We start from the raw sequence: 52,179 nt of genomic DNA, 5'->3' as shown, positions 1-52,179 counted from the left end.
AGACCAAGGGGTGTACGGGCTTCCGTCGCAGCGGGTGATCCGGTCATGACCCGGGTCGCCCGCCAGCCCAATCCTGCATGATTCGAGAGACACAAGGGGTGTTGGACGGAGTGCGGAGGGAGCCAAGCTGGAACACCCCTCATCCGACCTCGCTTCGCGAGGCCACCTTCTCCCACAAGGGGAGAAGGCAGAGCAGCGCCAATCCCCTAGATGAACTGCACCTGGACGATCTCGTAGCCCCTGGCGCCACCAGGTGCGTTGACCTCGATGGCGTCGCCGACTTCCTTGCCGATCAGGGCGCGCGCGATCGGCGAGGAGATCGAGATGCGGCCGGACTTCACGTCGGCTTCCTGGTCGCCGACGATCTGGTAGGTCTTTTTCTCCTCGGTATCCTCGTCGACCAGCACCACGGTGGCGCCGAACTTGACCTTGTCGCCGCTGAGTTTGGTGACGTCGATCACCTCGGCCCGCGCGATCAGGTCCTCGAGTTCGTTGACCCGGCCCTCATTGAGGCTCTGTGCCTCTTTTGCCGCGTGATATTCGGCATTTTCGGATAGGTCGCCATGCGAGCGCGCTTCGGAAATCGCCTCGATGATACGCGGCCGCTCCTGTTGCTGGCGCCAGCGCAGTTCTTCCTTCAATGACGCGAACCCCTCGCCTGTCATCGGGACCTTGTTCATAATGCCTGACCTTTCCTGCCGCCGCCCCCGCAATCGGGAGCGACCTTGTCGATGGTACAAAAAGAAAACGGTCCGGCAGCCTCGGGCTAACGGAACCGTCTCACCACAATTTCGCAAGATATAGCAATCTTCGCGGGTTTTTCACGTCCAAAAAGTCGGTTTTTGAAAAATCATCCACCGATTGCGCGGCTGACCCCACGTCAAGCGGGGGTTTCCAAGATCGTATCGTGTACCGTGATGCCAAATCTCGGTTGTGGCCAACATGTGCAGCACAGCAAAAAACCGGCTGCGATCGCTCACAGCCGGTTATGAGGAGCGTTCCGGAGGATCAGCTCCTCATGAAATGATCGATCTGCTCCGACAGCATGCCGTATTCGCGAGACCCCTTGCCCGTGCGCTTCTCGATCTCGCGGAGCTGTTCCTGGGCGCCGGCAAGATCGCCGATCTGCAGGTGCGCTTCGCCGAGATATTCGCGCACCAGCGTGTAATTCGGGTCGATGCGCAGCGCTTCCTCGTAATAGCCGAGGCCGACGGTGACGCGGCCGGAATGGCGGTGCGAATAGCCAAGATAATTGAGGATGCGCGGGTCCTGCTTGTTGGCGGCGAGGCTGAGCACGGCGATCGCCTCGTCGTAGCGTCCATCCATCGCCAGCGCGCGACCGGCATCGTAGATGCTGTCGTCGTCCAGCATGCCTTGCTTCGGGGAGACGCATTTCTTCTGTTTCTTGTCCCACGCCTCCCCCTTCTTGCACTGGGACTGGCCGCCGCCATTGCCGCCGCCACCGCCACCGCCACCGCCACCTCCCCCGCCTTCACCAGCCGAAAACGCCGGAGCCGCAATCAGCGGCAGGGCGGCGATGGCCATGGCGTAAATCAGCAATCGTCTGCGCATCGAATTCTCCTTTGAACCTGACAATGCAACACTAACGCCGGGCCAACGCCGTTTCGTCCCGGAAAATGCCATCCTATCTCAAAACCGCGATCTATCCCAGGAAGGCTCTCTTATCCCACTAAGAGAAGGCATCGGAAATCATGCTTCACGATCAACGCCGACGCGCAAGATAACGTGACGAGCGCTGCAAATCCGCTATCATCGGGCCGACCGAGCACGAAGCAGGGAGACGGCCGGTGCAGCAACGCGTTGAACGAGACTGGGAGCTTTCGATCGGTCCCGACACCGTGCGCCTGTTCATCCTCAAGGCGAAGGCGCTCAGCGCCGCCGTCAACGAAGACTATGCCGACGGCGCCGAGCACGAGATAGAGCTCGACGGCAACGCGCACGACAACCACCATCATGACGGCCTTGCCGAGGAAAGCTCCGAAGATCTCACCGAAGAAGAATTGCGCGAGCTGATCGACGATCTCAATGTCGACGAAGCGGCCGAACTGATTGCGTTGGCCTGGGTCGGCCGCGGCGACTATGACGCGACGGAATGGACAGACGCGCTGTCCGCCGCCCGCGAGCACGCCAACAAGCGCACGGCAAAATATCTGCTCGGCATGCCGCTGCTGGCGGACTGGCTCGAGGAAGGCTTGGAAGCAATCGGCGCGTGACGGCGCGGTTACCGATTGTGATCGGCCGCCCCCCTCGCTCAAGGCAACTTCCCTGCATTCTGGCCGTTGCGACGTAATGGCGGCGTTTGGCTTTTTCAGATTGGGCAGATTGATGCTCGCCGTTGCGGCGGCGTCGCTGCTGGCCGGATCCGTATCGGCCAAGGCCCCTCAATTGCCGCAAACCGCACCGGTTCCGCAGCTCAACCAGCAAGCTACTCCGCCGTCGCCCGCTGAGATTCCCGTTCCAGAACCGCGTCCGGCGGATGCCCCGGAGGCTGAGCAGCCCCAAAACGGCCAGCCAAGCGCCAAGCAGCCGGAGCCGCCGGCGATCGCACCACTACCTCCTGAAAAGCCAGCGGAGGCAGAGCCACCGGCAAGCGCACCGAACCCATCGGAAAAGCCGGCCGAGGCGGACAAAAAGGAGGAGAAAAAAATCCTTCCTGATCCTCGATCGGCCGCCAATGCCGAGAAAGAAATGCCTGCCGAAGAATTGGCCTGCCGCAGGCGGCTGAAGTCGATGGGCGTCGATTTCGAGGAGCGCAAGCCAGAGCATGATACGGCAGTCGGTTGCTCGATCCCCTACCCGATCGCGCTGAAGACGCTCGGCAAATCCATAGCCATCGGCCCGGAGCCCGAGCTGAATTGCCAGATGGCGGAAGCGGCCGCACGCTTTGCTGCTTCAGTCATCCAGCCCGCGGCCAAGGCGGAGTTTGGCGCGGATATTAAATCGATCGGCCAGGCCTCCGCCTTTGTCTGCCGGTCGCGCAATGGCGGCGGCGAATTGTCGGAGCACGCCTTCGGCAACGCGCTCGATATCGCCAGCTTCAAGCTTTCGGACGGGAAGGAGATCGATGTCGGCCCGGCGCCGCCGGAAAAGGACGCGAAATTCCTGAACGCAGTGCGCAAGGCAGCCTGCGGACCGTTCAAGACCGTGCTTGGCCCCGGCAGCGACGCCGATCATTCGCAGCATCTCCACTTCGACCTCGAACCGCGCCGTAACGGTGGTACGTTTTGCCAGTGACATCGAGCCCGCCGAGGTCGGGCGCCGCAATTTGGCCGCAGGCGTGAACGGCGCCGCTGATTTTTCCTTTACCCTTGGCGATTAAACTCTGTGCCATCTGGGGACAGGATACCTGCCGATGGCCGGAATATTTCGCGCTGCGCTTGCCGCCGCGCGGCAAACAAGGCGCGCGCGCATAGCCGGCAGGCTTGCCGCCCTGCTTGCCATTGCGGCGGTCTCCGCCTGCAATACCGGCAGCGTGCTGTCGCTGCAGCCGGCCGTCGATGTCGGCAGCCAGACCGCTGCCGTCCCGCCCAATTCCGGCGCGCCCAATTCCGACGCACAAAGTTCCGGCCCGGAATATTCCGGCATGCAGCGCCTCGTCCCGTCCAACCCCTATATGACCGCCGCCTATCCGCGCCTGGACAATCCGATGTCGCCGGCCGAACAGATGCCGGCCACCGAGATCGATTGCCGCAAGGAATTGAAACGCCTCGGCGTCGTCTACACCGACGTTGCGCCGATCCATGAAGGCCAGTGCGGCATCGACTATCCGGTCAAGGTCTCGGCCATCGGCAGTGTCGAGATGAAGCCGGCCGCGACGCTGACCTGCGACATGGCCGCCACCTTTGCCGGCTGGACCAGGAACGAACTCGTGCCGTCGGCCCGCTGGCGCTATTTTTCAGGCGTCAAGACCATCCACCAGGGCTCGAGCTATTCCTGCCGCAGGATTGCCGGCGAAGGTGTTTTGTCGGAACACGGCAAGGGCAATGCGCTCGACGTGATGAGCATCGAGCTCAACAATGGCGACGACATCGACGTCCGCAAGCCCGGCCTGTTCGCCTTCCGCACCCGGGGCTTCCTCAACAATGTGCGCGCCGACGGCTGCCAGTATTTCACCACCGTGCTCGGCCCCGGCTACAATTACGATCACCGCAACCATTTCCATTTTGACATCAAGAACCGCAAGAACGGCTATCGCGCCTGCCGCTGATTGCGGCCCCTGCCCAAGACAAGCGGCGCCGATTAAGTTCACTAAGTCGTCGCGGATTCGCAGAACCTGCGCTGGCGCCCGGCTGTTGCGCCATTAACCTCATAAAAGGATGGCGTAAGGCATATTGACAGCTGTGATAAAATGAAACGGCCATGACCAAAAGCGCGCTCGCCTATATCAATCCGGCCATTCTCAAATGGGCTCGGGAACAGGCCGGCCTCACCCCAGAGGTGGCGGCTGACGGCCTTGGCATGTCCGTCGACAAACTGCTTGTCTGTGAATCCGGCGAAAAGCAGCTGACTTTCCCGCAATTCCTGAAGGCTGCGAATTTCTACAAGCGCGCACCGGCGATTTTCTACCTTAATCAGCCGCCAAAAGGCTTCCAGCCGATTCAGGACTTCCGCCGTCTCCGCGAGACACCGGAGGATGCGTTCAAATCCGGCCTGGAATGGGCCATTCGTCAAGCTCAGGAGCGCCGTGAACTCGCGCTTGAGCTGCGCGCCGATGTCGGCGAGCCCATTCAGGAGTTCACCTTGAGGGCGACGGTCAAGGACGACGTGGAGAATCTAGCCAAGGCCGTCCGCGATTATCTCGGCGTGCGCCAGGTCGACCAGCAGGGCTGGCGCGCCAAAGCATTTGACAACTGGCGCGCGGCCATCGAGGCCAAGGACGTGCTGGTATTTATGGTGCCCCGGCTCGCCCTGACCGAAATGCGCGGCGTCGCGATAGCCGATGCCAGGTTGCCCATCATCCTTATCAACTCCAAGGACCGAACCAACGGCCGCACGTTCACGCTTTTGCACGAGTTCTGCCATCTGGTGGTCCGCGCCAGCGGCATCAGCGGCCTCGACTTTGTAGCCCCCGAGCCGGCCAAGGCCATAGTCGAGCAATTCTGCAATGCGGTCGCCGGCGCCTCCCTTGTGCCCCGCGATTGGTTGTTGGGCGAGCCTCTGGTCCGCGCCAAGGGCCAGGACATGAACTGGGAGAACGACGAACTGGCTGCCCTGGCGGCCCGTTTCGGCGCCAGCCGCGAGGTTATCCTGCGCCGGCTGCTAACGCTCGGCCGGACAACTAACGCCTTTTACGAAAGCCGCCGTGCGGCGTTCCAGAAGGAATATGACGCGCTTGACCAACGCACCTCCTCCACCGGCGGACCGCCGCGTCATCTGACCGTGCTGAGCCAGCTAGGCCGGAGTTACACGCGTCTGGTGTTCCGAGGCTACTACGATCGCCAGCTAACCCTCAGGGACGTGGCCAACCACCTCAACATGCAGGTCAATGCCGTTCCCGATATCGAGCGCGCTGCCTTCGGGATGAACGGATAGCGTCGGTGGCAACGGTCTATTGCATCGACACATCGGCGCTGATTGCCGCCTGGTACGAACGCTATAAGCCGAAACGCTTCCCGAAACTGTGGAATCAGCTCGACGCCCTGATTGGCGAGGGCCGCTTGGTGTCGTCGCTCCTGGTGTTGAACGAGTGCGAAAAACGCTCACCCGACTTGCACGAGTGGCTGAAAGAGCGTGAGGCCATGTTCATCGCCCCTGATCAGACGCTGCAACAGCGGGTCCAATATGTCCTCAACACCTACACAGGGCTGGTCGCGGCCGGCAAACAGAAGTTTGCCGCCGACAGCTTCGTCATCGCGACGGCGGAGGTGCATGGATACACGCTCATCACCGAGGAAACCGGTCTCGACAGCCTCAGGAAGATCCCCGGTGTTTGCAACGCGATGGGAATCCGCTTCTGCAATCTGATGCAATTGTTTGACGCCGAAGACTGGACGATTGGCTAAGCGCCGACGGCTGCCAGTATTTCACCACCGTGCTCGGCCCCGGCTACAATTACGACCACCGCAACCATTTCCATTTCGACATCAAGAACCGCAAGAACGGCTATCGCGCCTGCCGCTGATTGCGGCCCTGCCCAAGACACGCGGCGCCGATTAAGATGGTGCTCAGACGCTTGGGTGGTGCCTCTTGAGCCAACGAAGCCTGCGACGACGTGCAACGACCTGGCTGGTGGCATGCTGTGCCGCCTATCTTTCGCTCGCCTATTTCGCCGCGCCTGAGTTCTGGACGTTACGGGACCGCAATTTTCGCAATCAGCAATTCGAGATGGTGACGCACACGCCGCAAGGCATCCCGGGCGATCCGATCAATGTCGGCCTTGTCGGCACCAAGAAGGAGCTTGTCCATGCTTTTGCCGTCGCCGGCTGGGATACGGCAGACGCGGTCTCGCTGAAGACGGCGATCGAGATCGGCGAAAGCGTGCTGTTTAACCGCCCCTATCCCGACGCGCCGGTCAGCCGGCTTTTGTTCGAAGGCCGCGCCCAGGACCTAGCCTTCGAAAAGCCGGTCGGCGACAGCGCCGACCGGCGCCACCACGTCCGCTTCTGGCAGACCGATGCGACCGGAGACGACGGCCGGCCGCTTTGGCTTGGCTCGGCAAGCTTCGACCGCGGCGTCGGCCTCAGCCATGACACCGGCGCGATCACTCATCACATCGGCCCCGACATCGACGCCGAGCGCGATGGCGTGATGCACGACCTTGCTGCGGCCGGCATGCTGATCTCGACCAGCGAGATACCAGGCATCGGCGCCACAAAGACCGGGCGCAACGGCGAAGGCGATCCCTATTTCACCGACGGCAAGGCCATCATCGGGGTCCTGCTGCAACTGCCGTAGGCGCGCAATCGGCCTTCCCGTCTGACAGCCATTTCGTCCCGACGGGCTCAGGGCACGGTGATCACGATCTTGCCGAACGGTCCTGTCTCCAGACGCTCAAATGCCTGCGGCACCTCGTCGAAGCCAAACACCTTGTCGATCACCGGCTTGATCGCGAGCGTCTCGATCGCCTGGTTCATTCGCTCGAAAGCCCGACGGTGGCCGATCGATATGCCTTGTACGACGATCCGGTTGCGCAGGAACGGAATGATCGGGAAACCGAGCTCCATGCTGCCGAGAAGGCCGATGAGCGACAGCCTGCCGTCGGCGCCCAGCGCATTGAGCGAGCGCCGCGCATTGTCGCCGCCGACCATTTCCAGCACATGCCTGACGCCGGCGCCGTTTGTCAGGTCGCGCGCGGCCTCGTCCCACGCCGGCCGGCTGCGATAGTTTATCCCTTGCCAGGCGCCGAGCGCCTTCGCCCGTTCGAGCTTCTCGTCGCTGCTCGAGGTGACGATGGCGCGCAGGCCGAAGGCGGCGGCGAACTGCAGCGCAAACAGCGACACGCCGCCGGTGCCCTGGATGAGAACGGTTTCCCCCGGGATCGGCTTGGCCGCCTCGACCAGCGCGAACCACGCCGTCAGCGCAGCGATCGGCAGCGTCGACGCCTCGACATCGCTGAGCGATGGCGGCGCGGCCACGGCGGCATCCTCGTGAAAAAGCACATGCTCGGACAGCGTGCCGGGCAGCGACGATCCCAACGTGTGCTTGTGCAGCACCGGCGGGGCGTCGCCATCCGGCCAGTCGGCGATCACCTGGCCGAGCACGCGCTGCCCGATGCCGAAGCGGCTGACTTTGCCGCCGATGGCCACCACCTCGCCCACCGCGTCCGATGTCGGCACGAACGGAAAGGCGAGGTCCGGTATCAGTACGCCATCGACGATCATCCTGTCCTTGTAATTCAGCGATACCGCTGTGACGCGTACCAGAAGATCATGCGGCCCGGGTTGGGGTATCTTTCCCTCAGCCGGCTTGAGGCTGGACAGGCCGAAACCGTTCATCTGCCAGGATCTGTTTTCGGTGCTCATTTGGTTCGCGCTCCGTGGTTAATGATTGCGCGAGACATTTACGCCGTTTCACTATGGAGAAAAATGCTTCTATGTGGCATGTTCTGCAACAGATTAAGGAGCAAAACTCTACAATAGGAGCGCTTCATTGGAATCGGCCAATCTGCAAGGCATCGTCGCATTCGTTCATACCGTGGAGGCCGGCAGCTTCACCGGCGCCGGCGCACGGCTGCATGTCACCAAATCGGCGGTCGGCAAGTCGATCGCGCAGCTGGAACAGCGATTGGGCGTCCGCCTGCTCAACCGCACCACCCGCAGCCTCAGCCCGACCAGCGAGGGCCTGAGCTATTACGAAGCCTGCGTCAGGGCACTGGCCGAGATCGAAGCCGCCCGGTCGCTGTTGGCATCGCGCAAGCAGGTGCCTTCCGGGCGGCTGCGCGTCGACCTGCCTTTGGCCTTCGGCCGGCGGTGCGTCGCCCCGCTGCTGTTCGACATTTCCAAAAAATTCCCGGACCTGACGATGGAAATCTCGTTCAACGACCGGCGCGTCGACCTGATCGAGGAAGGCATCGACCTGGCGGTGCGCATGGGCGACCTCGACGACAGCTTGTCGATCGCCGCGCGCCGCATCTATGCCCAACGTTCGGCCATCTGCGCCGCCCCCGCCTATCTCGACGTCCATGGCAGGCCGCTATCGATCGAGGACCTGGCCAGGCACAGCCTCATCGGCTACGGCCGCGACGGCACGGTCCATCCCTGGACCGTCAGGCATGTCGACGGCCGTCTCGAAAAATTCGCGCCCAAGGCGCGGCTGGTGCTCGGCCACGGCGAACCGATGCTCGATGCGGTACTGGCCGGCTGCGGCATCGTCTACCTGCCGACATGGCTGACGGCCCACAGCATCAGGCGCGGCGAGCTCGAAATGGTTCTGTCGGACTGTCTTGTCGAAAACACCGTGGTGCATGCCATCTGGCCGGTAACACGCAATCTCGCGCCAAAGGTGCGCGTCGTCGTCGACGCCCTGATCGAGCATTTTGCCGCGCCGCCCTGGGATGCGGCATGGGTGCCGCCTGATTGCCCAGCTCGCTAAATTTAAAAAGCGCGACCGTCCTATTTTCGAAAACCGCGCGGCAATGCTATGGACCCGGCATGCTTTATGCTGAAATTGCCATCGTGGTCGTCCTCATCTGCGTGAACGGCCTTCTGTCGATGTCCGAGCTCGCCATCGTCTCGTCGCGGCCGGCGCGCCTCAAGACGATGATCGACCGCAACGTCAAGGGTGCCGGCCGGGCCCTGGCGCTCGGCGCCAATCCGGGAAAATTCCTGTCTTCGGTGCAGATCGGCATCACTTTGGTCGGCGTCTTGTCCGGGGCCTTTTCCGGCGCCACGCTCGGCGAGCGGCTGGCCACCTCCCTGGCATCGGCCGGCATCCGCGAAAGCCTCGCCGATCCGCTCGGCGTCGGCATCGTCGTCGCCCTCATCACCTATGGCTCGCTGATCATCGGCGAACTGGTGCCCAAGCAGATCGCATTGCGCGACCCCGAACGGGTCGCCGTCAGGGTCGCCCCGGCAATGACCATCCTCGCCAGCGTCTCGGCGCCGCTGGTCTTCCTGCTCGATTTCTCCGGCCGCGCCCTCCTGTGGCTGCTTGGCCAGCGCGGTCAGAGCGAGGATAAGGTCACCGACGAGGAGATCAAGATGCTGGTCGCCGAAGCCGAGCACCACGGCACCATCGAATCCGACGAACGGCGGATGATCGCCGGCGTCATGCGGCTCGGCGACCGTGCCGTGCGCGCGGTGATGACGCCGCGCACCGAAGTCGACTGGATCAATCTGCAATCCGACGAGGCGGCCATCAGGAAGCTGCTGATGGACACCCAGCATTCGCGCCTGCCGGCCGGCGACGGCGGCGTCGACGCCATGATCGGCGTCGTCCAGACCCGCGACGCGCTGGCCGCAATGCTCGGCGGCCGCGCTCTCGACCCGCGCCGGCACGTGCGGGCCGCGCCAATCGTGCATGACCAGGCCGACGCGCTGGACGTGCTTGCGACGCTGAAGGAATCCGACGTGCCGATGGCGCTGGTGCATGACGAATACGGCCATTTCGAAGGCATCGTCACCCCGGCCGACATACTGGAAGCGATCACCGGCGTATTCCGTTCCGACCTCGACGCCGGCGACGAGGAAAACGCGGTCAAGCGCGAGGACGGCTCATGGCTGCTCGCCGGCTATATGCAGGCCGACGAGATGGCAGAGGTCCTCGGCATCGACCTGCCTGAGAGCCGCGATTACGAAACCGTCGCCGGCTATGTGCTGTCGCATTTGCACCATCTGCCGGCGACCGGCGAATGTGTCGACGCGCAAGGCTGGCGCTTCGAGGTCGTCGACCTCGACGGCCGCCGCATCGACAAGCTCATCGCCACCCGCCTGCCCGGCCGCCACCGCGAGGTCGTGCGGTAAGGAATGGACGCGGGGTGCTGACTGTTCGGGTGCGGCCCTTGACCCGTTCCGGTCGTTTGGGCCGGCTGGCCACCCGACCCCACTCGACCGTTTGTGATACCTGGTTTAAGGGGGTATCCGGGATCGCAACATGACCGACAGCCACGCTGCTCTCGATGAACCTTCACGCCAGCTGATGATGGAGATCGGCCCGACATGGGCGCGGGACATTCAGGCACATCGTGACGTGGTGTTGCGTGCGTATGGACCACTACTAAACGCTGCCCCCAAGGCTGGCGTCACGGTGACACGTGACATCGCATACGGCCCGCATGCGCGGCAGGTCCTCGATTTGTTCGTGCCCGCCGGCATCGCCGATGCACCCGTCGTGGTGTTCGTTCACGGCGGTGTCTTCGTACGTGGCGACAAGCGCCTCAGCAGCGAAGTCAACGACAACGTGCTGTACTGGTTCGCGAGACAAGGCTTCATCGCCATCAACATCGAATATCGCCTGGCTCCCGAATCGCCATGGCCGGGCGGCGCCGATGACCTGGGTCTGGCAATCGTGTGGGCCTGCGCCAATGTGAGGCTGCATGGCGGAGACCCCGGCTCGATCTTCGCCATTGGCCACTCGGCCGGCAGCACCCATGTCGGTACATATGCCTACGATCCCGCGGCTGGCTACCTCGGGCGCGGCCTTACGGGCATCGTGCTTCTTTCCCCGCGCCTGCGCATCGACGTGTCGCCGGAGAATCCGTTCGCAGAGAGCGTACGCGCATATTTCGGGGACGATCCATCGGTGTACGAGACCCGCTCGCCCGTTACGCATGCAGCGGTCAGCGCGTTGCCGGTGATGATTGCGATCGCCGAGTTTGAGTATCCATTGCTCGATGTTTACGGGCTGGAACTCGCGTACCGCATTGCTGTTGCACGCCGCCGCGTACCACGCTTCATGCGTCTCGCTGGGCACAACCACATTTCCCTGGTGGCACATTTCAATACCGTAGAGGACACTCTCGGGCGGGAGATTGTGGAGTTCACGCGGCATCCAATCTGAGATCACGCGCGAATGACGTTGATAATCGATAGACCAACGGTGACGACGCATTCCGAGCCTCGGCTGGAGGGTCGCGATGCGTCCGAAATTCGACCCTGCCGCTTGTTGTCCTGAAAGTCTCGAAATGGCGCAAGCCGACAAATTCCACGATCGGCCTGTACCCAGTTTAGTCGGCCTCGACACTACGGTATAGGGGAGCGGACCTTCAGGCCAGACGCATTGCATCACCTATCCATCACGTCAGATAAACTTCGCCTTGCGCCGAGCTGATGAAGTGGAGTGGGCTATGAGTGCGTTCCTTTACGAGCCGGTGAACGTCTACAAACCTCAGGGACCCGATGTTGGTGTCGTTGACGGTCCGTTTGAGTATCTGACGGTAGCACGAATAAAACTTCCGCTGCCATTCACCACTCGGATGACGGTGGTGCGCCTATCGAACGGCGATCTGTTCCTTCATTCGCCCATCAAGTTTGCTTCGACGGTGGCCGAAGAGTTACGGAACTTGGGCAGAATTCGCCACCTCGTGTCACCCAACCAGTTTCACTACGCTCATATCGGTGAGTGGTCGAAGGCTTTCCCTGAGGCAACAACATGGGCATCGCCCGGAGTCCGCCAAAGAGCACGCGCACGGCACGCGGATGTGACGTTTGCACGAGATTTGAAAGCCGATCCGCCGGAGGAGTGGCGGCGGGATATGGACCAGATACTGTTTCCGGGTGGCTATTTCAAAGAGTTCATATTCTTCCACCAAGCTTCAAAGACGCTGATCCTTACAGACACGATCATCAATCTCGAATTGGACATGATCGATGAGCCTTGGCGCACGGTGACCAAACTGACTCGGATGGCTTACCCGCACGGGCGGACCTTCTTTGGCATGCGGCTGCCAATTCTCCTGCATCGACGGAAGACACAGGCAGTAATAAGCAAACTCCGGTCGTGGCAACCGCGGCGGGTGATTCTCAGTCACGGCCGCTGCTTTGATGCGAATGAAGACGAGATTGTCCGTAGAATATTCGGAAAGTCGGCTTAGTAACGCAGTGGTTTGGGGGAAGCCAAATGTCCATTTCGGGTCGATTCAAGCCGTAGCGCGAACGGTGGCTCTGGAGAAGCGCCGGAAAGGTCGGCAATTGGCGCTTTTGACCCGAAGCCGCCTTTCATCAACCCATTTCGCTGCCCTATAGCCGACGTTCACCGCAACGATCGTTCCTGACCCGCCATCCCGTCGATGCACGCTATCGGTCGGCTGCCGGTGCGGGTATTATCCGCGCCCTGTACGTCACTATGGTGGAAAAATGGATCTGCAAGCCTTCAGGGAATCGATTGCGAAACCACAGCCGCCAGCCGGCTTGAGCCCTGCCCTGCAGGCGCTGTGGTGGGATGCAAAGGGCGATTGGGCTAAGGCGCACGAGTGCGCGCAGCAGCGCGACGATACGGCGGGCATGCACGTGCATGCCTATCTCCACCGCAAGGAAGGCGACCAGTCGAATGCGGAATATTGGTATCGCCGCAGCAACGCGGCGCCGTCGACCTTAACGCTTGACGAGGAATGGCAAGAGTTGGCACGTACATTTTTGCAGCAAAGCTGACGCTTGCTCAGTCATCGTAAAATAGCCGGTCCTGCATCCCTCTCCGGGGTTTCAGCTGGCGCCCTGTGGCTTGTCCCTGCCGTTCCATTCCGCATTGCGCGCCTGCGCCTCTTCGGCGATCAGCTTGAACTCCCGCATCTTCGCAGCTTCGATGGCGAATGCGCGGCTTGGCAGGACGCCAGGGTCCTCCTGACTGTTCTGAAACTGAAAACGGGCCTCCAGTTCGGCCCATATTCGCTCGGGTGCCGTATCCTTGCTGGCAAGCAGTGCAACGACCAGCGCCAGAGTCTCGCGCTGGGCGTTCAGCCGCCCTTCGATCTCTTCATTCGGCAATTCGGACATGCGGGTCGCTTCCAGTTTCTGGCTCAACGGCAAAATCGCACCCTTGTTCCGGAACTCGGGGCTGGCGCGGTCCGGCTGGGCAGCAGATGCTCGCAATCGCAATCGAGATGATCTCTCCTCCTCGATCCTGTTGACTCGGGCCGATGGCACTTCTCGCGCCGCTTGCGTCCAGCCTCTTCGAATGCAGCATGCGGACAAATCTTGAGAGCCTGAAGCGAATTCTCGAGACCGCAGCAGGTGATGCTTTGTTGCAGACTGCCCCGCAGCCGACGCTCGGCGGTCTGCCCGCAACGATCAAAGCCTGTCATCGAGAACGACCATAGGCTGCTGCGAGCACCGGAACAGCTGAGAAGCCTTGGCGTTGTTGGCATCTGGGATCTCGAGCGGACGCTATGAAACCTTCTGATTTTTAAGCCGTTATCGCCGGATGCCCGAGGCTAAATTCAAGCCGAAATCGGTTGACGGCGCCCGAACGCGCGATGCCGAGAAGTCGCGCCGCGAGAAGCAATCGACCGTCGAAGTCGCGTCCGAGGTCGTCGGCGAGCCCGCGCCGCCGCCGGATTTCATCGAACCCGATCCGGAGTTGACACCTGAAGAGGCCGAGCAGGCGCGCAAGAGATATCTGCTGAAGCGCTTCTGGATCAGCGCGCGCGGTTACTGGGGCGGCAGTGGCGACAGGGTCGCCTGGCCGTTGACGATCGGGCTGTTGGTTCTGATCGTCACCAATGTCGGCTTCCAGTATGGGATCAATGTCTGGAATCGCGCAATTTTCGACGCCATTGAGCAACGCAATGCCCATACCGTATATTGGCTGAGCGCCGTATTCCTGCCACTCGTGCTCGGAAGCGCCAGCCTTGTGGTGGCACAAGTCTTCTTTCGCATGAGGATACAGCGCCGCTGGCGGTCCTGGCTCACCACCGCGGTCATCGCGCGCTGGCTCGCAAGCGGCCGCTACTATCAGCTGAACCTCGTCGGCGGCGATCATAGCAACCCCGAAGCCCGCATCGCCGAGGATTTGCGGATTGCCACCGAATCGCCCGTCGATTTCATCGCCGGTGTCATCGTCGCATTTCTGTCGGCCTCGACCTTCATCGTGGTGCTCTGGACGATCGGCGGCGCCCTGACCCTGACGATTGCAGGTTCGACCGTCACCATTCCCGGCTTCCTGGTCATCACCGCAGTGCTCTATTCCGCGATCACGTCCACTTCGATGGCGGTCATTGGCCGCCATTTCGTCCACCTCTCCGAGGAAAAAAATCAGGCGGAAGCCGAGTTCCGCTACACGCTGACGCGCGTGCGGGAAAACGGCGAGAGCATCGCATTGCTCGGCGGCGAGGAGGAGGAGCGCAGCGGCATGGACAAGACATTTGCCCATGTGCTCAGGCAATGGGCGCTCCTTGCAGGCCAGCACATGCGCACGGCGCTGGTGTCTCAGGGGTCGAGCCTGTTTGCGCCTGTCGTGCCGGTCTTGCTTTGCGCTCCAAAGTTCCTCGAAGGCAGCATGACACTTGGACAGGTCATGCAGGCTGCCTCGGCCTTTGCCATCGTGCAGGGCGCGTTCGGATGGCTGGTCGACAACTATCCCCGTCTCGCCGATTGGAACGCCTGTGCACGGCGCATCGCCTCGCTGATGATGTCGCTCGACGGGCTCGAGCGGGCGGAACAGAGCAACACGCTGGGACGCATAAAGCGCGGCGAGACCAGCGGCGATGCGATGCTCAGCCTGAACAATCTCTCCGTGTCGCTCGACGACGGCACCGCCGTGGTCAAGGAAACCGAGGTCGTGATCGAACCAGGCGAGCGGGTGCTCGTCGCCGGCGAATCCGGCTCGGGCAAGAGTACGCTGGTGCGGGCCGTCGCGGGTCTGTGGCCATGGGGTAGCGGCAGCGTCAACATCCGCGCCGACAGGCGGTTGTTCATGTTGCCGCAACGGCCCTACATCCCGACCGGGACGCTTCGCCGCGCAGTCGCCTATCCAGGCGCCGCCGACAACTGGACGCTGGATAAGATCAAGGCTGCCCTCGACAAGGTGGGACTCGACTACCTCAACGACCGGATCGAGGAGGACGCGCCATGGGACCAGACCTTGTCGGGTGGCGAAAAGCAGCGCCTCGCCTTCGCGCGTCTTCTGCTGCACCGCCCCGATATCATCGTGCTGGACGAGGCAACGTCGGCACTCGATGAGAAGAGCCAGGACAAGATGATGGAGATGATTATTCGCGAATTGCCGAAGGTCACCATCATAAGCGTAGCGCACCGCGCCGAGCTGGAGGCCTTCCACAGCCGCAAGATCACATTGGAGCGGCACAAGGGCGGCGCAAAACTTGTCAGCGATATCGAACTCGTCCCGCGCAAGGACAGACGGAACTTGCTCATGCGCCTTCTGAGGCAACGGCGCGCCAACGGAAAGCCAGCGCGACCTTGAGCAAAGCGGCGCTGCCCTACGCAAAGAGTGAGGCCGCCGGTCGGACCAGGCGGACCATCGCCGGTTCGAGTCACTGCCCGCATCTGGTCCTGAAAGCACCAGCCGTGGTACCTTGATTCCGGGCAGCTGCTGCTGTCGGAACGTCGATGGCACGAGCGCATTTCCATGTCCGGTGCAACGCCGAGGCCAGCTGTGAAAAACCCGGGTTGATTTCAAAAGCCCAGATTGATTTCGAAAGCAAAGGGACCAGCAATGACAATCGCCAAGAACACGATCTGCCTTTGGTACGACAAGGACGCCGAGGCTGCGGCCCGCTTCTATTCCGAGATTTTTCCCGACAGTTCGGTGAAATCCGTCCACCGCGCTCCCGGCGACTACCCGTCCGGCAAGGCAGGCGACGTGCTGACGGTCGAGTTCACGGTCGCCGGCATCCCCTGTCTCGGCCTCAATGGCGGGCCCGCGTTTAAACACAACGAAGCCTTCTCCTTCCAGATCGCCACCGACGATCAGCAGGAGACCGACCGCTATTGGAACGCCATCGTCGGCAATGGCGGCCAGGAAAGTGCCTGCGGCTGGTGCAAGGACAAATGGGGCATCTCCTGGCAAATCACGCCGCGCGTGCTGACCGAAGCGATGGCCGCCGGCGGCGATGAAGCAAAGCGCGCATTCGAGGCGATGATGGAGATGAAGAAAATCGACGTTGCAGCGATCGAGGCGGCGCGGCGCGGCTGACAGTTCGGGGGTGGCCCGACGCGAAAAGATCAGGGCAGAGCGGCCGGAAATGCTGCCGGCCCATCATCTCCAGGCAGGCGTGCGATGGTGCTGAACTGCGCTGCGTTTTACGACGCCGAACTGCGACGGCACAACGAGGTCTTCAGGGCTGCGGTCAAGGTGGGAACGCGCGATCGCGTGCTCGATATCGGATGCGGTTCGGGACTATCCTCTCGTGATGCTGCCCGTGTCGCGGTGGAAGGCAGCGTGCTCGGCGTGGACGTATCGGCGCAGATGCTCGATATCGCCCGGAAGTGTAGCGCGAAAGAGGGATTGCGAAACGTCGCCTTTGATCGCGGCGATGCGCAATTGCTGGTATTTCCGCCTGCCGGCTTCGATCTGTGCATTAGTCGATTTGGAGTGATGTTCTTTGCCGACCCGGCGGCGGCGTTCGCCAACATCGGCCGGGCGTTGCGACCAGGGGCACGTCTTGTGTGGATGGTATGGCAATGCCAGGACCGTAACGAGTGGGCAACTGCCATTCAGCGGGCAATTGCGCCGGGGACCGCCATATCGGGGGGCGCCGCCACCCCGTTTTCGCTTGGCGACCCCGCCATCACCGCGGAGATCTTGCGTGCATCCGGTTTTGTTTCGGTCGACTATGCCGAAGTGCATGAGCCGGTCTTCTACGGCCAGGACGTCGATGCGGCCTATGACGCTTTGCTTGGCCTGCAACTGGTCAAGGATCCGCTCGCCCGCGCAGATGCGGATGTCGACGCGGCGCTGCGGCGGTTGCGCGATCTGCTTGACGCGCATTTGACCGCGGACGGTGTGCTTTTCGACTCGCGTGCCTGGATCGTCACCGCGTTTCGGGCGAGCCGATGGTGACTGCGCGATGTAGACGATCCTGTTCTCTCGGCTTTCCCGTCAGTCCATTTGCGGCGCGACTTCTGAGAGCAGCCAATCCCGAAAAGCCTTGACTTTGCGCTGACGGATCGCCTCCGGCGGGTAGACGAAATAGAAGCTGGAGGGGGATTTCAGGGCGTGGCCGAAGGGGCGGACGAGTCGCCCGGCGGCAAGGTCGGCCGCAACGAGCATGGTCCGGCCGAGCACCACCCCCTCGCCTTGTGCGGCCGACTCCATGGCAAAGGTGGCAGAGTCAAAGGTAATCCCGCTCTGCGGGTCCACGCCCTCGACCCCGGCGCTTGCTAGCCAGGTCGCCCAGTCGATCGGAAAGCTGTCACGGATCAGCGTGTGGTGTTTGAGGTCCTGAGGCGTGCGGAGCGGATGTGCACCCTCAAGAAGCTTTGGGCTGCACACTGGAAACACCTCCTCGCCGGTGAGGAACTCTGACGTGAGCCCCGGATAGTTTCCGTTGCCATAACGGACGGCGACATCGATGCCGTCGCCGAGGAAGTTGGTCAGCTTCCCGCTCGTCGAAACCCGCACATCGACGTCGCCATGCGCACGGTGAAAGCGGTAGAGGCGCGGCACCAGCCATCTGCCCGCGAAGCCATCGGAGGTACTGACGTTCAATGTCGAGCTCGAATAGCGGGCTGTTGCTGCAGCGGTGGCGGTGGCCAACTGGGCGAGCGCCTCGCGCACCGCCCGCGCATAGGGCTCGCCAACGGCTGTCAGACTCACCGAACGCGTACCGCGCTCGAACAGCTGCACACCGAGCTGATCCTCAAGATTCTTGATCGCCCGGCTGATCGCACCGTGGGTGACATGAAGTTCCTCTGCCGCCTTGGAGAAACTCAACAGGCGCGCCGCGGCCTCGAAACTTGGCAAGGTGGTGAGGGGAGGCAGCTTCCGGGGCATGGATCGATACCTGTACGTGTGAGTGATGCTCACACATTGTCGCCGATAAGTCGTTTGTCGTCCAGGCCAGAAGCCGCCATGTTTTCTCGCGTGATCAGTCATTCACCGCCGCTGGAAAAGGCGAGTTTGATGTGACTGATACTCTCGCTGACGAAAGTCGCGGGGCAACTGCTGAAACCAAAACTGCCGCCACTCTGGGAGAGCACCATGAACGCCAAACGAGTTGAACCCATCGTCGACGTCCTGAGCGGCATGGCCGGCCGCATCCTCGCCTCGAGCAGCCGGCGCCGGACCGGGCGGCAGATTGCACGCTTCTCGACCCGCCGGCTCGAAGACCTCGGGTTTGCCCGCGACTGGGACGGTTCGGTCTATCGGCCGTCGGACTACCGCTAGCCTGAACGAAAGCAACAGCGGACAGGCTCTTCGCCAAAGATCGCTGTCGCAAGGAATTAATGGAGAACGGACATGGCCACCATCCACCCATTCCTCTGGTTCAACACCGACGCGGAGCAAGCCCGCGATTTCTATCTCTCGGTCTTCAAGAACAGCAAAGCGCTCCAGACCATCGAATACACCGACTGGGTGTCCGGAACCAACAAGACGGTCCCGCATGCCACCTTCGATTTCGAGCTCGAAGGATTGCACCTTACTGCCCTCAATGCCGGGCCGCAGCCGCCCTTCAACGAGCGGCTCTCGCTCTACATCGAGACCAAGGACCAGGCCGAGACCGACTACTACTATGAGGCGCTCACCGCCGGCGGCGGCAGGGCACAACCCTGCGGCTGGCTCACCGACAGATACGGCGTCTACTGGCAGGTCATCCCAGAAATCCTGCCGCGGCTCAGTGCCGATCCGGACCGCGAAAAGGCCAACCGCGTCCGGCAGGCGATGTATGGGATGCGCAAGATCATCATCGCCGACCTCGAAGCCGCCTATGCCGGCAAGACCTGACTCTCCCACCGCAATCGCAACGAACGGAGAACCCTCATGACATCGCTCGTGGACAGGAAAGTCATCGTCGTCGGCGGTAGTTCCGGCATCGGTCTCGGCGTCGCGGAAGCTGCTCTCAACGGCGGAGCGAAGGTCGTGATCGTCGGACGCTCGCCCGAGAAACTGCTGGCTGCCGAACGGACGCTCAATGCGGGCCGCGTGACAAGCGTGGTCGCCGACATGACCGACGAAGCGGACGTCGCTCGCCTGTTCGACGAGGTCGGTCCCTTCGATCACCTCGTATCGACCGCCGGAACACTGCCGCCCGGCGATCCCATCGGCAGTACCGACATGGAGGCTGTGCGAGGCTTCGTCGATAACAAGCTGATTGGCGCCGTCTTGCTCTCCAAGCACGCTGTGCGCACCCTGAAAGCCGGCGGCTCGATGACCTTCACCTCGGGAATAAATAAGGATCGGCCGCCGGTGCCGGGAGGCTCGGTCGTCTCCGCGATTGCCGGTTCATTCAGCTACTTCGCCCGCGCCCTGGCGCTCGAACTGGCCCCGACGCGCGTCAATGTCGTGTCGCCCGGATGGGTCGACACACCGATGTGGGACATTGTTGGAGAAGCCAAATCCAGCTTCTTTGCCGACATGGCTGCCCGGTTGCCATCGAGAAAAATTCCGACCGCTGCGGACGTCGCCGCCGCCTACCTCTACCTCATGGAAAGCGACTTCACCACCGGCGAGACGATCCGCATCGATGGCGGCCATAACCTGATCTAGCCGCCATTTGCACGCCGCCTGAATGGGTTGAGCCGGCATGACCGCTAGTCCGGTGCACTGCTGCCGAAGGCGACGAACGCCGGCGGGTCATGCCGGCGTCGCTCAATCGGGGTTTACATCGGCAGCCAGGTCCCTAGTTTTAGCGTTTCGCGCCGCGCACCTAAGTGCGTGGATGATCGAGGACGGGACCGTGAGCTTTGGCCGGCCCCTCGAAACTTTCAAAGGATGGCTATCATGACACAGGCCAAGAATGGCGACACTGTGCGCATCAATTACAATGGACGCCTGGCAGACGGCACCCAATTCGATTCTTCCGGCAACGAACCGCTGCAATTCACGCTGGGTGAAGGACAAGTGATCCCTGGTCTTGAAACCCATGTCGAGGGCATGGAGGTGGGCGCGAAAAGCACCGTGACTGTTCCCGCCGAGGCCGCCTATGGCCCCCACCGCCCCGAAGCGGTCATGACCGTCGATCGCGCCCGCGTGCCAGACAACATCAACGTCGATATCGGCACTCGATTGCAGGTCAGAACCTCAGAAGGGCGCCCGATGCCGGTAACAGTCGTCGGCGTGGACGACACCAGCGTCAAGCTCGACGGCAATCATCCGTTGGCCGGACGGGATCTGGTGTTCGACGTTGAACTGGTCGAGATCGTTCAGGCGGCGTAGGACACGGCCAAGGCCGCGGTGGCTATGATTTCGGGTGACGCACTTCTGCTGGCGGTTTCGGCGGTGCGTCACCTGTCGGAGGGAAAGACCGCGACGGCGGAAATCGTGTTGCACCAACCCATAGAGACATTCGGCATCTGGAATGTCCAATTCAGCATCGCAGTTTCGAGGGCCTGTGGAAGACCTCGCTTGACAGCCGACTTCTCGTAACATCAAAGTCTCGTGATGCGGGCGATTGGCTGGAATAGAATTGCGCGTGCCGGTGCAATCGTGCTGATGATCGGCACAAATGTTCCTGGGCCGGCGCGTTCCGACTCGCTCCTTCTCACAAGCCCGTCCCAGCCAGCCAATGTCGGCGATGCGATGCTGGCGGCTGCCAATTATCATGATTCCGGCGACTATGACCGCGACCTGGCCACTGTGGCGAAGCAGGCAGGCGACTGGGTCATCAAGCGCGCAATGGAGGTGCCTCGCCCCGCACTGGTGCTCGATATCGACGAGACGGCTTTGGCCAACTGGGAAGTGATCACACGTGACAATTTCGGCCGCCCGATCGGCGGCGCCTGCGACATCGCAATCGATGGTCCCTGTGGCTGGGCCGCCTGGGATCAGCTTGCGAAGGATCCGGCCATCGACGCCGTGCTGGAGGTCTTCCGGCAGGCACGAGCGGCGAAAGTCGCGGTGTTCTTCATCACCGGACGTCCGGAGGACCAGCGTCAGGCAACCGAACAGAACCTGCAGTCGGCCGGCTATGCCGGCTACGAGCACCTTTACATGGTCCAGCCTGGGGCCAAATACGGCTCCGCCGCAGATTTCAAGGCACCCATAAGGGCCGAAATCGAAAAGGCCGGCTACACGATAATTGCCAATGTCGGTGATCAGCCATCCGACCTGTTCGGTGGGCATGCCGAGAAGCTGTTCCTGCTGCCTAATCCGTTCTACCGGGTTCGCTGACGGCCGGAACGGCACAAGCCCGGATCCTCGGCTCTTTGCCGAGCACCTACTAAGGTATCAAGACAACTTTGCCGGTCGCGCCGCGCTCCTCCAGCAGGCGATGTGCGTGGCTAGCCTGGTCGAGCGGGAAGCGGCCACCTTTGGTCACCACAAGCTGACCACCAGCGGCCAGATCGAAAAGCTCCAAAAGGCCGTCACGGAGCCCGTCCGTAGACAGCAACGGCAGCAGGGCAAAACCCTTCAGCGACTGGTTGCGGCCGATCATCGCCTCCATCTCCGGAGCGCCGAGCGCGTATCTGCCAAGTGCTGCAAACACCAGCTCTCCGCGAGGTGCCAGAGCCTCCAGCGCAACCGCCGTCAGCGGGCCGCCGACAATGTCGTAGATGATGTCGACGCCAGCGCCACCTGTCGCTGCCCGGACGTGCACCGGCCAATCCGTGTTGCTGTAGTCGACGGCAGCATCGGCTCCCAGCGACAAAGCAAGGTCGAGCTTGGCCTTGCTGCCGGCTGCCGCGATGACACGGCTTGCGCCGGCGCGCTTGGCAAGCTGGACGAGCAACGAACCGACGCCGCCCGCGGCAGCGGCGACCAGCACCGATCTGCCGGCCGGCGGGCTTTGCCGCGATAGATACAATGCCGTCAGTCCTTGCACCATCAATGCCGTCGCGTTTTCGAACGAGAGCGAATCCGGCAAGGGCACGGCCAGGCTTGCGTCGATCGTCACATACTCGGCATAGCCGCCAAACGGGCGGCTCGAGGCGAACAACGGCGCGGCGACGCGCGTGCCGAGCAAGGAAGCGTCCACCCCCTGCCCAAGCGCCTCCACGATCCCGGCGGCCTCGACGCCAGGGATCATCGGCAGTTGCGGCGTCACCGCATAGCGATCCGCGCGCATCAGCACTTCGAAGAAATTCACCCCGGCCGCATGAACGCGGACCAGGACCTCGCCGGCTTGCGGCTCAGGCTTCGGCACCGCGACTATGTCGAGAACGTCGGGCCCGCCGAAGCGGCTCAGTTGAATGGCTCTCATCGCATGCACCGATCGCTGTTGGCATCGGCCGCTGTTTGCCACTATCTGCCTGGCTTCGACTACACACCGATTTGTCCGCTGCTGACCGGGAGGTGACCATGGCCAAGCCGATCAAGAGACTGCCGATGCTGCCGGCGGAGCGCGCGCTGAAAGTGATTTCGGGCCGCTGGAAGGCGGTCATCCTGTACCATCTCTTCGACGCGCCCCGGCGGCTGTCGGCGCTGCAGGCGCTGATGCCCGATATCACCCAGAAAGTGCTGATCCAGCAGCTTCGCGAAATGGAAGAGCACGGCCTCGTCCGCCGCGAGATCTTTGCCGAGATACCTTCGCGCGTCGAATATTCGGCGACGCGGCTCGGCCTCAGCCTCGAGCCGATCCTGCTGGCACTTTGCCAGTGGGGCCAGCATCACGCCGACGAGCTGAATGAGATGGACCGCCTTGCCGATTGCATCATCAGACCACGGCAAGCGCAGGACGCCCATGCCGTGTGAACAAAAAGGGCGGCGCATGCGCCGCCCCAATGCTTGGGAGAATTAATCCTTGGGAGGACTGCTCGAACCTGTGCTCAGGCCGCCTTGACTTCCTCGGCGACGGCATCGGCCTGACGCGCCGTCTTCAGCACCCTGGCCCACCATGCAATGTCGTTGACCAGCGCGGTTGCCGCCTGGTTGAGGTGCTCGAACTCATCGAGCTTCTTGTCGCCTTGCTTGACGGCTAGGAAATCGGCCCAGGCGATGTGTACGGCGGACTTCACCGGCGCCATCTGCAACTCGACCGCATGCAGCCTCAGCTGCTCGACCGCGCGCGCGCCACCGACGCTGCCATAGCCGACGAAGCCGGCCGGCTTCTTGTTCCACTCGTTGGCGGCGTAGTCGATGGCGTTCTTCAGCACGGCCGTCGGGCCATGATTGTATTCCGCGGCGGTGAAGATGAAGCCGTCGAATCCGGCGACCTTCTTTTGCCAGCGCTGCGCCACTTCGTTCTGCGACGGCACCCAGGCGGAGGATGCGACCTCATCGAAGAACGGCAGCGGGAAATCGCGCAGGTCGACGACTTCGACGTCGATGTCGGCGTGCGACTTGGCTATCTTGGCAATCCATTGGGTCGGGACGTCGGCAAACCGGGCCGCGCGGGTTGAACCAATGATGATGGCGATTTTGGGTTTTGACATAGAGGGGGCTCTCCTTACGGGAATACTGGTATCGTTTAGATACCTGAGCTATATGAGTAACTGGCCGCTCAATGTGCAAGGAGGCACTTTTTTGTTACCAAGGCACCCGCACCGCACCGAGGACTGCCGCGCCATCTCGGAAATCCTGCAGCGCGTCGGCGACAAATGGACGGTGCTCGTGGTCGGCAAGCTTGGCAACGGGCCGCTGCGTTTCAACGAGTTGCGCAGCGCGGTCGGCGGCATTTCGCAAAAGATGCTGACCACGACCTTGCGCGGGCTCGAGCGCGACGGCTTCGTTACGCGCACCGTGTTCCCGACCATCCCGCCGCGGGTCGACTACGAATTGACCGATCTTGGCTACGAACTGCTGGTGCCGGTCGATGCGCTCGGCGAATGGGCACGCAAGAACACCGAGCGCGTCAAGGCGGCGCGCGAGAAGTTCGACGCCATGCACAGCTGAACCCTTGTGCTGCAAGGGTTTGAACCTGTCGGGATCCTCCGGACGAGCCCTACTGCTGTAACTGCATCTTGCTCTTCGGCAGCTTCTCGATCCGATTCCATTTCGGGTTGGGACTGACCACCTTGCCGCCAATCGTGCAGGTCGTGGTCGTCTCCTTGCGGCAATTGCTGACCGTCGTGCCGCTGGTGTCGCATTTCGTCGCCGAGCAGATCTCGCACTTGGCCGCTTGCCCGTTGATGGTGCGGTTTTCCGACGTGCAGGTGGCGCCTGGATCGCCTTTTTTGACCTCGGCCAAAGCGCTTGCGGACGACAGGCAGAGCAAGGCTGCAAAGGCACCCGCCAGGGCAGCGTTCAGCATGTGTTGACGCATTGTCTTTCCTCCCAAGATCCCGTCGGTCGCGCTGCAGGCGCGCATGCGGGAACCCGTTAGCCAAAGACCACGCGGGATCGCTGTCCGCATCCCCCGCGCGGGAGAGACGGCTGTTTAAATCCGTCTTCTGGAATCAGGCCGGGTCAGCCTTCGGCCGGAACCGCCTTCGGCTTGCCTTCGCCGTCCAGCGCCACCATGACGAAGTCGGCATGGGTGACCTTCTCCATCAGGTCGGAGAGATAGCGCTGCGCCCAGGCCTCGACCTTGAGCGTCATCGAGGTGCGGCCGACGCGTTCGACATGTGTATAGATGCACAGCGTGTCGCCGATCTTCATCGGCTTGGCGAAGGACATTTCCTTCACCGCCGCCGTCACCACGCGGCCCTTGGCGCGCTCGGCGGCGCGGATGCCGCAGGCGAGATCCATCTGCGCCATCGCCCAACCGCCAAAAATGTCGCCTGCCGCATTGGCGTCGGAAGGCATGGCCAGCGTCCTGAGCGTCAGATCGCCGATCGGCCGCCCGTCCGCGTAATGCACCATTTGGCCAATCCTCTCGAAGCCGATTGTCCCGATCCCGTATCGTCATGGCACGGACAGGTCAACGCGCCACTGAACAGTGTCGCGGCCTGAGGTTCGGCTATCGGTCGACAGTGTTGAAAAGATGCTGTGCGGAGCTAGACGAGCGCACCAGCAGGATTGCATTCCATGGCCGAGGTAAGAAAGCTTACCAATAGGCGTGCTTCACAAAGCGGGCCAGGGCGTCGGGACGTAGGCGTAGGCATTGCCCTCGCGAATAACATGACCGATGCCTGGAAAGGGCAGGTGCATGCCTGCGACGAGCAGGCCATCCGCCGACACCATGTCGAGCACCTTCTTGCGTGTGGCGATTGCGGCCTCCTGGTCCACGTCGAAGGCGATTGCCCATTCCGGATGCGCAAATTGCAGCGCGGAGGCGTGGATTACGTCAGTGAAGAGCAGCAGGTTGGCGTCACCAGAGCCAATTCGAAGCGCGAGATGCCCCGGCGTGTGTCCAGGCGCAGGCAATGCGCTGATCCCGGGTGCGATCTCGACCTCGCCTTCGATCTTCCGGATCTTGCCATGGTAAGGCACCAGCGATTTGCGCGCTATTTCGAAGTACGGTTTCATCTGGTCGGGCGCCTTGGACCGGATCCCGTCATCGTGCCAGAAAGCGAATTCCGGCGCGGCAACCACGACCTCCGCTGCCGGGAAGGCGGCCTTGCCTCCAATACCGACAAGGCCGTTGGCATGGTCGGGATGGAGATGGGTGATGATTACCGTGTCGATTTCTTCCGGCCTGACGCCAGCGGCGGCGAGCGCCTCAGGTATATGTCCCAATATAGGCCCCATCGCCGATGCCGTGCCGGTATCGATCAGCACCCGTCTGTCACCTTTGGTTACAAGGTAAGCATTGACCGAGGTCGGGAGTGGTTTTGGCAGGAATGCCTTTGCCAGCAGCGCTTCGGCGGCAGCCGTATCTGCGGAAGGGAAGAGTTCGAGGCCGAGATTGAGGTAGCCGTCGCTCAGTGCTGTGATCTCGAGGTCGCCGAGCATGAACCTGTGGGCGCTCGCAAGCGAAGCCGGAGACCGGGCGGCGATAGCCGCAGCGTTGCTCCCAAAGAGGCTGATCGGGGAAAGTAGCAGGGCGCCGGCACTAAAGGTGCCGATGCCGAACGTTCGACGGTCGATATTCATGGTCTTGTCCTTCGAATTGCAGATGAAGCTAGTCCCAGACGTCGTCGCTGCCGGGGCGGATGCCGACCGCTCGGACCACCCTTCGGCGGTGGTCGGCGCGGGTCATGGCCAACTCCTTGCGACATCAATAATCCGCCTCATAAACAGCGGGAATAGCGATGGGATGCAGTTCACTGCTGCAGCTTATGCAGCAATCGACTTAAGCGGGTAAGGCTGCTGGTTCGGCCGTCCGCTAAACGGCCTCGCCGAGCCCTGGCTTCGCCTACTGGACAGGTTGCCGGGGTTCGAGCGCTCGGCGCAACGTCGGCGCCTCTTGCTCGATATGATCCCACAGACGGTTCGAGATCGGCCCGTGCGGCCGGTCGCGGCGGCGCGCCACCACCAACTCCTCGGTGCGGCCTGGCAGATGACGGCCGGCAACGGATTGCAGGCGTCCGTCGCGCAGTTCCTCCTCGATCAGGAAGCGGGGCATGTGGCCCCATCCGAGGCCTTGCAGGATGATTTCCTTCTTCATGCCCTGATCGGCCACCATGCATTGAGGCGCACCCTCGATCATGAAGTAGTCTTGTTGCGGTGAATGGCGGGCCGTGTCGCGCATGACACATTGGGTGAACGCGTGCATCTGATCCGGCGTGATGAGGTGCTTGATCCGCTCCGGCAGAAAGCCCGACGCCACTACGGGAACGAATGGCACCTTGCACAGATCGATCCATTCCACCCGCGGATCGCTCTTGTCGATCCAGTGCAGGATCAAATCGGCTTCGTCATCGAAGAGGCGCTCCCACGGGCCGCCCACCGCCTCGAAATGCAGGTGCAGGCGTGTGCCCGGACACTGGGCGAAGAACCGTCCGAGCATGCCCAGTGCCTGCGGGCGCGGGCAAAGGTCGCCGATCACCACATGGATCTCGCTTTCTTCGCCCATTGACAGCTGAGCAGCATGAAGCCGCAAGCCCTCGAGCTCGCGCAGCAGCGATTGTGCCCTGCGATGGAACGACAGCCCTGCCTCGGTGGGGCGCACGCGATAGCCGCTGCGATCCAAAAGAACGAGGTCGAGTTGCCGCTCCAGCTTTGCCACGGCGGCGAACACCGCCGGGTGCGACCGATGCAGCATGGCCGCCGCAGGCTGAAAGCCGCCGCAGCGGACCACGGCGTCGAAGCATTGCAGGTCGTGCAAGGTGAATTCGGCCATGTCAGCTTCTATTACAGAGATAGTTCTATCTTTGTAATATCCTCAAAAGCGCGCCGCAGCTAGGCTTTGCCACATTCAACGCGCCAAGAAGGAAGGTGCATTCACCATGAATGAGCTGGATTTCGTGACCGTCGGCGATGGTACCCGCATCGCCTACCGCATCGACGGCGACGCCGGGAACCCCGTGCTGATGCTGTCGAATTCCATCGCCACCACGCTGCGGATGTGGGACATGCAGGTCGGCGAGCTGTCGAAGCATTTCCGTGTTCTGCGCTATGACTTTCGCGGCCACGGAGGGTCGAGCGTTCCGGCCGGCGCTTATTCGCTCGACCGGCTTGGCCGCGACGTGATCGAGTTGCTCGACGCCCTGGGCATTGAACGCGTACACTTCCTCGGTCTGTCGTTGGGCGGCTTCGTCGGGCAGTGGCTCGGCATCCACGCACCCGAGCGGATCGAGCGCTTGATCCTGAGCAACACCTCATCCTACCTCGGACCGGCAAAGCAGTTCGACGAGCGGATTGCCGCCGTGCTGCAGGCGCCGGATATGTCCGAAACCGCCGAGATGTTCCTAAGCAACTGGTTTCCTGCGCGTATGCTGGCGGCAAACGAGCCCGTCATCGAAGAATTTCGCGCCATGCTGCTGGCTATCGACCGGCAAGGCTTGGCTGGCTTGTTCGCGGCGGTTCGCGATGCGGACCTTCGCCGAACCGTAGCGCTGATTTCCAGGCCAACGCTGGTGATTGCCGGCCGGCACGACACTGTGACAGCCGCCAGCCATAGCGAGCTAATCGCGGCGACGGTGCCCGGCGCGAACCTGGTTGTCCTGCCCGCGGTCCACTTGTCGAACGTCGAGTACCCCGCCGAATTCATGGAGGCCGTGCTTGGTTTTCTGCGCTGAGATGGAGCACTGAGTGAAACCCCGTTTCGAACATCCCCCGCATGGACCGCAACCTATGATGCACTAACGCGTAGCTCAGGCTAGACTGGGCAAGGTAGGTAGCGGATGACGGCTGACATGGAACTTGGCTTTCGCCCATTAACGCCCGATCTGTGGCCGGCGCTCGAGGACCTGTTCGGTGACAGCGCCGTCTGCAGTCGCTGTTGGTGTATGTACGGACGGATCGGTCGTTCTTACCGAAAGAGACCCGGCGAGGAAAACAAGGCAGCGTTCCGGCAAGCCGTCCAGCATGGTCCGCCTCCGGGTTTGCTTGCTTTCGACGGCGATGTGGCTGTCGGCTGGTGTCAGGTGACACCGCGAGATGCCCTGCCCTGGCTCGATCGGCTATGGCAGCTCAAGCGCGTGGACGACAGGCCGGTCTGGTCCCTGTCCTGCCTCTACGTGCGAAAACGATACCGCAGGCGGGGCGTAACATTCCAGCTGATTGCGGAAGCACTGGAAGTCGCAAGGCGCGCAAATGCTCCGGCACTCGAAGCCTATCCTTTCGAGGCCGACGTATCGCCGAGTGCTTCCGGCAGCGGATATGCCTCCACCTTCGCGCGCGCCGGGTTCAGGGTCGTCGCTCGCAGAACGCCGGCCCGCCCGATCATGCGCTATGATTTCAAGCAGATTGCCGATCATCGCCTGTGATCGCAGCTTGAAGTTTCGGCTATGGGTGGAAAGTTGTCATCCAGCCGCTATTGCGCCCGCTTCTCTTCTCGCTTTTGCGAGGATGGTCGTCTCCGGCGCAACGGCAAATTGCTCACAAAATGCATCGATGTGATGCTGGCCCCGACCCGCGTCTCCAACGGCAACAAGGGCCAAGCCCCAGGCGAGGTCTGTTTGCACATAGTTTTCCAACGAAAAACGTCGAAATTTCATCTTGGATCGTCGTTCGAAACTAGCAGCAACGTGCTTTAGTGCGGTGATTCTGGACCAGTCCTGCTGGGCAGCATTGAGCGCCGCCAAAGCTGCGCGTTCAACCTGATAGGAGCTATCGCTACTATAGAATGAGCACCAGTTGGGAATCCGGCCCGATGAATCTATCGGGTCAATGCAAAGGTCAAAATTCGCTGACTTCGCCGTCCTTTTCCACCGGAGGCTTCCGCCTCTGAAAAGTGGCACAAAGTCGATCGAGACGCCCCAACAGGCGGAGAAGGTCATGCCTTTCAACATCTGAAATTTCAGCAGATAGCGTATGTGATCTGTTGGACGGCCAACCCAGAACAAATCCCCTACTCGTTGAAAATCGGATGCCAAGCCGCCTTCCAATGCTCCAGCGGCAATGTCGCCCAACGCTTTACCACGCTGAGGCGCACGACCGAGGTCTGGCTGCCGACGAAATCTTTCGATCAAGCGGGAGAACATCTAACCTCTTCAACGGCAATCGTAAATGTTGAGCGTCACCGGCGAACATTACTGATCGTGCGGATCAATTCAATGACCGAGCGCGAACGGCAGCCTTCGGTCATCCCTGCTCGAACACATCGGCATTGATTGCTAAAAACACGTATAATTGTTGCAGTAGCAAAACTAACTACGGCAACAAGCGGCCATTCAAACCGAATATCACCAGTCGCTTTTTTCACATCGGATGCCGGAAGACCCGGCGACGCCGCGTCGCGCCCAAGCCTAGGTTAGAGCCGAATTCCGGAGCCAGCCGCAGCCACCATGCAGACCTATGATTTCATCATCGTTGGCTCCGGTTCGGCCGGCTCGGTCCTGGCCGAAAGATTGTCGGCTTCCGGCCGCTTCTCGGTGCTGGTGCTGGAAGCCGGCGGCAGCGACCGCCGCTTCTACGTGCAGATGCCGCTCGGCTACGGCAAGACCTTCTTCGACCCGGCGGTCAACTGGAACTACAAGGCCGAGCCGGACCCCGGCCTCGCCGGCAATGTCGACCACTGGCCGCGCGGCAAGCTGCTCGGCGGCTCGAGTTCGATCAACGCCATGGTCTGGATCAGGGGCGCGCGCGAGGATTTCGATGCCTGGCGGGATGCCGGCAATCCCGGCTGGGGCTTCGACGACCTGCTGCCTGCGTTCAAGGCGCTGGAGGACAACCAGGCCGGCGCCGACCAATGGCGCGGCGTCGGCGGGCCGCTGCATATCACCGACTGCTCGACCTCCGTCCATCCGCTCACCAAGCGCTATCTCGCCGCCGCCAATCAAGCCGGCCTGCCGCTCAACCCGGATTTCAACGGCGCCTCCCAGGAAGGCGTCGGTGTCTACCAGATCACCACCAGGAACGGCCGCCGCATGTCGGCGGCGCGCGCCTTCCTGCGCCCGGCGATGAAGCGCAAAAATGTCCGCGTCGAGATCAACGCGCTGGCGACAAAGATCCTGTTCGAGGGCAAGCGTGCCGTCGGCGTCGAGTACCTCCAGAACGGCGTGACCAAGATGGCCCGCGCCGGCCGCGAAATCATCCTGTCGGGTGGCTCGGTCAATTCGCCCCAACTTCTCCAGCTCTCCGGTGTCGGTCCATCGGCGCTTCTTGCTGGTCTGGGCATTCCTGTCGTTCACGCCAACGAAAATGTCGGGGCAAACCTGCAGGACCATGTCGGCATCAACTACACTTTCAAGGGCAGGCTGCCGACGCTCAACCAGATCCTGCGCCCATGGTGGGGCAAGCTGCTGGTCGGCATGCAATACGTGTTTTTGCGGTCGGGCCCGCTGTCACTGTCGATGAACAATGCCGGCGGCTTCTTTCGCACCGATCCGGCCGCGGCACGGCCCAACATGCAGCTCTATTTCCAGGCGTTTTCGACCGTCATTCCGAAGAGCGGCGAACGGCCGATCCTGACGCCCGATCCATGGCCGGGCTTTTCCATCGGGCTGTCCAATTGCCGTCCGTCGAGCCGCGGCGAAATCATGATCCGCTCCGCCAATCCGCGCGATTATCCCAAAATCGTCGCCAATGCCTTTTCGACCGAGGCGGATGTCGCTGAAATGCTGGCGGCGGTGAAATTCGTCCGGAAGATCGCCTCCATGCCGGCGATGGCCGAGATCATCGAGGAGGAGGTTTTGCCGGGTCCGTCGATCACCTCGGATTCCGATTTGATCCAGGATTTCAGGAAGCGCTCGGGCACCGTCTACCACCCGGTCTCGACCTGCCGCATGGGGCCGGACCCGGCGCGCGCCGTCGTCGATCCGCGCCTGCGGGTGCACGGCATCCAGGCCTTGCGCGTCATCGATGCCTCCATTTTTCCCGACAACATAACCGGCAACACCAACGCCGCCGCTATCATGACCGGATGGAAGGGCGCCGAACTGGTACTGGAGGATCAGAAATGAAAATCACCGACGTCAAGACCTGGGTGGTCGGCAATCCGCCGCCCGGCATCGGCGGCAAGTATTTTATCTTCGTCAAGCTCACCACCGATGGCGGCGTCGTCGGCTATGGCGAAGCTTACAACGCCACCTTCTCGGCCCATGTCACCGCAAAAATGGTCGAGGACATGGCCGAACGCTATCTCGTCGGCCGCGATCCGCACGACGTCGAGACCTTCTTCCGCCGCGCCTATTCGTCCGGCTTCACCCAGCGCCCCGACGTGTCGGGCATGGGCTGTTTCTCGGCGCTCGAAATCGCCTGCTGGGACATTATCGGCAAAGAGGCCGGCAAGCCGGTCTACAAGCTGCTTGGCGGCCAGGTACACGAAACGCTGCGTTCCTATACCTACCTTTACCCGCACAGCGGCAGCGTCCACTCCGAGGACGCCCGCGGCAAGAACGTCTACAACGACCCCGATCTGGCCGCCGCCTGCGCGCTCGAATATGTCGAGCAGGGTTTTAACGCGGTCAAGCTCGACCCGGCCGGTCCCTACACCGCCTTCGACGGCCACCAGCCGCGCCTCGTCGACATCGACCTCTCCGCCCGCATGGTCAAGGCGATCCGCGAGGCGGTCGGCACGCGCGCCGACATCCTGTTCGGCACGCACGGCCAGTTCACCGCATCGGGCGCGCTGCGCCTGGCCCGCGCCATCGAGCCCTATGATCCGCTGTGGTTCGAGGAGCCAGTGCCGCCCGACATGCCCGAGGTCATGGCTCAAGTGGCGCGCGGCACTTCGATCCCCATCGCAACCGGGGAAAGACTGACGACGAAATTCGAATTTGCCCGCGTCATCGAGAACCGTGCAGCGACCATTCTGCAGCCGGACCTTGGCCGCTCCGGCGGCATTCTCGAAACCAAGAAGATCGCGGCCATGGCCGAGGCCTATCACATCCAGGTCGCGCCGCACTGCTATTGCGGGCCGATCGTCGGCGCCGCCAACATCCAGCTTGCGGTGACGCTGCCCAATTTCCTCATTCTGGAATCGCTGAAACAGTGGGACGGTTTTCACGCGAAGCTGCTCAAGAAGAAGATCGAATGGCAGGACGGCAACGTCATCCCGTCGAAGGAGCCAGGCCTCGGTGTCGAACTCGACGAAGCCGTCTGCGAGGCGCATCCCTGGACCGGCAAGGACCTGCATTTGCAGATGATGCAGACACCGTTGATGCCGTGACCTGTCGAGCGGGCGACAATGTCACGCGATTTCAACGCGTTGGACGCAGGATCGGAATCACCGCCGAAAGAACTTGAATCAATCCCTCAACGCCTTGATTCAATATCTCAGCGTCAATGCGCCGGGCAGGATCTCGAAAGTCGCTGGTATGCGACCCGGCGATTCGCCGTCTATGTCGATCAGCGCGGCGTTCTTTTGCACATCGCCGAGCGGCTCGACAACCACTTTCTTGCCGCGCAGGATGGTGATCGCAGGATGGTTGCGGTGCCGCCCGCCGTAGAGCAGGCGGATGTCCCAGCTCAGCTTCAGCTTGCCGGCGGCGCGCAGGATGACGATGTCGAACTCGCCGTCGTTAAGCTCGGCGTCGGGCGCGATCATCATGCCGCCGCCGAAGAATTTGCCGTTGGCCACCGCGACCAGCGCCATGCGCGCCTGAACCGGGGCACCGTCGTCGACGGTGATCGCAACCTCCTGGAACCGATAGCGGAGGAATTCCCAGACCGTGCGCCAGTAGAACAGTGCCTTGGCCGAAACCTTGCCCTTGCGCTTGTCGGCGTTGACCGCGCGGTCGGTAGCGCCGGAAAGCCCCAGGCTGGCGATGTTGATGAAATGGCGGCTGGCCAGTGCGCCATGGTCGTCGACATAGCTGATGCAGCCGGCATCGATCTTGCGCGGCTTGGCCTCGGCAATCCGCTTCAGCGTCAGATCGACATTGTTCGACAGGCCGAGCCCGCGGGCGAAGTCGATGCCGGTGCCGCAAGGCAGCAGCCCAAGTTCGGCCGTCCGGCCGCTTTCCCGGAAAGCCTTCAGCAGCCCGTCGGCGACTTCGCTGGCGGTGCCGTCGCCGCCGGCCGCGATCACCAGCTCGAAGCCGATGGCGGCAAGGTCGAGCGCCAGCCGTTCGGCATCCCCCTCGGCCTGCGTTTCACGCAGCTCGAAATCACCGAAATGTCTTTTCAGCGAAGCCGCAACCTCGGGCCAATGCCGCTTGAGCCTGCCGCCGCCGGCGATCGGATTGAGAACCACCGCGACCTTCAAGCCTGCCTCCCCAAGGCCATCGAACACGCCTTCCAATCATTTGCCGGCATTGAAGCCCGCGCCGGGCCGCGGGGCAAGGGTCGATTACCCGACAATGCGGCTTCGGCATCGAGGCGGCAAATCCCGACCGGCGGTGGCAGAGATCGGAAAGTCGCTATTTGGCAGGGTCAGTCCCCGATAATCCCGCTATCCACAGGCATGCGGCAGTTCCGCCAAACGCTTATCCGACGTACGTTAAAACCCATCTCAGGCGGCTACCGATCGCCACGCCGAAAGGCAAAGCGGAACGGCGGATTTCCTGAGGCCCGTACGGCCCTGAACGAGAACAGGCTTGCTTGTTGGAGGGATGGACGCCGAGACCTACGGGGCCGCGGAAAGCGTGCGAACGCCGACGGCGGACCGATGCTGCCATGAAGGACGGCAAAAACCTTCGATGGCGCGCTGGGCAAAGCTCGCAAGAGCGGAGACCGGCGTGGTCCGGAACGGACGCTGCCCTCGGGTGGCGACTGGCAGGACCGTCAAAATCAAGGCCGGCATGGCGCGACATCTTTCGGGAGTTGCTGCCGCGACCGTGTCCTGATCTGACAGGGAGGCGCTGGGAGAAATCCCGGCGCCGACTGTCTTTGTGGCCCCGCCTGACGATTTTGCCGGCGACGCTTCACGCTGCGCCAAAATCAGCTACTATCCATTTGCCGTCGGGGGCCGTTTAAAAGGGCTGATGGCAGGGGGACATTTCATGACGCTCATCCAGAAGCTTGCTGTTGCCTATGCTTTCCTGTTCTTCGGCGTTGTTGCCATCGGCTATGTGCCGGCTTTCAACGACGCTGGCGGCAATCTGTTCGGCCTGTTCTCGCTGCAATGGTACGACGATTTGCTGCACGCCTTCTCCGGCGTCTGGGCGCTGGCCGCCGCCTTCATCTCGCACCGCCAGGCGGTGTTCTATTTCAAGCTGTTCGGCTCGGTCTATCTGTTCGACGGCGTGCTCGGCCTGGTCACCGGTTCCGGCTGCCTCGATGGCGGCATTTTCATCAACGGCTTCCGCTCCCTGAACGACATCGAATTCCCGGCCCGCTTCTTCGCCAACCTGCCGCACATCGTCATCGGCGGCTTCGCCGTCTACGTCGGGTTCTGGCTGTCGAAACGTGTGTACGACCATTTCGCCACGGCCTGACCGGCCATGTTCCTGTTTCGCTGGCTGAAGCGCATCATCAAGGCGATCCTCTGGCTCGTCGTCATTGTCGTGTTGATCCCGATCGCCGGGCTGGCCTACGGCTTTCTCACGACGCCGTCGCTGGACACAACGCCATTGCCGGGCGTCACCGAGGGTGCCCCGCCGAAGGCGCTGGCCGACAAGGTCCGTGCCGAGATTCCCGGCTACCAGCGGCCGGAGGAATCGACCTTTCTCACCTATCCGGAATGGGCCATCGTCTACGCCGCGCGCGAATATGCCGGCTTCGTCGGCAAGAACCAGCCGACCGGTTTTCCCTATCTCTCTTATATCGGCCGCTTCTGGCAGGACTATGCGATGGTCATCCGCGCCAGCTCCGCCTACAAGTTCAACCTCGACAACCACCAGATGCTGGTGATCATCGGCACCAGCCACACGATCGAGCACGCCATCCAGTGGGCCTATGAAAATACGGTCGGCCGCATTACCGAAGCGACAGCCGGCAAGCGCACCGCCGTCGACATCTACCAGGCCAAGGTCGCGGCCGACTACGCCGGTTTTCTCGACCAGGTGCCGTGGTACCAGTTTCCCTATACCGAAAAGCGTGCCGGCCTGTTTGCCGTCCAGCCGGCAGCGGGCGACAGCGCCGTCCGCACCGGCGAACGCAAGCTCGCCTTCGGCCTCGCCGACACGATCAAGCAGGGCTACGCCGATCTGATCAAGTCGGCGCTCGCCGCCACCACCGACCCGGCCTTGCTCGACATTCACGTCTGGGCCAAGGGTCCGGTCAGCGAGGTGACGCGCAACGAGCCCGACACCTTGCTGGAGCGCGATCTCGGCGCCGACGGCACGGTCTTCGTCACCAGGCGCTATCAGGTGTTCACCGACATGATCCCTCGCCTGATCGACAAGGGCGTCTCCTTCGTCGAGATCGGCGGCAATGACGAGATCATGGTCACCATGCTTTCCAATGACGAGATCAATGTTCCCGACGGCGCACGCACCTTGTTCAGCTACCCGCTTCCGGCGGAACCTTCGACGCGACGCACCGGCCTGACTGTCGGCGTGCGCAAGCTGCACATCGTGCTGCCGGCGCTGATGACGGCGGGCGCCAGGCTCGAGCACGTCTACGATTACTGAGGCCTTTCGGTCACAGCCGGCCTCGGCAAGACGTTGCGTGATGCTCCGCCACGCTCATTCCACAATCGCGGCCAAATCCCGCCTTGTTCCGCAACGATTGATGATGCCGTAGACACGTTGTCTTGCGCACATGTGCCAGGCAACTCGGAGGGACAAGACCGTGATCAAGACCGCCCTTGTCGCCATGACCATCGTCGGCTGCGACTGCGACGCCAGGCTTTGCGAATATATCGGCGAGACGCCCGCCAAATGGTCGACCATCGCCGAATGCGAAGCGGCGATGAAAAGCCAGATGCTGCACGAGCGCAATTTCGACTATCCGCTGGTCTCCGGCATCTGCCGGACACAGAACTCGTCTTCGTCATCGCAGCTCGCTGCGACCGCTTCCGAGCCTGAATTGACGACGGCCAGCACCGCAGCGACAGACCCGCTGCCACCGGAACTGAGCCATCGGCCCAGTGCTGCGGTCGGAACGCAGGCCACGGCGACGGAAACGGAAGCCATCCGGCCGGTCGCCTATGAAGCGGCGGTCGATGGCGGCCGCGCCGTGCTCTACCGCACGAAGGCCGGCTACGCCGTGGTCAAGACCGATCTCGGCCGCGCCGCATCGGCAACGATCGGCATCGCCAGGCGTTCGGCGAACTGGCTGGCGGCGAAGCTGCCTGACGGTCTGTAGCCGCCGCTTCAGGCCGTGCCGATCAGTGCCTTGACGGCGCGATAAAAAATCGACGAAAACAGCTCGCCCGGATCGTATTGCAGCTTCTTCGCCAGGAAGGACGGCAGTTCCGGATAGGAGGCAAGCAGCTCCTTGCCTGTGTAGTGGAGCTGGTAGGGCAGGAAAAAACGCCCGCCATGCTTGATCGTCACGTCGATCAGCGCCCTTGTCAGCGCCCGCATCCTGGCATTGCCGTCGGCGTCTGTCGGCTGATTGATGTAGAGCACCAGCGAATAGGCCGGCTCCGGCGCATAATTCAGCGCCACATCCTCCTTGTGGACGATGCGTACCGACGCGTTGAGCACCGGCAGGGTCTGGTTGCGCAGGATCTCGCGCGCTTCCGCGATGAACGGGTTATAGGCCGCCCGCGGGATGAAATACTCGTGCAGGATGTCGGTCTCATCGAGTAGGTCGTTGAACAGATAGGGCACTGAATCGTGCATCGGATTGTTGCGCGTGACGAGGCAGGCCTCGCCCTCGGCCATTGCCGTCGTCCGCGCCACCGTGCAGCTCTCGAATTGCGGCTCCAGCGTCTTTTCGGTGAACCATTTCAGCTCCTGGAACAGGCTGCCCCATTTCGCCAGGTTGATGATCACCCGCTTGAGCCCGACCGAACCCGGTTCACCGATTGCCGGCTGGTCGGCCGGCGGCTGGTCGGCCACCTTGTCATAGCGGTAGACGATCATATCCTCGAGGAAATTGCCCGGCGCAGTCGACAGATGCCCATAAAACAGACCGATCGCCCTGTTTGGCTCCAGAACCTCGGCGAAGAACGTCGGGAAATCGTCCGATTTGATGATCTCGCGCGAGGTCCGGTAGACGGCGTTGTCGACGATGTCGAGCGTCGCCTCCAGCACCACGCCGAACAGGCCGTAGCCGCCGACGACGTGGCGGAACAACTCGGTATTTTCGGCCGGTGAGCAGGTCGTCACCGAACCGTCCGCCAGCATCACCCGCATCGATCGGATCGAGCCGGCGACCGAGCCGGCCTGGTGGTCCATGCCATGCGCGTTGACCGACAGCGAGCCGCCGACCGAAAAGATGTCGGTCGACTGCATCGCCTTCACCGCGAAGCGCGGGTGCAAAAGGTTCTGGATGTCGTGCCAGCGCGCGCCCGGCTGCAAGGTGATCGTCTTCGCCGTCGGGTCGACACTGACCTTGTTGAATTTGCGCATGTCGAGGACCAGCGCGTTGTCGTCGAAGGCGTGGCCGCCCATCGAATGGCGCACCGCCGCGACCGAGACCTTCAGGCTATTGGCGCGGGCAAGGGCCAGCGCGCTCGCGATGTGGTCTTCCTCGCTGACTTCGATAACGCCGTAGACCGGTGTCATCGACAGGCCGCTGGCATCGTTGATGTTGCCGCCCTTGGTCAGCCATGGCAGCGCCGGATCGTAGGCTGGCGGGCCCTCCAGCGGCTTCTGCGCCAGGTCGATCCCGTCAATGTCGGCGATGCGCCCGGAATTCTTCTGCCCCGACGGACCGCGCGCCAGCCGCGCCACGGTCGTCCCGCCCCACAGCATCGCGCCGCCGACCACCGCCGCACCCAGCAGCAGCCGCCGCGACAGGCGAAACCCCTTGCGTTCCTCGATCATAGCCCCACCCCACTGTCCCAGGAATAGCGCCCGATGGAGACCAAAACCAGTTGCCAATCAGACGTTCGGCGAACGATGATCCGGTTTGTCTGGCGAAAATGTCGAAAGCAGTCGCATCGTGAAGCTTGCAGCCCGTATCGCGCTTGCCCTGTTGCTTGCGTTTGCTCCGGTATCAGCCGACGCGCAGACTCCTGGTCAAGGCGACGACAAGGTCGTCAGCGTAGCTGGCGACGATCCGGAGATGGCAGCCGCTATCGAGCAGGCGCGTGCCAGTCTCGACGACTTCCTGGTATTCGCCGACGCACCGCCATCCGGAACGGCCGACTTCCAATTGAAAGTCGTGGTCAGGGACGGGGACGCCACTGAACATTTCTGGGTCTTTCCCTTCCACCGGACGGCGGCCGGATTTGCAGGAACCTTAGACAACGTGCCGCAGACCGTGCACAACGTCGTGGCAGGCCAGGAGATCGAATTCAGCCGGGACGATATTTCCGACTGGGGCTACATGAAGAACGGCCGCCGGGTGGGAAGTTTCACTGTCTGCGTTCTCTTCAAAAAGATGTCGAAGGAAGACGCCGACTATTATCGCCAGAACTATGGCTTCGATTGTTGACGGCTGAATTCTAGTTCAACCGGCCTCTACATCCTTCACGCCGATCTTTCGCACCAGCGCCGCTGTCGCCAGGATCGTGGCCATGTCGGCGATCATCGGCGCGACATGCTTGGTGTAGTCGAGGCGCGTGGAGATATCCGGCAGCTCGAAGAAATTCCTTTCCTGCGGCAGCAGCAGGAAACCGTCGCTGCCGCTGAGCGCGACCCGCGCCGGATCGTTCGGCCGGGTTTCGCCGAGCCATTCCAGTGCCTGCGCCAGCCGGCCGGTCACCAGCGGCCGCGCCGCCTCGATATTGTCGGTGCGGAACTCGTAGGCGGCATCGAGCTCCGGCACGCCGCTGGATAGTTCCTGCATCTTGCTGCCGAAGATGCCGCGGAAGAAGCCGAGGACTTTGTTGGTCCGGCGCGCGGCCACCAATGTGCCGGGGAACGGCACGATCGTCTCGAAGGCGACGATGACGCCCTTGAATACCACCGTCGTGCTCTTGCCCGTTCCTTCCCGGAGATCTGCCTCGTAAAGCTCGAACGGAAATCCTTCGTACCGGCCGGAAAAAACATCGTCGAAAGACTGCTGGTTGAACGGACCAACCGTCTCGCGCGGCAGCCGGTCGAACGAATTCGGCTTGACGTTGTGCCGGTACTGCATGTCCTCGATGAAGCCGAAGATGATCGGCAACAGCGTGCTGCGGAACGACTGCTGCAATTTGCGCGCTGGCTTGATCGCCTGGAAATAGAGCAGGATCGCCGCCAGGAAGCCGCCGATATAGAGGAACACATGCGGGGTCGAGAACCACTGCTCGTTGGGGTCGGCAACGCCGTTGAAGAGCCAGGCCACAAACGCCACGAACACCAGCACCAGCCCGATGAAAAGTGGCACCCGCCAGCGCGTCCGGCGATGGGCCGAAGCTCGTTGCGCCTCATAGGCCTCGATGTTCTTCCTGAGGCCGGCGATCACCGCTTCGCTCGGCATGAAATCCGCAGTTTCCATCACCCACCCGCCGCCACAAGCCTGCCCGCGCTGGGCATGATAGCCGGTTTGGTGGACTGCGTCAGCGCACGGCACCGAAGACCGCATCGAGGCGGGCTAGAACCCTTTGCCTGGATTTTCCCGCCAGGGTTTCAACCGGAACCAGCCGCTCGTGATCGCCGGCGCGCAGCCGCATGAAGGCATGCAGCCGGTAGGCGGCGATGGCCCCGCGCGTGCCGGGATCGTCGCTGATGTCGACGACGAGAATGGCGCCGATGCGGCCGGGCCATGGCTGCCGCGCGAAGGCGGTGCCGATGAAATCGCCGAGCCCATAGGCAACGAGCGTCTTGCCGATCCGCTCGATCGGCTGCACGACATGGGCATGATGTCCGGCGATCAGGCCGACGCCATGTTCGGCCAGAAGTCGCGCCATTGCCCGCGTCTTCGCACGTGGAAAATGCCGGAATTCCCAATCCCAATGCGGCACCGCGCAGAGGAGGTCGACACCCGAAGCGGCAGCGTGCGGCCATTGCGTCGGATCGGCTTGCATCGAGACTCGGCCCGCGAACTGAGCCTCGTCGGTATTGCGCCACAAGGTAAAGGCGGCAAGGCCTATCGTCAGCGAACCAACCGCAAACCGCTCGACCGGAGCCGCAGTGCCGATCGTGCGGATGCCTAATTGCTCCAGCGCGGCGACGGTCTCGTCAAAGCCGGCAATACCCTGGTCGAGCACATGGTTGTTGGCCAGCGACAGCACCAGTTTTTCACGCGAAATGCCGGCGGCGGCCAGCGCCTCGGCAAGGAACCGCTCGCTCATCGCGTGGTGCGTGCCAAGCCTGGTGCCCAAAACAGCGCTCGGCCGCTCCACCACCGGGCTTTCGCAATTGCCGACCACCAGATCGGCCGAGGCAAGCAGTGCCGCAATCGCCGGATCGCAGTCCGGCGCGCGGCGATTGGCCACCGCCGAGATATCGCCGACGAAAGCCAGCCGCACCGTCCGCGCCGGCAGTGGTTCGAGCAGGGCTGCGGCCGCCGGAGCAAAGCCGCGCGCGTCGCCATCGAGCGAAGGCCGGAGGAAGCGTGGCAGCCAGGACAGTTTGTAGGAAAGCGGATAGTTCGACACGCGACGCCCAATGGTTTGCCCTGGTGTAGACCGTCTGCCGGATTGATTGAAGCTTCGACTGTTAGCGTAAATGAAAGGATGACCGGCCCGTCCGAAGGTAACAGGCGCCGTGAGCCAAATGCGTGTATGGTTCGTGCGGAGCGACAAAAGGGGCGATCACGATGAAGCGTTTTTCCAGGCTGGTGGCGTGCGCCATCATTCTTCTCCTGCCGCTGGCTTTACCCAGCGCCGCGGCTCCCGAAGCGGCGGCCCTGTTTGAGGCAAAAATCGTAGCCGAACGCGACAGCGCTCTTGCCGCTCTGGAAGCCGCCGCGCCAGGCGATCCGGCAGCCGCCTATGCCGCCGGCGCCGGCGAATTCTTCACCGCGCTGGAGATACTGGCCGGCGGTCTGCACCGCCACGGTTTCGACAGCCCGCAATCGTTCATGCTGCCGCTGATGCGGCTGCCGGTGCCGGACAATGCCAATCCCGAGCCGCTGACCTACGAACAATTCCGCGCCATTCTCGTCGCCTTCCGCGACCGGCTGGAGAAATCCGCAGCCACGCTGGGTTCGGTACCCGCCGACGCGGACATCGGCATGGTCATCGACCTCACCCGCCTCGGCATCGACCTCAACGAGGACGGCACGATCGCGCCGGACGAAAGCGCCGCGGCGATCATGGCGTCTCTGTCACGCGGCGGCGGTGCGCCAGACGCGGCCGCACCCGCCCTCACCTTCCGCTTCGACCGCGCCGACGGCTACTGGCTGCAGGGCTATGCCGAGTTCCTGATGGCGCAGGCCGACTTCTGGCTGGCGCATGATTTCAGAAACACGTTCGACGGCTCCTTCCACATGCTGTTCCCGCGCGCAAAACTGCCGCTGCAGGATACGCTCGTGCCGCTGGACGGTGGCACGAATGGCGGCATCCTGACGTCCGAATGGCGCCTAGCCGACTTTATCTCCCTGGTGCATCTCATCAACTGGCAAGTGGTCGAGCCTGAGCGCCGGAAAGCGGCACGCCGCCATCTCATGGAAATGATCCGGCTGTCGCGCGAGGACTGGAAAGCCATCCGCGCCGAAACCGACAATGACCGCGAATGGCTGCCCGGGCCGCAGCAGAAAGGCGCCAGCCCGCTGACCGGTCTCGAAGTCGGCGAGCAGCAGGTGCAGGCCTGGCTCGCTGCCTTGGCCATGGCCGAGGATCTGCTGGAAGGCCGCACCTTGCTGCCGCATTTCCGCATCGCCGACAAAGGCATCAACATGAAGCGCTTCTTTGATGAGCCAAAAACCTTCGACCTGGTGCTGTCGATCACCGGCCCGGCCATCGCGCCCTATCTCGAGCGCGGCAAGATTCTCACCAGCGAGGAGTTCAACCAGATCCAGCGCCAGTTCGGCGGCGCCGGGTTTCTGACGTTCGCGCTTTGGTTTAATTGAGCGGCGCACTTCGACGCTACTCCTGACAGCCTGCTGTCAGGAGCCAAATTGCGCCTCGCGCCACCGGCCACTCCGCTCTTTCCATTTTGGCCGATACCTCCCATATTCGGGCCATGGCCAGACTCCCCGACAAGAAAACGCCTCCGCCGGCGAATGACGAGCGCGCTTCACCGCCCAAGCGGCGCAGTCCGCTGACCGATTTCCTCGATGCGTCGGAGCCCCTGTACAAGGGCGGCTTTGCCGAGGCGCCGCAGACCGAGTTCACCGGCGCCCCGCTGACCGGCTCGATCGCCGACTGGGCCGAACAGATCGAGCAGGAAGCCGAGAGGGAAGGGCGCCAAATCTCCCCCCTCGAGGGGGAGATGTCGCCGAAGGCGACAGAGGGGGTCGCCGGAGGCAGCGCGGGACGCAAAGGAACGTCGAGTACTGCCGCACCGACCCCACCCGGCGGCTCCGCCGTCACCCTCCCCTCGAGGGGGAGGGAAGGCGCCAAGTCTGCCAAGAAAATCCCCGAGCGCTCCTCTTCCCCCGGCCGTACGGCACGCGGCACCTCGATGGGCGGCGCGGCTTCGGCGCGGGAGCGCACCGCGGCCGGTCTCAACCCTGTCGCCGGCCTCGATGTCTCCCTGGAAGAGGCCGAGACCATGGCTTCGGGCGGCGTCACCGCCACCGTCGCGGCGCTGTCGGCGCTGATCGAATCCGGCAATCCGCTGCACAAGGACGGCGTGCTGTGGACGCCGCACCGTCCCGCCCGGCCGGAAAAATCCGAAGGCGGCATCGCCATCAGGATGGTCTCGGATTTCGAGCCCGCCGGCGACCAGCCGACAGCGATCAAGGATCTCGTCGAGGGCGTCAGCAGCAACGACCGCACCCAGGTTCTGCTCGGCGTCACGGGCTCGGGCAAGACCTTCACCATGGCCAAGGTGATCGAGGAGACGCAGCGCCCCGCTCTGATCCTGGCGCCCAACAAGACGTTGGCCGCGCAGCTCTATTCCGAATTCAAGAAATTCTTCCCGGAAAACGCCGTCGAGTATTTCGTCAGCTACTACGACTATTACCAGCCTGAGGCCTATGTGCCCCGGACCGACACCTACATCGAGAAGGAATCCTCGATCAACGAGCAGATCGACCGCATGCGCCATTCGGCGACGCGCTCGCTGCTCGAACGCGACGACGTCATCATCGTCGCCTCGGTCTCCTGCATCTACGGTATCGGCTCGGTCGAGACCTATACGGCGATGACCTTCCAGATGCAGATCGGCGACCGGCTCGACCAGCGCGCGCTGCTCGCCGACCTCGTCGCCCAGCAATACAAGCGCCAAGACATCAATTTCGTCCGCGGCTCGTTCCGGGTGCGCGGCGACACGATCGAGATCTTCCCGGCTCACCTCGAGGACCGCGCCTGGCGCATCTCGCTGTTCGGCGACGAGATCGAGGCGATCACCGAATTCGACCCGCTGACGGGCCAAAAGACCGGCGAGCTGAAGAGCGTCAAGATCTATGCCAATTCGCACTATGTGACGCCACGCCCGACCTTGAACCAGGCCATCAAGTCGATCAAGGAAGAGCTCAAGCACAGGCTGGTCGAACTCGAACGGGCCGGTCGGTTGCTCGAGGCGCAGCGGCTTGAGCAGCGCACCCGCTTCGACCTGGAGATGCTGGAAGCGACGGGCTCCTGCGCCGGCATCGAGAATTACTCGCGCTATCTGACCGGCCGCCAGCCGGGCGATCCGCCGCCGACCTTGTTCGAATACATCCCCGACAACGCTTTGGTCTTTGTCGACGAAAGCCACGTCACCATACCGCAGATCGGCGGCATGTATCGCGGCGACTTTCGCCGCAAGGCGACGCTGGCCGAGTATGGGTTCCGCCTGCCGTCCTGCATGGACAACCGGCCGCTGCGCTTCGAGGAGTGGGACGCCATGCGCCCGCTTTCCGTCGCGGTTTCGGCAACGCCCGGCGGTTGGGAGATGGAGCAGTCCGGCGGTGTCTTCGCCGAACAGGTCATCCGCCCGACCGGCCTGATTGATCCGCCGGTCGAAGTGCGCCCGGCCAAGAGCCAGGTCGACGACGTTGTCGGCGAAATCCGCGAGACCACCAAGGCGGGCTACCGCACGCTGGTCACCGTGCTGACCAAACGCATGGCCGAGGACCTGACCGAGTACCTGCACGAGCAGGGCATTCGCGTGCGCTACATGCACTCCGACATCGACACGCTGGAGCGTATCGAGATCCTGCGCGACCTGCGCCTCGGCGCCTTCGACGTGCTGGTCGGCATCAACCTGCTGCGCGAAGGCCTCGACATTCCCGAATGCGGCTTCGTCGCCATTCTCGACGCCGACAAGGAAGGCTTCCTGCGCTCCGAGACATCGCTGATCCAGACCATCGGCCGTGCCGCCAGAAACGTCGACGGCAAGGTCATCCTCTATGCCGACCAGATCACCGGCTCGATGGAGCGGGCGATGGCCGAGACCAACCGCCGCCGCGAAAAGCAGATGGAGTGGAACGCGGCCAACGGCATCACCCCGGAATCGGTCAAGTCGCGCATTTCGGACATCCTGGACTCGGTCTACGAAAAAGATCATGTCCGCGCCGATATCTCGCAGTTCACCGACAGCGCCGGCGCGATGATGGGCAACAATCTGAAAGCGCATCTCGACGCCCTGGACAAGCAGATGCGCGACGCCGCCGCCAACCTCGATTTCGAGAAGGCCGCCCGCATTCGCGACGAGATCAAGCGGCTGCGCGAGATGGAGCTGTCCATCTCCGACGACCCGCTGGCCAAATATGCCGACATGGAAAGCCCGGTCTCGGGCCGCGAGAAGGGCAAGCACAACAAGGGCGTGGCCAAACATCGCACATCAGAGGAACAGGAGCGTTTCCGCAAGCTCGACGAGGCACGTGCCGCCGAAGAGGCGGCCCGCCCCAATCTCTTCCGCAAGCCGGCGCTCGACGAAATGGGTGCCGATGGCGCCGTGCCGGTGAAGAAGCCGTTGTTTGCCAAGCCGTCGCTCAACGCCATGGGCCCGGGCACCGACATGCCGACGCCGGCCGGCGCGGTGTCGCGTTCACTGTTCAAGAAACAGTCGGCCGAAGAAGCGCACGGCTCCGATTTCGGCATCCCCGGTGACTCCACCAAGCCGCTGTTCAAGAAGAATTCGCTGGATGAGATGACCGTGCGGCGCACAGAAAAGCCTGTTGAGGGAAGAGTGCCGGCGAAGCCGCAGCCGATCTCCCCCCAAGTGGGGGAGATGCCCGGCAGGGCAGAGGGGGGCGCGAAGGAACGCGACGATTCCGCCAAACCTGTTGCCCGCCAGCGCGCCGGCATCGGCTCCTACGAAGACCCCGCCGACGCCCGCCGCGAAAAGCGCCGTCCCGGCAAGACGGGACGGCCGGGACGGTAGCGAGCTTCCCTTCTCCCCTTGTGGGAGAAGGTGGATCGGCGCGCAGCGCCGAGACGGTTGAGGGGTGCTGGACGGATCGCCGTCGGTGCCAAGCTGGAGCACCCCTCATCCGACCGCTTCGCGGCCACCTTCTCCCACAAGTGGCGAAGGGGGAGCCTAGCCACTTGCCATCGGCCCTACCCTTGGTGTAGCCAGTTTCTACAACTCGAACGTCTTGAAAGGAGGGCTGCGTGTTATTTTCTCACCACCGTCAGCGCGGCCCTGTCCCTGCCCTGCGAGCTTGCTTGCAGGGCTGACCAGAGACGGTCCGGGTTTTTCTTCCCGCTTCGATTTTTTTGGTCCGCCCTTCGTGGTGCTGCAACGCCGAGCCTGATGGCCAGCTGCGCACCGTCAAAGTGCATTGAACCGGAATTCACTCCGGACAGACCAGAGAAATCGACATGGCCCTGATCAGCCTCAAGTCTCTCGGCGTCACCATGAGTGCGCCGCTCTTCTCCAACCTCGACCTCACCATCGGCACCGGCGACCGGCTCGGCATCGTCGCCGCCAATGGTCGGGGCAAATCCACTTTGCTGAAGTGCCTGACCGGCGAGATCGAAGCCACCACAGGCGACATCACCCGCACGCGCGGCCTGCGCGTCGGTTATGTCGAGCAGGTCGTCCCCGCAGCCTTGGCCGGACGTAGCTTTCATGAGGTGGTGGCCGACGCCTTGCCGGCCGAGCAGGCCGAAAGCGAGCAATGGCGCGTTGACGTGGTTCTCGACTCGCTCGACGTGCCGCAGCCGATGCGAGCGCGGCCGATGCGGGCCTTGAGCGGCGGCTGGCAAAGGCTGGCGCTGATCGCCCGCGTCTGGGTCACCGACCCCGACGTCCTGCTTCTCGACGAGCCGACCAATCACCTCGATCTCGGCAAGATCAGCCAGCTCGAGACCTGGCTGAACGCGCTGCCACGTGAGGTGCCGCTGGTGATTGCCAGCCACGACCGCGCTTTTCTCGATGCTACGACCAACCGGACGCTGTTCCTGCGCCCCGAACAGTCGCCGGTATTCTCGCTGCCCTATTCACGAGCCAGGGACGCATTGAGCGAAGTCGATGCCTCGACCGAGCGCAAATTCCAGCGCGACATGAAAGTGGCGCAGCAGCTGCGCCGGCAGGCCGCCAAGCTCAACAATATCGGCATCAATTCCGGCAGCGACCTTTTGACGGTCAAGACCAAGCAGCTCAACCAGCGGGCAGAGCGTCTGGAAGAAGCGGCAGCGCCGGCACACCGCGAAAGATCGGCGGGCGCGATCAAGCTCGCCAATCGCGGCAGCCATGCCAAGGTGCTGACCACGTTCGACGATTTGGTGGTCGGAACACCTGACGGCACGCTTCTGTTCAGGACCGGCAAGCGCCACATCTGCCAAGGCGACCGCATCGTCCTGCTCGGCCGTAACGGCGTCGGCAAGTCACGGCTGATCGGCCTGATCCGGAATGCCATCGTCGCGCCGGAAACGGCGGCGCAAGGCGTGAAGGTGACGCCGTCGATCGTGCTCGGCTATAGCGACCAGGCATTGTCGGGCATCAGCAGCGACGACACGCCGCTGGCGATGCTCTCGCGCAGATTCGATATCGGTGAGCAGCGCGCTCGCTCGCTGCTGGCGGGCGCCGGCGTCAGCATCGACATGCAGGAGCGTCGGATCGGCGTGCTGTCGGGCGGACAGAAGGCGCGGCTGATGATGCTGGCGCTGAGGCTCGCCAACCCCAATTTCTATTTACTCGACGAGCCGACCAATCATCTCGATATCGATGGTCAGGAAGCACTGGAAGCGGAATTGCTGGAACATCAGGCGAGCTGCCTGCTTGCCTCGCACGACCGCTCCTTCATCCGCGCGGTTGGCAACCGCTTCTGGCTGATCGAGAAACGGCGATTGACCGAGATCGACAGCCCGGAGGAGTTCTTCCGGGAGGTTGCCGAAGCCGGCGGCTGAAGGCTTGCGGAAAAAAATTCCGGCGCTCTGTCGGATGATGATCGCATGCCACGTCCTTGGGTTGCCGACACGGTGATGCCGGCGCCAATCGAGGAGAAAGCATCATGTCTATTCTGTCATCCATAGGTCACGCCGTGACGCTTTACTCGGCGGCTCGCGCCCGTTATCGCAGCGAACGCGCCATCCTTTCATTGCCGATCGAGCTGCGCAAAGATATTGGCTGGCCGGAAATCGTCGTCGACGCGCAAAACAGCCCGCGGATTCGCATCGAACGTTGAAAGGTGGCAGTTGGCCGTCGCGGCAGGCGCCATTTCGAATCCAAAAAACCATCGGCCGTGTAGGATCGTCGCCGTTCCGTTCGTCCTGTGGTTCGCAAAGGCAAACCAGACGCAAAGAGGAGCATGACATGAATGACCAGCCGCAGACCCAGCCCGCCGCCAAAGTGCTTGGCGGATTGACGCCCTACCTTCAGCTGGACGGCGCTTTCAAAGCCGCAGAATTTTACCAAAAGGCCTTCGGTGCCGAGCAGGTCTTTGCCTATCCGCCGGACGAACAGGGCCGCACCATGCATATCCATCTCCACATCAACGGTTCGACCCTGATGCTTTCCGACTTCTATCCCGAGCATGGAATGGCCGCTGTGAAGCCGCAGGGCTACACCATGCAGCTCCATCTCGGCAGCGACGACATCGACGCCTGGTGGAAGCGGGCCATCGAGGCGGGCTGCGAGGAAGTCGTGCCGTTGCAGGTGATGTTCTGGGGCGACCGCTGGGGCAATATGCGTGATCCGTTCGGCGTCGAATGGGCAATGAACGCACCGGTGAAGAAGGCTTAGCACATTCTTTCCTTCGCCCCTTGCCGGAGAAGGAAAACCTACCAGGAGGAAATCCAATGTCTTATGTCGATGGTTTCGTTCTCGCCGTACCCAAGGCCAATCTGGAAGCCTACAAGAAAATGGCCGAGACGGCAGGTTCCGTCTGGAAGGAGCACGGTGCTCTTGCCTATGTCGAATGCGTCGGCGACGACGTCCCTTATGGCGAGCTCACCTCGTTCCCGCGCGCTGTTCAGGCCAAGGACGACGAGATCGTCATCTTCTCGTGGGTCGTCTATGAATCGAGGCAGAGCCGCGACGCGGTGATGGCCAAGGTGATGGCCGACCCACGCCTCAAGCCGGACTGGTCGACGATGCCGTTCGACGGCAAGCGCATGATCTTCGGCGGCTTCCAGCCCTTCATCGAGCTGTAGGCGCCCCTCGATCAAGTTTATTGAGCAGCGGCTTCAGCCGGTCGCCATAGCGCTTCCACAGGTCGACCGAGCCCTGATACATCGGCTGGCGCACTTGCGCAGCCGACGCCGTTCGCACCGGCCGGTCGGTCTGGTGGAACGACAGCACGGCGTCGTCCCACGGCAGGCCGAGATGGGCGATCAGCGCCCGCGACTGGCCTTCCTGGTCGGCGACGAAATCCTCGTAGCGAACGTCGTGCACGACATCAGGCAGCACCGCGTGCCAGTGCGCCATGATGTCGGTGTACAGATTGTGGAAATCGGCGAGCTCGTCGAGATCGTAGCCGTAGCGATGGCTGTCGCCTCGGAAGTGCACCTTGTAGATCGACAGGCAGGTCGCCGCCGCATCGCGCGCGCAATGGATGATCTTGGCCTTCGGCAGCATCAAATGGATGAAGCCCACCAAGAGGAAATTGCCGGGCATCTTGTCGGTGACGTGCCGAGAACCCGGATAGCGGGCGTGCAGCATGTCGAGATAGGCCTGGCCGGCCTCGGCATAGGCCTTGTCGGGCATGTCGGCGATGCCCCAGGGAAAGCCGCCCTTCATGCTGAGCGGAAACTGCTTGCCGACCGCCGTCTTCAATATGCTGAGCTCGCCGGCGCCATAGACCTGCGGATGGCTGGCGATGATCTGCTCGACCAGCGTGGTGCCGGAACGCGGCATGCCGACGACGAAGATCGGCGTGTCGTCGGCTATCCCGCTCGGCCTGTGCCTTTCAAAAAAGGCCTTGTCGAACACCGCCTTCATCGCCTCGAACTCGCCGCGCGTCTTGCCGGCGTCGTAGTCGATGCCCTGGCGGCGGATCGCGTTGCCTTCGGCGAAATAGTCGAAAGCGCGGCCATAATCCCTGAGGTCGTCATTGGCCTTGCCGAGACCGAAGGAAAGCTGCATGCGCGCCAGGCTGCCTTGCGGCGCCTTGGCGTGCTCCGCCTCCATGCGGGCAAGCTCGGCGTCGCGCTCCTTCTGGCGCTTGACCTGGGTAAGCATCAGCCAGGCCCTCGCCATGCCGGGGTCCACAGCCAGCGCCTGCCTGAAAAGATCCGCAGCCTCGTCGAGATTGCCCTTTTCCATCAGCCCGACACCCAGGCCGTGCAAAAGATCGGCATCCTTCGGCCGGATCGTCAGCGCCTCGCGAAAAACAGCGAGTGCCTCATCCAGCCGGCCCGCTTCCTGCAGCGTTTCGGCAAGCCCGACGCGGGCGCGGACATGGAACGGGTTACGGCCGATCGTGCCGCGATAAATATCCTCGGCGCCTTCGAATTGGCCGAGCTGCTTCAGCGACGAGCCGAGATTGTCACGCGCCGCCAGCTGGTCCGGCCGAATCGCCACCACCTTGCGGAAGAGATCGGCGGCGGCCGCGACCCGGCCGAGGTCGCGCAGCACGGTGCCGAGATTGTTGAGGAAATCCGGATTGTTCGGTTGCAGACGCACCGATTGTTCGATCAGCGCCAGCCCCTCGGCGCTGCGCCCGGTCTGGTGCAGCAGAAGCCCGAGGAAATGCGCAGCAGCCGGGTGGTTGGCCTTTTGCGCCAGCACCTGTCGGTAAAGCGCCTCGGCTTCCTGCCGGCGCCCGGCCTGGTGCAGCTGCAGCGCCTGCTGCACGTGCTGGTCGAGCCCCAGCGGCGGCTGTCCGCCTGAGCCGTAACGTGCGCCTGCCGGTTGTCTCGGATCTCTGTTGATGGGAAACCTGCCGTGTTGTCCGCCTGCCGGGATCTAGGCCATCGCCGCGGCGCGTGCAAGAGCAGACGGCGGTCGCTACGAAGCAAACCTTCGAACCCGGGGGAGCCTACCGAAAGTCGGCCGGCGTCAGCACATACATGTTCCTGCGGCCGTGCGAGTAGGCTTGGCGCGCAATCTCGTGGATCGACGAACGCTTGGCGTCGAAGGCGCTGAGAAATTCGGCCTCGGCTCCGCTTGCAGCCGGGTTTGCCGCCGAAAGTGCCGCGACCTCGACAAAGAACGGGACTTCGAGCATGCCGTCATGGCCGACGAAACGAATGCGCTTGGCCGCCGCGTCATAGGAGCGGCTGGGATTGGGAAAATTGAGCGTCATGCGCGTCAAATCAGGCGGTTGCTTTCGGCAAGCTGGCGCGCCCGCCGCGCCGTGCCGTCGGTGTCGGCAATCCTTCGCCTTGCCGCCTCGTCGCTTCTTATCGTGAGACGCGGCGACAAGACCTTTATCGGCTTTGCGACAGGACTGACTGCTACTGTCGGGACATCCGGTGTTCTTGCGGAGTTCATGACTCTCTTCCTTCCATTGCTAGATAAATACAAATGCCGGAGGAATTTTTTCGGAAGTTCTTCAAACAATTTTTGAGGTGCACCGGGACCGTATCATCGTTCTGCGGATAACTATAGAAAAGTAATTTGACGTTGGTAGGGGTAAGAGGCCGAAAACTTCTTGAATAAGCCGTATTTTCAGACTATTGGTATGAAACCGTTTTGGGCCATGCTTGGCCCCGCGGTGTCAGGGATTCTCGGCCCGCCAAACTTATCCAAATCGCCGACACCTGGTACCGCAATGCAGGCTCCGCTTCCGGGGCAGGCCGGAAAGAAACTTCAAGGCACGAGAACTTCAAGGCACAAGCGAGAACTTCGAGGCACAAGAATGTCTGCTCGCACCACCCATTCCATAGCGCATTTCGCGGCACCTTTCGTGCTTGGCGGGCTGGATGGCGTGCAGCCGGCCGGCGACTATGACATC

55 protein-coding genes and 1 pseudogene (1 of these 56 cut by a window edge) are annotated in these 52,179 nt (G+C 62.6%); 37 read left to right on the top strand and 19 right to left on the bottom strand.

Annotated features, from left to right (window positions below; translation table 11 throughout):
- Positions 1-206: 206 nt before the first annotated feature.
- Both greA and NKI18_RS23145 read right to left on the bottom strand, forming a co-directional pair.
- Positions 207-680: a transcription elongation factor GreA gene (gene greA, locus NKI18_RS23150; RefSeq protein ID WP_023719113.1), complete on the bottom strand. Its 474-nt coding sequence runs from the start codon at positions 678-680 to the stop codon at positions 207-209.
- A 328-nt stretch (positions 681-1,008) separates the two neighbouring features.
- Positions 1,009-1,572 (bottom strand): tetratricopeptide repeat protein, encoded by a 564-nt coding sequence (locus tag NKI18_RS23145; RefSeq protein ID WP_352615671.1) that lies wholly within the window; start codon positions 1,570-1,572, stop codon positions 1,009-1,011.
- 236 nt (positions 1,573-1,808) lie between these two features.
- Between NKI18_RS23145 and NKI18_RS23140 the strand changes: the two genes are divergently transcribed.
- From NKI18_RS23140 to NKI18_RS23110, 7 genes and pseudogenes are all read left to right on the top strand, one after another.
- Positions 1,809-2,234 carry a DUF3775 domain-containing protein gene (locus NKI18_RS23140; protein ID WP_352615668.1) on the top strand — a complete coding sequence of 142 codons (426 nt, stop codon included), beginning with the start codon at positions 1,809-1,811 and terminating at the stop codon, positions 2,232-2,234.
- A gap of 76 nt (positions 2,235-2,310) precedes the next feature.
- The gene (locus NKI18_RS23135) at positions 2,311-3,255 is read left to right on the top strand and encodes an extensin-like domain-containing protein (protein ID WP_352615665.1); all 945 of its coding nucleotides are present in this window, start codon (positions 2,311-2,313) and stop codon (positions 3,253-3,255) included.
- A 118-nt stretch (positions 3,256-3,373) separates the two neighbouring features.
- Positions 3,374-4,228, top strand: coding sequence for an extensin-like domain-containing protein (locus NKI18_RS23130; protein WP_353020639.1), 855 nt, complete (start codon positions 3,374-3,376; stop codon positions 4,226-4,228).
- Between the two features lie 152 nt (positions 4,229-4,380).
- Positions 4,381-5,553, top strand: a complete 1,173-nt coding sequence (locus NKI18_RS23125; protein ID WP_353020636.1) for an ImmA/IrrE family metallo-endopeptidase — start codon at positions 4,381-4,383, stop codon at positions 5,551-5,553.
- Between the two features lie 5 nt (positions 5,554-5,558).
- Complete coding sequence (locus NKI18_RS23120; protein WP_352615658.1) at positions 5,559-6,023, top strand: DUF4411 family protein; 465 nt, start codon at positions 5,559-5,561, stop codon at positions 6,021-6,023.
- Positions 6,024-6,025: 2 nt separating this feature from the next.
- Positions 6,026-6,142, top strand: a pseudogene (locus tag NKI18_RS23115) (extensin family protein); the annotation flags it as partial.
- A 65-nt stretch (positions 6,143-6,207) separates the two neighbouring features.
- On the top strand, positions 6,208-6,915 hold the full coding sequence (locus NKI18_RS23110) for an LssY C-terminal domain-containing protein (RefSeq protein WP_352615655.1): 708 nt from the start codon (positions 6,208-6,210) through the stop codon (positions 6,913-6,915).
- 47 nt (positions 6,916-6,962) lie between these two features.
- Here NKI18_RS23110 and NKI18_RS23105 read toward each other — a convergent pair whose 3' ends face one another.
- A complete protein-coding gene (locus NKI18_RS23105) occupies positions 6,963-7,982 on the bottom strand; it encodes a zinc-dependent alcohol dehydrogenase family protein (protein ID WP_352615653.1) in 1,020 nt (339 codons plus the stop codon).
- Positions 7,983-8,109: 127 nt separating this feature from the next.
- On the opposite strand from NKI18_RS23105, the gene NKI18_RS23100 reads away from it, so the two are divergent.
- The 5 genes from NKI18_RS23100 to NKI18_RS23080 all read left to right on the top strand — a co-directional run bounded on the left by NKI18_RS23100 (position 8,110) and on the right by NKI18_RS23080 (position 13,046).
- A complete protein-coding gene (locus NKI18_RS23100) occupies positions 8,110-9,051 on the top strand; it encodes a LysR family transcriptional regulator (RefSeq protein WP_352615651.1) in 942 nt (313 codons plus the stop codon).
- A 59-nt stretch (positions 9,052-9,110) separates the two neighbouring features.
- Positions 9,111-10,421, top strand: coding sequence for a hemolysin family protein (locus tag NKI18_RS23095; protein WP_352615649.1), 1,311 nt, complete (start codon positions 9,111-9,113; stop codon positions 10,419-10,421).
- A gap of 130 nt (positions 10,422-10,551) precedes the next feature.
- Complete coding sequence (locus NKI18_RS23090; RefSeq protein ID WP_352615647.1) at positions 10,552-11,457, top strand: alpha/beta hydrolase; 906 nt, start codon at positions 10,552-10,554, stop codon at positions 11,455-11,457.
- Positions 11,458-11,743: 286 nt separating this feature from the next.
- A complete protein-coding gene (locus tag NKI18_RS23085; RefSeq protein ID WP_352615645.1) occupies positions 11,744-12,490 on the top strand; it encodes a DUF4336 domain-containing protein in 747 nt (248 codons plus the stop codon).
- Between the two features lie 262 nt (positions 12,491-12,752).
- Positions 12,753-13,046 (top strand): hypothetical protein, encoded by a 294-nt coding sequence (locus NKI18_RS23080; RefSeq protein ID WP_352567969.1) that lies wholly within the window; start codon positions 12,753-12,755, stop codon positions 13,044-13,046.
- A gap of 51 nt (positions 13,047-13,097) precedes the next feature.
- On the opposite strand, the gene NKI18_RS23075 is transcribed toward NKI18_RS23080, so the two are convergent.
- Positions 13,098-13,388 carry a hypothetical protein gene (locus NKI18_RS23075; protein ID WP_352450454.1) on the bottom strand — a complete coding sequence of 97 codons (291 nt, stop codon included), beginning with the start codon at positions 13,386-13,388 and terminating at the stop codon, positions 13,098-13,100.
- 427 nt (positions 13,389-13,815) lie between these two features.
- Between NKI18_RS23075 and NKI18_RS23070 the strand changes: the two genes are divergently transcribed.
- The 3 genes from NKI18_RS23070 to NKI18_RS23060 all read left to right on the top strand — a co-directional run bounded on the left by NKI18_RS23070 (position 13,816) and on the right by NKI18_RS23060 (position 17,412).
- Positions 13,816-15,813 (top strand): ABC transporter ATP-binding protein/permease, encoded by a 1,998-nt coding sequence (locus NKI18_RS23070; protein ID WP_352615643.1) that lies wholly within the window; start codon positions 13,816-13,818, stop codon positions 15,811-15,813.
- Positions 15,814-16,071: 258 nt separating this feature from the next.
- Entirely contained in the window at positions 16,072-16,545 is a 474-nt protein-coding gene (locus NKI18_RS23065) for a VOC family protein (protein ID WP_353020643.1), read from the top strand.
- 84 nt (positions 16,546-16,629) lie between these two features.
- Positions 16,630-17,412 carry a class I SAM-dependent methyltransferase gene (locus NKI18_RS23060; RefSeq protein WP_352615641.1) on the top strand — a complete coding sequence of 261 codons (783 nt, stop codon included), beginning with the start codon at positions 16,630-16,632 and terminating at the stop codon, positions 17,410-17,412.
- Between the two features lie 39 nt (positions 17,413-17,451).
- On the opposite strand, the gene gcvA is transcribed toward NKI18_RS23060, so the two are convergent.
- Complete coding sequence (gcvA, locus tag NKI18_RS23055; RefSeq protein WP_352615639.1) at positions 17,452-18,345, bottom strand: transcriptional regulator GcvA; 894 nt, start codon at positions 18,343-18,345, stop codon at positions 17,452-17,454.
- Between the two features lie 207 nt (positions 18,346-18,552).
- On the opposite strand from gcvA, the gene NKI18_RS23050 reads away from it, so the two are divergent.
- From NKI18_RS23050 to NKI18_RS23030, 5 genes are all read left to right on the top strand, one after another.
- Positions 18,553-18,738, top strand: coding sequence for a DUF1127 domain-containing protein (locus tag NKI18_RS23050; RefSeq protein ID WP_352615637.1), 186 nt, complete (start codon positions 18,553-18,555; stop codon positions 18,736-18,738).
- A 72-nt stretch (positions 18,739-18,810) separates the two neighbouring features.
- Positions 18,811-19,296: a VOC family protein gene (locus NKI18_RS23045; RefSeq protein ID WP_352615634.1), complete on the top strand. Its 486-nt coding sequence runs from the start codon at positions 18,811-18,813 to the stop codon at positions 19,294-19,296.
- 36 nt (positions 19,297-19,332) lie between these two features.
- The gene (locus NKI18_RS23040; RefSeq protein ID WP_352567972.1) at positions 19,333-20,058 is read left to right on the top strand and encodes an SDR family oxidoreductase; all 726 of its coding nucleotides are present in this window, start codon (positions 19,333-19,335) and stop codon (positions 20,056-20,058) included.
- 234 nt (positions 20,059-20,292) lie between these two features.
- Entirely contained in the window at positions 20,293-20,727 is a 435-nt protein-coding gene (locus NKI18_RS23035; protein WP_352456956.1) for an FKBP-type peptidyl-prolyl cis-trans isomerase, read from the top strand.
- 276 nt (positions 20,728-21,003) lie between these two features.
- A complete protein-coding gene (locus NKI18_RS23030; RefSeq protein WP_353020627.1) occupies positions 21,004-21,681 on the top strand; it encodes an HAD family acid phosphatase in 678 nt (225 codons plus the stop codon).
- A 49-nt stretch (positions 21,682-21,730) separates the two neighbouring features.
- Here the strand turns inward: NKI18_RS23030 and NKI18_RS23025 are convergent, their stop codons facing one another.
- Positions 21,731-22,711, bottom strand: coding sequence for a quinone oxidoreductase family protein (locus NKI18_RS23025; protein WP_352615631.1), 981 nt, complete (start codon positions 22,709-22,711; stop codon positions 21,731-21,733).
- Positions 22,712-22,809: 98 nt separating this feature from the next.
- On the opposite strand from NKI18_RS23025, the gene NKI18_RS23020 reads away from it, so the two are divergent.
- Entirely contained in the window at positions 22,810-23,202 is a 393-nt protein-coding gene (locus tag NKI18_RS23020) for a winged helix-turn-helix transcriptional regulator (RefSeq protein WP_352450464.1), read from the top strand.
- 74 nt (positions 23,203-23,276) lie between these two features.
- Here the strand turns inward: NKI18_RS23020 and NKI18_RS23015 are convergent, their stop codons facing one another.
- The gene (locus tag NKI18_RS23015; RefSeq protein WP_023678377.1) at positions 23,277-23,882 is read right to left on the bottom strand and encodes an NADPH-dependent FMN reductase; all 606 of its coding nucleotides are present in this window, start codon (positions 23,880-23,882) and stop codon (positions 23,277-23,279) included.
- 91 nt (positions 23,883-23,973) lie between these two features.
- Between NKI18_RS23015 and NKI18_RS23010 the strand changes: the two genes are divergently transcribed.
- The gene (locus tag NKI18_RS23010; protein WP_023678378.1) at positions 23,974-24,342 is read left to right on the top strand and encodes a winged helix-turn-helix transcriptional regulator; all 369 of its coding nucleotides are present in this window, start codon (positions 23,974-23,976) and stop codon (positions 24,340-24,342) included.
- A 49-nt stretch (positions 24,343-24,391) separates the two neighbouring features.
- Here the strand turns inward: NKI18_RS23010 and NKI18_RS23005 are convergent, their stop codons facing one another.
- The 4 genes from NKI18_RS23005 to NKI18_RS22990 form a co-directional block, all read right to left on the bottom strand.
- Positions 24,392-24,712: a hypothetical protein gene (locus NKI18_RS23005; protein ID WP_352456951.1), complete on the bottom strand. Its 321-nt coding sequence runs from the start codon at positions 24,710-24,712 to the stop codon at positions 24,392-24,394.
- A 143-nt stretch (positions 24,713-24,855) separates the two neighbouring features.
- Positions 24,856-25,251 (bottom strand): acyl-CoA thioesterase, encoded by a 396-nt coding sequence (locus NKI18_RS23000; protein ID WP_353020624.1) that lies wholly within the window; start codon positions 25,249-25,251, stop codon positions 24,856-24,858.
- A gap of 201 nt (positions 25,252-25,452) precedes the next feature.
- Positions 25,453-26,424, bottom strand: a complete 972-nt coding sequence (locus tag NKI18_RS22995) for an MBL fold metallo-hydrolase (RefSeq protein WP_352615627.1) — start codon at positions 26,422-26,424, stop codon at positions 25,453-25,455.
- 262 nt (positions 26,425-26,686) lie between these two features.
- On the bottom strand, positions 26,687-27,613 hold the full coding sequence (locus tag NKI18_RS22990) for a LysR family transcriptional regulator (RefSeq protein WP_352615624.1): 927 nt from the start codon (positions 27,611-27,613) through the stop codon (positions 26,687-26,689).
- Positions 27,614-27,719: 106 nt separating this feature from the next.
- On the opposite strand from NKI18_RS22990, the gene NKI18_RS22985 reads away from it, so the two are divergent.
- Positions 27,720-28,511 (top strand): alpha/beta fold hydrolase, encoded by a 792-nt coding sequence (locus tag NKI18_RS22985; RefSeq protein ID WP_352615622.1) that lies wholly within the window; start codon positions 27,720-27,722, stop codon positions 28,509-28,511.
- A gap of 105 nt (positions 28,512-28,616) precedes the next feature.
- Positions 28,617-29,201, top strand: coding sequence for a GNAT family N-acetyltransferase (locus NKI18_RS22980; RefSeq protein WP_352456947.1), 585 nt, complete (start codon positions 28,617-28,619; stop codon positions 29,199-29,201).
- Positions 29,202-29,237: 36 nt separating this feature from the next.
- On the opposite strand, the gene NKI18_RS22975 is transcribed toward NKI18_RS22980, so the two are convergent.
- Positions 29,238-29,918 carry a hypothetical protein gene (locus tag NKI18_RS22975; RefSeq protein ID WP_352615619.1) on the bottom strand — a complete coding sequence of 227 codons (681 nt, stop codon included), beginning with the start codon at positions 29,916-29,918 and terminating at the stop codon, positions 29,238-29,240.
- Positions 29,919-30,221: 303 nt separating this feature from the next.
- On the opposite strand from NKI18_RS22975, the gene NKI18_RS22970 reads away from it, so the two are divergent.
- Both NKI18_RS22970 and NKI18_RS22965 read left to right on the top strand, forming a co-directional pair.
- Positions 30,222-31,838 (top strand): GMC family oxidoreductase, encoded by a 1,617-nt coding sequence (locus NKI18_RS22970; RefSeq protein WP_352615617.1) that lies wholly within the window; start codon positions 30,222-30,224, stop codon positions 31,836-31,838.
- Complete coding sequence (locus tag NKI18_RS22965; RefSeq protein ID WP_352615614.1) at positions 31,835-33,046, top strand: mandelate racemase/muconate lactonizing enzyme family protein; 1,212 nt, start codon at positions 31,835-31,837, stop codon at positions 33,044-33,046. The genes NKI18_RS22970 and NKI18_RS22965 overlap by 4 nt, the downstream gene beginning before the upstream one ends.
- Before the next feature lie 99 nt (positions 33,047-33,145).
- Here NKI18_RS22965 and NKI18_RS22960 read toward each other — a convergent pair whose 3' ends face one another.
- Positions 33,146-34,084, bottom strand: coding sequence for a diacylglycerol/lipid kinase family protein (locus tag NKI18_RS22960; RefSeq protein ID WP_353020618.1), 939 nt, complete (start codon positions 34,082-34,084; stop codon positions 33,146-33,148).
- Positions 34,085-34,820: 736 nt separating this feature from the next.
- Between NKI18_RS22960 and NKI18_RS22955 the strand changes: the two genes are divergently transcribed.
- The 3 genes from NKI18_RS22955 to NKI18_RS22945 all read left to right on the top strand — a co-directional run bounded on the left by NKI18_RS22955 (position 34,821) and on the right by NKI18_RS22945 (position 37,068).
- Complete coding sequence (locus NKI18_RS22955; RefSeq protein ID WP_023719157.1) at positions 34,821-35,255, top strand: DUF4383 domain-containing protein; 435 nt, start codon at positions 34,821-34,823, stop codon at positions 35,253-35,255.
- Between the two features lie 6 nt (positions 35,256-35,261).
- Entirely contained in the window at positions 35,262-36,392 is a 1,131-nt protein-coding gene (locus NKI18_RS22950) for a hypothetical protein (protein WP_352615608.1), read from the top strand.
- Positions 36,393-36,552: 160 nt separating this feature from the next.
- Positions 36,553-37,068, top strand: a complete 516-nt coding sequence (locus NKI18_RS22945) for a hypothetical protein (protein ID WP_352615606.1) — start codon at positions 36,553-36,555, stop codon at positions 37,066-37,068.
- An 8-nt stretch (positions 37,069-37,076) separates the two neighbouring features.
- Here the strand turns inward: NKI18_RS22945 and NKI18_RS22940 are convergent, their stop codons facing one another.
- Positions 37,077-38,699, bottom strand: a complete 1,623-nt coding sequence (locus NKI18_RS22940) for an FAD-binding oxidoreductase (RefSeq protein ID WP_352615603.1) — start codon at positions 38,697-38,699, stop codon at positions 37,077-37,079.
- Between the two features lie 118 nt (positions 38,700-38,817).
- Between NKI18_RS22940 and NKI18_RS22935 the strand changes: the two genes are divergently transcribed.
- Positions 38,818-39,312: a YegJ family protein gene (locus NKI18_RS22935; RefSeq protein WP_352615600.1), complete on the top strand. Its 495-nt coding sequence runs from the start codon at positions 38,818-38,820 to the stop codon at positions 39,310-39,312.
- 15 nt (positions 39,313-39,327) lie between these two features.
- Here the strand turns inward: NKI18_RS22935 and NKI18_RS22930 are convergent, their stop codons facing one another.
- On the bottom strand, positions 39,328-40,299 hold the full coding sequence (locus NKI18_RS22930) for a hypothetical protein (RefSeq protein WP_352615598.1): 972 nt from the start codon (positions 40,297-40,299) through the stop codon (positions 39,328-39,330).
- Between the two features lie 61 nt (positions 40,300-40,360).
- A complete protein-coding gene (locus NKI18_RS22925) occupies positions 40,361-41,401 on the bottom strand; it encodes a CapA family protein (protein WP_352615595.1) in 1,041 nt (346 codons plus the stop codon).
- A 161-nt stretch (positions 41,402-41,562) separates the two neighbouring features.
- Between NKI18_RS22925 and NKI18_RS22920 the strand changes: the two genes are divergently transcribed.
- The 6 genes from NKI18_RS22920 (at position 41,563) to NKI18_RS22895 (ending at position 49,435) form a co-directional block, all read left to right on the top strand.
- The gene (locus NKI18_RS22920; RefSeq protein WP_352615593.1) at positions 41,563-42,816 is read left to right on the top strand and encodes a hypothetical protein; all 1,254 of its coding nucleotides are present in this window, start codon (positions 41,563-41,565) and stop codon (positions 42,814-42,816) included.
- A 113-nt stretch (positions 42,817-42,929) separates the two neighbouring features.
- Entirely contained in the window at positions 42,930-46,220 is a 3,291-nt protein-coding gene (gene uvrB, locus NKI18_RS22915; protein ID WP_352615590.1) for an excinuclease ABC subunit UvrB, read from the top strand.
- Between the two features lie 440 nt (positions 46,221-46,660).
- Complete coding sequence (locus NKI18_RS22910; protein WP_352615588.1) at positions 46,661-48,190, top strand: ABC-F family ATP-binding cassette domain-containing protein; 1,530 nt, start codon at positions 46,661-46,663, stop codon at positions 48,188-48,190.
- 104 nt (positions 48,191-48,294) lie between these two features.
- Entirely contained in the window at positions 48,295-48,468 is a 174-nt protein-coding gene (locus NKI18_RS22905) for a hypothetical protein (protein ID WP_352615586.1), read from the top strand.
- A gap of 128 nt (positions 48,469-48,596) precedes the next feature.
- A complete protein-coding gene (locus NKI18_RS22900) occupies positions 48,597-49,025 on the top strand; it encodes a VOC family protein (protein ID WP_352615584.1) in 429 nt (142 codons plus the stop codon).
- A 56-nt stretch (positions 49,026-49,081) separates the two neighbouring features.
- Complete coding sequence (locus NKI18_RS22895; RefSeq protein WP_352615582.1) at positions 49,082-49,435, top strand: DUF1428 domain-containing protein; 354 nt, start codon at positions 49,082-49,084, stop codon at positions 49,433-49,435.
- Here NKI18_RS22895 and NKI18_RS22890 read toward each other — a convergent pair.
- The 3 genes from NKI18_RS22890 to NKI18_RS22880 all read right to left on the bottom strand — a co-directional run bounded on the left by NKI18_RS22890 (position 49,422) and on the right by NKI18_RS22880 (position 51,716).
- Positions 49,422-51,077 (bottom strand): tetratricopeptide repeat-containing sulfotransferase family protein, encoded by a 1,656-nt coding sequence (locus NKI18_RS22890; protein WP_352615579.1) that lies wholly within the window; start codon positions 51,075-51,077, stop codon positions 49,422-49,424. The genes NKI18_RS22895 and NKI18_RS22890 overlap by 14 nt on opposite strands.
- A 184-nt stretch (positions 51,078-51,261) precedes the next feature.
- Positions 51,262-51,528 (bottom strand): DUF1488 family protein, encoded by a 267-nt coding sequence (locus NKI18_RS22885; protein WP_023678405.1) that lies wholly within the window; start codon positions 51,526-51,528, stop codon positions 51,262-51,264.
- 5 nt (positions 51,529-51,533) lie between these two features.
- Positions 51,534-51,716, bottom strand: a complete 183-nt coding sequence (locus tag NKI18_RS22880; RefSeq protein ID WP_023678406.1) for a hypothetical protein — start codon at positions 51,714-51,716, stop codon at positions 51,534-51,536.
- A 367-nt stretch (positions 51,717-52,083) separates the two neighbouring features.
- On the opposite strand from NKI18_RS22880, the gene NKI18_RS22875 reads away from it, so the two are divergent.
- On the top strand, positions 52,084-52,179 hold the beginning of the coding sequence (locus tag NKI18_RS22875) for a hypothetical protein (protein WP_023678407.1). It continues 171 nt past the right edge of the window; only the first 96 of its 267 coding nucleotides appear in the window; it begins with the start codon at positions 52,084-52,086; its stop codon lies beyond the right edge, outside the window.

The sequence above is a fragment of the Mesorhizobium sp. M0800 genome, assembly GCF_040320095.1.
Lineage (GTDB): Bacteria > Pseudomonadota > Alphaproteobacteria > Rhizobiales > Rhizobiaceae > Mesorhizobium.
Note: the sequence above shows the minus strand (reverse complement) of the source record. Positions and strands in the feature narration are given on the sequence as shown.

Coding starts and splice junctions, on each gene's coding strand:
- greA (WP_023719113.1), bottom strand. CDS start 680: ATGAACAAGGTCCCGATGACAGGCGAGGGGTTCGCGTCATTGAAGGAA.
- NKI18_RS23145 (WP_352615671.1), bottom strand. CDS start 1,572: ATGCGCAGACGATTGCTGATTTACGCCATGGCCATCGCCGCCCTGCCG.
- NKI18_RS23135 (WP_352615665.1), top strand. CDS start 2,311: ATGGCGGCGTTTGGCTTTTTCAGATTGGGCAGATTGATGCTCGCCGTT.
- NKI18_RS23130 (WP_353020639.1), top strand. CDS start 3,374: ATGGCCGGAATATTTCGCGCTGCGCTTGCCGCCGCGCGGCAAACAAGG.
- NKI18_RS23125 (WP_353020636.1), top strand. CDS start 4,381: ATGACCAAAAGCGCGCTCGCCTATATCAATCCGGCCATTCTCAAATGG.
- NKI18_RS23105 (WP_352615653.1), bottom strand. CDS start 7,982: ATGAGCACCGAAAACAGATCCTGGCAGATGAACGGTTTCGGCCTGTCC.
- NKI18_RS23095 (WP_352615649.1), top strand. CDS start 9,111: ATGCTTTATGCTGAAATTGCCATCGTGGTCGTCCTCATCTGCGTGAAC.
- NKI18_RS23090 (WP_352615647.1), top strand. CDS start 10,552: ATGACCGACAGCCACGCTGCTCTCGATGAACCTTCACGCCAGCTGATG.
- NKI18_RS23085 (WP_352615645.1), top strand. CDS start 11,744: ATGAGTGCGTTCCTTTACGAGCCGGTGAACGTCTACAAACCTCAGGGA.
- NKI18_RS23080 (WP_352567969.1), top strand. CDS start 12,753: ATGGATCTGCAAGCCTTCAGGGAATCGATTGCGAAACCACAGCCGCCA.
- NKI18_RS23075 (WP_352450454.1), bottom strand. CDS start 13,388: ATGTCCGAATTGCCGAATGAAGAGATCGAAGGGCGGCTGAACGCCCAG.
- NKI18_RS23070 (WP_352615643.1), top strand. CDS start 13,816: ATGCCCGAGGCTAAATTCAAGCCGAAATCGGTTGACGGCGCCCGAACG.
- NKI18_RS23060 (WP_352615641.1), top strand. CDS start 16,630: ATGGTGCTGAACTGCGCTGCGTTTTACGACGCCGAACTGCGACGGCAC.
- gcvA (WP_352615639.1), bottom strand. CDS start 18,345: ATGCCCCGGAAGCTGCCTCCCCTCACCACCTTGCCAAGTTTCGAGGCC.
- NKI18_RS23050 (WP_352615637.1), top strand. CDS start 18,553: ATGAACGCCAAACGAGTTGAACCCATCGTCGACGTCCTGAGCGGCATG.
- NKI18_RS23045 (WP_352615634.1), top strand. CDS start 18,811: ATGGCCACCATCCACCCATTCCTCTGGTTCAACACCGACGCGGAGCAA.
- NKI18_RS23040 (WP_352567972.1), top strand. CDS start 19,333: ATGACATCGCTCGTGGACAGGAAAGTCATCGTCGTCGGCGGTAGTTCC.
- NKI18_RS23035 (WP_352456956.1), top strand. CDS start 20,293: ATGACACAGGCCAAGAATGGCGACACTGTGCGCATCAATTACAATGGA.
- NKI18_RS23030 (WP_353020627.1), top strand. CDS start 21,004: ATGATCGGCACAAATGTTCCTGGGCCGGCGCGTTCCGACTCGCTCCTT.
- NKI18_RS23025 (WP_352615631.1), bottom strand. CDS start 22,711: ATGAGAGCCATTCAACTGAGCCGCTTCGGCGGGCCCGACGTTCTCGAC.
- NKI18_RS23020 (WP_352450464.1), top strand. CDS start 22,810: ATGGCCAAGCCGATCAAGAGACTGCCGATGCTGCCGGCGGAGCGCGCG.
- NKI18_RS23015 (WP_023678377.1), bottom strand. CDS start 23,882: ATGTCAAAACCCAAAATCGCCATCATCATTGGTTCAACCCGCGCGGCC.
- NKI18_RS23005 (WP_352456951.1), bottom strand. CDS start 24,712: ATGCGTCAACACATGCTGAACGCTGCCCTGGCGGGTGCCTTTGCAGCC.
- NKI18_RS23000 (WP_353020624.1), bottom strand. CDS start 25,251: ATGGTGCATTACGCGGACGGGCGGCCGATCGGCGATCTGACGCTCAGG.
- NKI18_RS22995 (WP_352615627.1), bottom strand. CDS start 26,424: ATGAATATCGACCGTCGAACGTTCGGCATCGGCACCTTTAGTGCCGGC.
- NKI18_RS22990 (WP_352615624.1), bottom strand. CDS start 27,613: ATGGCCGAATTCACCTTGCACGACCTGCAATGCTTCGACGCCGTGGTC.
- NKI18_RS22985 (WP_352615622.1), top strand. CDS start 27,720: ATGAATGAGCTGGATTTCGTGACCGTCGGCGATGGTACCCGCATCGCC.
- NKI18_RS22980 (WP_352456947.1), top strand. CDS start 28,617: ATGACGGCTGACATGGAACTTGGCTTTCGCCCATTAACGCCCGATCTG.
- NKI18_RS22975 (WP_352615619.1), bottom strand. CDS start 29,918: ATGTTCTCCCGCTTGATCGAAAGATTTCGTCGGCAGCCAGACCTCGGT.
- NKI18_RS22970 (WP_352615617.1), top strand. CDS start 30,222: ATGCAGACCTATGATTTCATCATCGTTGGCTCCGGTTCGGCCGGCTCG.
- NKI18_RS22965 (WP_352615614.1), top strand. CDS start 31,835: ATGAAAATCACCGACGTCAAGACCTGGGTGGTCGGCAATCCGCCGCCC.
- NKI18_RS22955 (WP_023719157.1), top strand. CDS start 34,821: ATGACGCTCATCCAGAAGCTTGCTGTTGCCTATGCTTTCCTGTTCTTC.
- NKI18_RS22950 (WP_352615608.1), top strand. CDS start 35,262: ATGTTCCTGTTTCGCTGGCTGAAGCGCATCATCAAGGCGATCCTCTGG.
- NKI18_RS22940 (WP_352615603.1), bottom strand. CDS start 38,699: ATGATCGAGGAACGCAAGGGGTTTCGCCTGTCGCGGCGGCTGCTGCTG.
- NKI18_RS22930 (WP_352615598.1), bottom strand. CDS start 40,299: ATGGAAACTGCGGATTTCATGCCGAGCGAAGCGGTGATCGCCGGCCTC.
- NKI18_RS22920 (WP_352615593.1), top strand. CDS start 41,563: ATGAAGCGTTTTTCCAGGCTGGTGGCGTGCGCCATCATTCTTCTCCTG.
- uvrB (WP_352615590.1), top strand. CDS start 42,930: ATGGCCAGACTCCCCGACAAGAAAACGCCTCCGCCGGCGAATGACGAG.
- NKI18_RS22910 (WP_352615588.1), top strand. CDS start 46,661: ATGGCCCTGATCAGCCTCAAGTCTCTCGGCGTCACCATGAGTGCGCCG.
- NKI18_RS22905 (WP_352615586.1), top strand. CDS start 48,295: ATGTCTATTCTGTCATCCATAGGTCACGCCGTGACGCTTTACTCGGCG.
- NKI18_RS22900 (WP_352615584.1), top strand. CDS start 48,597: ATGAATGACCAGCCGCAGACCCAGCCCGCCGCCAAAGTGCTTGGCGGA.
- NKI18_RS22895 (WP_352615582.1), top strand. CDS start 49,082: ATGTCTTATGTCGATGGTTTCGTTCTCGCCGTACCCAAGGCCAATCTG.
- NKI18_RS22885 (WP_023678405.1), bottom strand. CDS start 51,528: ATGACGCTCAATTTTCCCAATCCCAGCCGCTCCTATGACGCGGCGGCC.
- NKI18_RS22880 (WP_023678406.1), bottom strand. CDS start 51,716: ATGAACTCCGCAAGAACACCGGATGTCCCGACAGTAGCAGTCAGTCCT.